The sequence below is a fragment of the Nonomuraea cavernae genome, assembly GCF_014646355.1.
GTDB lineage: Bacteria > Actinomycetota > Actinomycetes > Streptosporangiales > Streptosporangiaceae > Nonomuraea > Nonomuraea cavernae.
In genome coordinates this window covers 1-45,302 of record NZ_BMNH01000045.1, presented here as the reverse complement: position 1 = coordinate 45,302, position 45,302 = coordinate 1, and the positions used below count along the sequence as shown (strand labels likewise).

At 71.9% G+C, this 45,302-nt stretch carries 40 protein-coding genes and 1 CRISPR repeat array; of the genes, 23 read left to right on the top strand and 17 right to left on the bottom strand.

What is annotated here, in order from left to right; translation table 11 throughout:
* The 7 genes from rpoB to IEY82_RS37135 form a co-directional block, all read right to left on the bottom strand.
* The coding region (gene rpoB, locus IEY82_RS37165) for a DNA-directed RNA polymerase subunit beta (protein ID WP_189128986.1) at window positions 1–2,357 on the bottom strand (2,357 nt) is incomplete at its 3' end.
* 245 nt (window positions 2,358–2,602) lie between these two features.
* Window positions 2,603–3,064, bottom strand: a complete 462-nt coding sequence (locus IEY82_RS37160; RefSeq protein ID WP_189128985.1) for a MaoC family dehydratase — start codon at window positions 3,062–3,064, stop codon at window positions 2,603–2,605.
* Window positions 3,061–3,807, bottom strand: coding sequence for a 3-oxoacyl-ACP reductase FabG (gene fabG / locus IEY82_RS37155; protein ID WP_189128984.1), 747 nt, complete (start codon window positions 3,805–3,807; stop codon window positions 3,061–3,063). The genes IEY82_RS37160 and fabG (IEY82_RS37155) overlap by 4 nt, the downstream gene beginning before the upstream one ends.
* Before the next feature lie 22 nt (window positions 3,808–3,829).
* Window positions 3,830–4,624, bottom strand: coding sequence for an enoyl-CoA hydratase/isomerase family protein (locus IEY82_RS37150; RefSeq protein WP_225262913.1), 795 nt, complete (start codon window positions 4,622–4,624; stop codon window positions 3,830–3,832).
* 20 nt (window positions 4,625–4,644) lie between these two features.
* On the bottom strand, window positions 4,645–5,754 hold the full coding sequence (locus IEY82_RS37145; protein WP_189128982.1) for an acyl-CoA dehydrogenase family protein: 1,110 nt from the start codon (window positions 5,752–5,754) through the stop codon (window positions 4,645–4,647).
* A gap of 37 nt (window positions 5,755–5,791) precedes the next feature.
* Window positions 5,792–6,973, bottom strand: a complete 1,182-nt coding sequence (locus IEY82_RS37140; RefSeq protein WP_225262915.1) for a CaiB/BaiF CoA transferase family protein — start codon at window positions 6,971–6,973, stop codon at window positions 5,792–5,794.
* A complete protein-coding gene (locus IEY82_RS37135; protein ID WP_189128981.1) occupies window positions 6,970–8,244 on the bottom strand; it encodes a hotdog family protein in 1,275 nt (424 codons plus the stop codon). Before IEY82_RS37135 ends, IEY82_RS37140 begins: the two co-directional genes overlap by 4 nt.
* Before the next feature lie 79 nt (window positions 8,245–8,323).
* Between IEY82_RS37135 and IEY82_RS37130 the strand changes: the two genes are divergently transcribed.
* On the top strand, window positions 8,324–9,130 hold the full coding sequence (locus tag IEY82_RS37130; protein WP_189128980.1) for an enoyl-CoA hydratase/isomerase family protein: 807 nt from the start codon (window positions 8,324–8,326) through the stop codon (window positions 9,128–9,130).
* Window positions 9,127–10,434 (top strand): acyl-CoA dehydrogenase family protein, encoded by a 1,308-nt coding sequence (locus tag IEY82_RS37125; protein WP_189128979.1) that lies wholly within the window; start codon window positions 9,127–9,129, stop codon window positions 10,432–10,434. The genes IEY82_RS37130 and IEY82_RS37125 overlap by 4 nt, the downstream gene beginning before the upstream one ends.
* Before the next feature lie 76 nt (window positions 10,435–10,510).
* Here IEY82_RS37125 and IEY82_RS37120 read toward each other — a convergent pair whose 3' ends face one another.
* Complete coding sequence (locus IEY82_RS37120) at window positions 10,511–11,641, bottom strand: acyl-CoA dehydrogenase family protein (protein WP_189128978.1); 1,131 nt, start codon at window positions 11,639–11,641, stop codon at window positions 10,511–10,513.
* A 1-nt stretch (window position 11,642) separates the two neighbouring features.
* Window positions 11,643–12,671 carry an acyl-CoA dehydrogenase family protein gene (locus IEY82_RS37115; RefSeq protein ID WP_189128977.1) on the bottom strand — a complete coding sequence of 343 codons (1,029 nt, stop codon included), beginning with the start codon at window positions 12,669–12,671 and terminating at the stop codon, window positions 11,643–11,645.
* A gap of 117 nt (window positions 12,672–12,788) precedes the next feature.
* Between IEY82_RS37115 and IEY82_RS37110 the strand changes: the two genes are divergently transcribed.
* Window positions 12,789–13,550, top strand: a complete 762-nt coding sequence (locus IEY82_RS37110) for an enoyl-CoA hydratase-related protein (RefSeq protein WP_189128976.1) — start codon at window positions 12,789–12,791, stop codon at window positions 13,548–13,550.
* 99 nt (window positions 13,551–13,649) lie between these two features.
* On the opposite strand, the gene IEY82_RS37105 is transcribed toward IEY82_RS37110, so the two are convergent.
* Window positions 13,650–15,203: an AMP-binding protein gene (locus IEY82_RS37105; protein WP_189128975.1), complete on the bottom strand. Its 1,554-nt coding sequence runs from the start codon at window positions 15,201–15,203 to the stop codon at window positions 13,650–13,652.
* A gap of 37 nt (window positions 15,204–15,240) precedes the next feature.
* Window positions 15,241–15,834, bottom strand: coding sequence for a VOC family protein (locus IEY82_RS37100; RefSeq protein WP_189128974.1), 594 nt, complete (start codon window positions 15,832–15,834; stop codon window positions 15,241–15,243).
* A gap of 122 nt (window positions 15,835–15,956) precedes the next feature.
* Between IEY82_RS37100 and IEY82_RS37095 the strand changes: the two genes are divergently transcribed.
* A complete protein-coding gene (locus tag IEY82_RS37095) occupies window positions 15,957–16,721 on the top strand; it encodes a FadR/GntR family transcriptional regulator (RefSeq protein ID WP_189128973.1) in 765 nt (254 codons plus the stop codon).
* A 104-nt stretch (window positions 16,722–16,825) separates the two neighbouring features.
* Here IEY82_RS37095 and IEY82_RS37090 read toward each other — a convergent pair whose 3' ends face one another.
* Complete coding sequence (locus IEY82_RS37090; protein WP_189128972.1) at window positions 16,826–17,233, bottom strand: nuclear transport factor 2 family protein; 408 nt, start codon at window positions 17,231–17,233, stop codon at window positions 16,826–16,828.
* A 173-nt stretch (window positions 17,234–17,406) separates the two neighbouring features.
* Here IEY82_RS37090 and IEY82_RS37085 point away from each other — a divergent pair, with 173 nt between their 5' ends.
* The 6 genes from IEY82_RS37085 to IEY82_RS37060 all read left to right on the top strand — a co-directional run bounded on the left by IEY82_RS37085 (window position 17,407) and on the right by IEY82_RS37060 (window position 23,084).
* Window positions 17,407–17,658 (top strand): hypothetical protein, encoded by a 252-nt coding sequence (locus tag IEY82_RS37085; protein WP_189128971.1) that lies wholly within the window; start codon window positions 17,407–17,409, stop codon window positions 17,656–17,658.
* On the top strand, window positions 17,655–19,367 hold the full coding sequence (locus tag IEY82_RS37080; protein ID WP_189128970.1) for a UGSC family (seleno)protein: 1,713 nt from the start codon (window positions 17,655–17,657) through the stop codon (window positions 19,365–19,367). The genes IEY82_RS37085 and IEY82_RS37080 overlap by 4 nt, the downstream gene beginning before the upstream one ends.
* Complete coding sequence (locus IEY82_RS37075; RefSeq protein WP_189128969.1) at window positions 19,364–20,125, top strand: enoyl-CoA hydratase/isomerase family protein; 762 nt, start codon at window positions 19,364–19,366, stop codon at window positions 20,123–20,125. Before IEY82_RS37080 ends, IEY82_RS37075 begins: the two co-directional genes overlap by 4 nt.
* A 178-nt stretch (window positions 20,126–20,303) precedes the next feature.
* Window positions 20,304–21,104 (top strand): ABC transporter ATP-binding protein, encoded by an 801-nt coding sequence (locus IEY82_RS37070; protein ID WP_189128988.1) that lies wholly within the window; start codon window positions 20,304–20,306, stop codon window positions 21,102–21,104.
* Entirely contained in the window at window positions 21,101–21,967 is an 867-nt protein-coding gene (locus IEY82_RS37065) for an ABC transporter permease (RefSeq protein ID WP_189128968.1), read from the top strand. Before IEY82_RS37070 ends, IEY82_RS37065 begins: the two co-directional genes overlap by 4 nt.
* Before the next feature lie 73 nt (window positions 21,968–22,040).
* Entirely contained in the window at window positions 22,041–23,084 is a 1,044-nt protein-coding gene (locus IEY82_RS37060) for an ABC transporter substrate-binding protein (protein WP_189128967.1), read from the top strand.
* A gap of 145 nt (window positions 23,085–23,229) precedes the next feature.
* Here the strand turns inward: IEY82_RS37060 and IEY82_RS37055 are convergent, their stop codons facing one another.
* Together IEY82_RS37055 and IEY82_RS37050 are read right to left on the bottom strand one after the other, a co-directional pair.
* Window positions 23,230–24,027 carry a FadR/GntR family transcriptional regulator gene (locus IEY82_RS37055; protein WP_225262917.1) on the bottom strand — a complete coding sequence of 266 codons (798 nt, stop codon included), beginning with the start codon at window positions 24,025–24,027 and terminating at the stop codon, window positions 23,230–23,232.
* Window positions 24,028–24,127: 100 nt separating this feature from the next.
* A complete protein-coding gene (locus IEY82_RS37050) occupies window positions 24,128–25,795 on the bottom strand; it encodes a class I adenylate-forming enzyme family protein (RefSeq protein ID WP_189128965.1) in 1,668 nt (555 codons plus the stop codon).
* A 101-nt stretch (window positions 25,796–25,896) separates the two neighbouring features.
* Between IEY82_RS37050 and IEY82_RS37045 the strand changes: the two genes are divergently transcribed.
* The 7 genes from IEY82_RS37045 (at window position 25,897) to IEY82_RS37015 (ending at window position 33,912) form a co-directional block, all read left to right on the top strand.
* Window positions 25,897–26,709: an enoyl-CoA hydratase/isomerase family protein gene (locus tag IEY82_RS37045; RefSeq protein ID WP_189128964.1), complete on the top strand. Its 813-nt coding sequence runs from the start codon at window positions 25,897–25,899 to the stop codon at window positions 26,707–26,709.
* Window positions 26,706–28,421, top strand: a complete 1,716-nt coding sequence (locus IEY82_RS37040) for a FadD3 family acyl-CoA ligase (RefSeq protein WP_189128963.1) — start codon at window positions 26,706–26,708, stop codon at window positions 28,419–28,421. Before IEY82_RS37045 ends, IEY82_RS37040 begins: the two co-directional genes overlap by 4 nt.
* Window positions 28,418–29,176, top strand: a complete 759-nt coding sequence (locus IEY82_RS37035; RefSeq protein ID WP_189128962.1) for an acyl-CoA thioesterase domain-containing protein — start codon at window positions 28,418–28,420, stop codon at window positions 29,174–29,176. The genes IEY82_RS37040 and IEY82_RS37035 overlap by 4 nt, the downstream gene beginning before the upstream one ends.
* A gap of 108 nt (window positions 29,177–29,284) precedes the next feature.
* Entirely contained in the window at window positions 29,285–30,490 is a 1,206-nt protein-coding gene (locus IEY82_RS37030) for an ABC transporter substrate-binding protein (RefSeq protein ID WP_189128961.1), read from the top strand.
* A 4-nt stretch (window positions 30,491–30,494) separates the two neighbouring features.
* Window positions 30,495–31,352: a branched-chain amino acid ABC transporter permease gene (locus IEY82_RS37025; protein ID WP_189128960.1), complete on the top strand. Its 858-nt coding sequence runs from the start codon at window positions 30,495–30,497 to the stop codon at window positions 31,350–31,352.
* Window positions 31,353–31,357: 5 nt separating this feature from the next.
* Window positions 31,358–33,196, top strand: a complete 1,839-nt coding sequence (locus IEY82_RS37020; RefSeq protein ID WP_189128959.1) for a branched-chain amino acid ABC transporter ATP-binding protein/permease — start codon at window positions 31,358–31,360, stop codon at window positions 33,194–33,196.
* On the top strand, window positions 33,193–33,912 hold the full coding sequence (locus IEY82_RS37015; RefSeq protein WP_189128958.1) for an ABC transporter ATP-binding protein: 720 nt from the start codon (window positions 33,193–33,195) through the stop codon (window positions 33,910–33,912). The genes IEY82_RS37020 and IEY82_RS37015 overlap by 4 nt, the downstream gene beginning before the upstream one ends.
* Before the next feature lie 19 nt (window positions 33,913–33,931).
* Here the strand turns inward: IEY82_RS37015 and IEY82_RS37010 are convergent, their stop codons facing one another.
* Both IEY82_RS37010 and IEY82_RS39695 read right to left on the bottom strand, forming a co-directional pair.
* Window positions 33,932–35,188, bottom strand: coding sequence for an acyl-CoA dehydrogenase family protein (locus IEY82_RS37010; RefSeq protein ID WP_189128957.1), 1,257 nt, complete (start codon window positions 35,186–35,188; stop codon window positions 33,932–33,934).
* A 43-nt stretch (window positions 35,189–35,231) separates the two neighbouring features.
* The gene (locus IEY82_RS39695) at window positions 35,232–36,332 is read right to left on the bottom strand and encodes an alpha/beta hydrolase (RefSeq protein WP_225262920.1); all 1,101 of its coding nucleotides are present in this window, start codon (window positions 36,330–36,332) and stop codon (window positions 35,232–35,234) included.
* Between the two features lie 90 nt (window positions 36,333–36,422).
* Here IEY82_RS39695 and IEY82_RS37000 point away from each other — a divergent pair, with 90 nt between their 5' ends.
* The 4 genes from IEY82_RS37000 to IEY82_RS36985 are packed head-to-tail and all read left to right on the top strand — an operon-like array spanning window position 36,423 to window position 40,648.
* On the top strand, window positions 36,423–37,571 hold the full coding sequence (locus IEY82_RS37000) for an acyl-CoA dehydrogenase family protein (RefSeq protein WP_189128956.1): 1,149 nt from the start codon (window positions 36,423–36,425) through the stop codon (window positions 37,569–37,571).
* A complete protein-coding gene (gene fabG / locus IEY82_RS36995) occupies window positions 37,568–38,368 on the top strand; it encodes a 3-oxoacyl-ACP reductase FabG (RefSeq protein WP_189128955.1) in 801 nt (266 codons plus the stop codon). Before IEY82_RS37000 ends, fabG (IEY82_RS36995) begins: the two co-directional genes overlap by 4 nt.
* A 30-nt stretch (window positions 38,369–38,398) precedes the next feature.
* Window positions 38,399–39,610, top strand: a complete 1,212-nt coding sequence (locus IEY82_RS36990) for an acetyl-CoA C-acetyltransferase (protein ID WP_189128954.1) — start codon at window positions 38,399–38,401, stop codon at window positions 39,608–39,610.
* A 9-nt stretch (window positions 39,611–39,619) separates the two neighbouring features.
* On the top strand, window positions 39,620–40,648 hold the full coding sequence (locus IEY82_RS36985; protein WP_189128953.1) for an LLM class F420-dependent oxidoreductase: 1,029 nt from the start codon (window positions 39,620–39,622) through the stop codon (window positions 40,646–40,648).
* Between the two features lie 91 nt (window positions 40,649–40,739).
* Here IEY82_RS36985 and IEY82_RS36980 read toward each other — a convergent pair whose 3' ends face one another.
* The gene (locus IEY82_RS36980) at window positions 40,740–41,984 is read right to left on the bottom strand and encodes a DUF4437 domain-containing protein (protein ID WP_189128952.1); all 1,245 of its coding nucleotides are present in this window, start codon (window positions 41,982–41,984) and stop codon (window positions 40,740–40,742) included.
* A gap of 185 nt (window positions 41,985–42,169) precedes the next feature.
* Window positions 42,170–43,194: direct repeats of the CRISPR family, unit length 30 nt; unit sequence GTTGCGACCCCTCGTAGGGGCGATGAGGAC.
* Window positions 43,195–43,570: 376 nt separating this feature from the next.
* On the opposite strand from IEY82_RS36980, the gene IEY82_RS36975 reads away from it, so the two are divergent.
* On the top strand, window positions 43,571–44,044 hold the full coding sequence (locus IEY82_RS36975; protein ID WP_189128951.1) for a glycine-rich domain-containing protein: 474 nt from the start codon (window positions 43,571–43,573) through the stop codon (window positions 44,042–44,044).
* Window positions 44,041–44,955 (top strand): aminoglycoside phosphotransferase/kinase family protein, encoded by a 915-nt coding sequence (locus IEY82_RS36970; protein ID WP_189128950.1) that lies wholly within the window; start codon window positions 44,041–44,043, stop codon window positions 44,953–44,955. The genes IEY82_RS36975 and IEY82_RS36970 overlap by 4 nt, the downstream gene beginning before the upstream one ends.
* Window positions 44,956–45,302 lie beyond the last annotated feature (347 nt).

Here is a 45,302-nt window from a genome sequence, read left to right as displayed (position 1 = left end):
ACCTTGCCGACCAGGATGTCACCGGGAACGACCTCGGCGCCGATGCGGATGATGCCCCGCTCGTCGAGATCGGCCAGCACCTCCTCGGACACGTTCGGGATGTCCCGGGTGATCTCCTCGGGCCCCAGCTTGGTGTCACGGGCGTCGACCTCGTGCTCCTCGATGTGAATCGAGGACAGGACATCGTCCTGGACCAGCCGCTGCGACAGGATGATCGCGTCTTCGTAGTTGTGACCCTCCCACGGCATGAACGCCACCAGGAGGTTCTTGCCCAGCGCCATCTCACCGTTCTGGGTGCACGGACCGTCGGCGATCACCTGGTTGACCTCGACCCGGTCACCCTCGGCCACGATCGGCTTCTGGTTGAAGCTCGTGCCCTGGTTGGAGCGCTTGAACTTCGCCACCCGGTAGGTGGTGCGGCTGCCGTCGTCGTTCATGACCGTGACGTAGTCGGCGGAGACCTCCTCCACCACGCCCGCCTTCTCGGCGCTGACCAGGTCGCCCGTGTCCGTGGCCGCCCGATACTCCATGCCGGTGCCGACCAGCGGCGCCTCGCTCTTGAGCAGCGGCACCGACTGGCGCATCATGTTCGCGCCCATGAGCGCGCGGTTGGCGTCGTCGTGCTCGAGGAACGGGATCATCGCGGTGGCGACCGACACCATCTGGCGCGGCGACACGTCGATGTAGTCGACCTCCTCGGCCCGGGCCAGCTCGGTCTCACCGCCCTTGGTGCGGACCAGGACGCGCCTTTCGGCGAACGAGCCGTCGGGGTTGAGCGTCGTGTTGGCCTGCGCCTTGACGAAGCGGTCCTCCTCGTCGGCGGTCAGGTAGTCGATCTGGTCGGTGACCTTGCCGTCGACGACCTTGCGGTAGGGCGTCTCGACGAAGCCGAACGCGTTGATGCGTCCGTAGGAGGCCAGCGAGCCGATCAGGCCGATGTTGGGGCCTTCGGGGGTCTCGATCGGGCACATCCGGCCGTAGTGGGACGGGTGCACGTCACGGACCTCGAAGCCGGCCCGCTCACGCGACAGACCACCGGGACCGAGCGCGGACAGACGCCGCTTGTGCGTCAGACCGTCCAGCGGGTTGGTCTGGTTCATGAACTGGGACAGCTGCGAGGTGCCGAAGAACTCCTTCATGGACGCCACGACCGGGCGGATGTTGATCAGGGTCTGCGGCGTGATGGCCTCGACGTCCTGCGTGGTCATGCGCTCGCGGACGACGCGCTCCATGCGGGACAGGCCCAGGCGGACCTGGTTCTGGATGAGCTCGCCGACGCTGCGCAGGCGGCGGTTGCCGAAGTGGTCGATGTCGTCGACCTCGATGACGCGGTCGCCATGGGAGCTGGGCATCGTGGCCTCGCCGGCGTGCAGCCGGACGAGATACTCGATGGTGGCGACGATGTCCTCTTCGGTCAGGGTGCCCTGGGTGATGTCCGCGTCGACCCCGAGCTTCTTGTTGATCTTGTAACGACCCACCTTGGCGAGGTCGTAGCGCTTGGGGTTGAAGTAGAGGTTCTCCAGCAGGGTCTGCGCCGACTCCTTGGTCGGCGGCTCACCCGGCCGCAGCTTGCGGTAGATGTCGAGCAGGGCGTCGTCCTGGCCGGACGTGTGGTCCTTCTCCAGGGTGGCGCGCATCGACTCGTACTGGCCGAAACGCTCGAGGATCTTCTCGTTGGTCCATCCCAGTGCCTTGAGAAGCACGGTGACGGCCTGCTTGCGCTTGCGGTCGATGCGCACACCGACGCTGTCGCGCTTGTCGATCTCGAACTCCAGCCAGGCCCCGCGCGAGGGGATGATGCGGCAGTCGTAGAGGTCCTTGTCGGAGGTCTTGTCGGCGCTGCGGCCGAAGTAGACGCCCGGCGAGCGGACCAGCTGCGAGACGACGACACGCTCGGTGCCGTTGATGATGAAGGTGCCCTTCGGCGTCATGAGCGGGAAATCACCCATGAACACCGTCTGGCTCTTGATCTCACCGGTGGCGTTGTTGACGAACTCCGCCGTCACGAACATCGGGGCGGAGAAGGTCATGTCCTTGTCCTTGCACTCATCTACTGAGTACTTGGGCGGTTCGAACCGGTGGTCGCGGAACGACAAGGACATGGTCCCCGAGAAGTCCTCGATGGGACTGATCTCTTCGAAGATCTCTTCGAGGCCCGACTGAGTCGGGACGTCCTTGCGCCCGGCCTGGCGAGCCGCCGCTACCCGGCCCTTCCACTTCTCGTGGCCGAGCAGCCAGTCGAAGGACTCGGTCTGCAGGGCGAGAAGGTCAGGAACTTCGAGGGGCTCCTGGATGCGTGAGAAAGAGACGCGATGGGGACCGGCGGGTATGGCGGAGGCGTTGCGCGTGGCTGCCAACAGATGTCCTTCCGGAGCACACGGATGGAGTCGAACTGCGCGCACGCCAAACGCCCCGGAAGAGTCCGGGGCGTGCGAAGGCGACGCGAGGGAGGCAGCATAACGCAAATTACAAACGAATGTCCAAACTTACGATGAGCGTCAACCTCGGTGCCGCCTTCAGCATGCCACAGCCGGGTTTGACTCGTCAACTTCCACGATCGCGGGCGCGGCGGCACCCACCGCCCCCGGACCCGCGCCCCCGCTCAGGTGAGCGGGTGGTAACGACTGACGGTCTCGGCGACGCAGGCGGGCTTGGCGCCGCCGTCGATCTCCATCGTCGACAGCAGCACCGCCGTGACGCCGTCGCCGGCGTCCTCGGCCGACTGGAGCCGCGTGGTGACCCGCACCCGCGACCCCACCGGCACCGGGCTGGGAAACCGAACCCGGTTGAGCCCGTAGTTGATCGACATCCTCAGGCGTTCGATCCGGTAGATCTGGCCGACCAGCGCCGGCAGCAGCGACAGCGACAGATAGCCGTGCGCGATGGGGGCCCCGAACGGTCCGTGCGCGGCCCGTTCGGGGTCGACATGGATCCACTGGTGGTCGCCGGTGGCGTCGGCGAACCGGTCGATCCGGTCCTGCTCGATCGCCACCCAGCCGCTCGTGCCCAGCGTCTCGCCGACGCAGGCCCGGAACGCGCCGAGATCGGCGAAGACCCGGGTCACATGTGCCTCCCGCCTGCGACCTCGGTCACGGTGCCGGTGATGAACGCCGCCAGGTCCGAGGCGAGGAACAGGGCGGCCTTGGCGATGTCCTCCGGCTCGCCGATGCGGCCGAGCGGGATGTCGGCGACCATCCGGGCGAGCACCTCGGGCGGCATGGCGGCCGTCATGGCGGTGCGGATCAGGCCCGGCTGGATGGCGTTGACCCGTACCTCGTGCTTGGCCAGCTCGCGGGCGGCGGCCTTGGTGAGGCCGACGATGCCGGCCTTGGCGGCGCTGTAGTTGGTCTGGCCGAAGTTGCCGACCTTGCCGGAGATGGAGGAGATGTTCACGATGGAGCCGCCGCGGCCCTGGGCGCGCATGACGCGACCGGCGGCGCGGGTGCCGAGCCAGGCGCCCGTGAGGTGCACGTCCACGACGGCCTTGAAGTTCTCCAGGGTCATCTTCGCCATGGTGGAGTCGCGGGTGACACCCGCGTTGTTGACCATGACGTCGAGGCTTCCGAAGGTCTCCCGGCAGGTGTCGGCCAGGGAGTCGACGGCGGCCTCGTCGGTCACGTCGCACGGCACGGCGACGGCCCGGCGTCCCTGGGCCACCAGGTCGGCCGCCGCCCGCTCGGCTCCTTCGGCGTTGACGTCGCTGATCACGACCGCCGCGCCGTGCTCGGCCAGGACGGTGGCGATGGCCAGGCCGATCCCCTGGGCCGAGCCGGTGACGACGGCCGCGCGGCCATCGAGCAGGTTCATGAGTTCTCCGTTCTCAAAGGGTCTAGGCGACCCAGCGGGGAGCCCGCTTCTCGACGAAGGCTAGGGGGCCCTCGGTCTGGTCGGGGTGGCCCCAGAGGCCGACCAGGTGCTGCGCGCCCACCCGGCAGGCGTCGGTGAGGCCGAGTTCGAGGGCCGCCCACAGGGCCTTCTTGGTCGCGGCCATCGCGGCGGGGGAGTTGCGGGCGATCTTCTCGGCGAGCTCCTGCGCGGCCTCCCGCAGGGTCTCGGGCGGGTCCACGATCTGGCTGACCATCCCCAGCTCGTACGCTCTGGCGGCCGTCATCCGCTCGTGGGCGCCGACGAGCGCCATCCGCATGACCGCCTCGAACGGGATCTTCTTGGCCAGGGCGATCACCTCGATCGCGGTCACCTGGCCCACGCTGACGTGGGGGTCGAAGAACGTCGCGTCGGAGGCGGCGATGACGACGTCGGCGTCGGCGACGAAGTGCAGCCCGCCGCCCGCGCACACGCCGTTGACGGCGGCGATGACGGGCTTGGTGACGTTCTGGTGCCAGGAGGTGAAGTGGAGGTCGAAGTCGACCAGGCTGTCCTGGTAGCGCTCCATGCCCACGCCGTCGGAGGCCACCTCGGTGAGGTCGGCCCCGGTCTGGAAGGCGCGGCCCTCGCCGGTCTGCACGATGACCCGCACCTCGGGGTCGCGGTCCAGTTCGAGCCAGGCGTCGGCCAGTTCGTCACGCATGGTGTTGTTCATGGCGTTGAGCACGTCGGGCCGGTTGTTGATCAGCCAGCCGACGGGACCGTGGCGCTCGACCTTGATGGTCTTATATGTGGTCATGCCTGGAATGTCCTCTCGTGTCATGCGACTTCGTGTTCGAGCAGCTCGCCCAGCGCGGCGACATGCTCGTCAGCCTGCCCGAGCAGCCGGGCGCTGGTGCGCGCCCGCTTGAAGTAGAGGTGCGCGTCATGCTCCCAGGTGAAGCCGACGCCGCCGTGCAGCTGGATGGTCTGCGCGGTCACCCAGGTCGACGCCCTGCCGGCCATGAGCGCGGCCACCCGGGAGTCGCGGGCCAGCCCGGCGCCGTCCGACCGGGTGGCGGTGTGGACGGCCGAGCGCGCGGACTCGACCTGGATCAGCGCGTCGGCCAAACGCTGCTTGATGACCTGGAACGAGCCGATCGGCCGCGCGAACTGGATGCGGGTCTTGGCGTAGTCGACGACCATGTCGAGACAGCGCTGGGCGACCCCGGTCTGCTCGGCGGCGAGCAGCGCCCGCGAGACGTCCGTGGCGGCGGCCAGGGCGGCCTCGCAGCCCACCGGCCCGACCAGCTCGCCCGCCACGCCGGTCAGCTCCAGCCGCGCCATCTTCCGGGTGAGGTCCAGCGTGACCAGAGACTCCGCCTCCAGGCCGGCGGCGCCGCGTTCGACGGCGAAGACGGCCAGGCCGTCCGGCGTGCGCGCCACCACGAGCAGCAGGTCGGCGCTCGCGCCGTCGACCACGTGGTGCTTGACGCCGTCGAGCCGCCAGCCGTCACCCTCGCGGCGCGCGGTGGCGCGCACCTCGGACACATCCCAGCGGGCGCCGGTCTCGGCGAGGGCCACGGTGGCCGTGAGCTCGCCTCGGGCGATCCGGCGGCCGTGGCGGTCGAGCGCGTCGGCGTCGTCGAGCGCGAGCAGCAGCGGGACGGCCAGCACCGACGTGGCGAACAGCGGCGAGCAGGCGAGCCGGGCCCCGCACTCCTCGGCGGCGACCGCGAACTCGGCAGGCCCGAGCCCGCCGCCGCCCACGCGCTCGGGCAGCATCAGGCCGGGCAGGTCCAGCCGCACCAGCAGCCGCCAGGTGGCCTCGTCCCAGCCGTGTTCGGTCATCATCGCCGCCCGGACCCGGGCGGAGGTGCTGACGTCGGCCAGCGCGCCGCGCACGCTGTCGCGGAACTGTTCGAGGTCCTCTTCGGACGTGGTGGTCATCGCTGCTCCTGGATCTGTTCGGCGCCGGTCGAACGAGTCATACGACGCCGTCGTCATGTAGTCGGTGGATGGACGCGTCGTCGTAGCCGAGCTCGCGCAGGATCGCGTCAGTGTGCTCACCCAGGGCCGGCACGGGACCGGCCGGGGTGCGCCAGGCCGAGCTCACCGGGGGCGACAGCGGCGTGGCGACCGGGCCGGCCGGGGCGGGCACGGTCAGCCAGCGGTCACGCGTCACGAGCTGGGGATGGTCGGCGACCTCCGCCAGGTCGTTGACCAGGGCGCAGCCGATGCCGGCCGCGTGCAGCGCGGCCACGGCCTCCGCGCTGCCGAGGCGGCCGATGACCGCGCCGAGCAGCTCGTCGAGGTCGGCCCGGTGGGCGACGCGCGCCTGGTTGGTGGCGTATCGGGGATCGTCGGCCAGGTCGGGCCGGTCCAGCACCGACCTGGCGAGCTTGACCCACTCGCGGTCGTTCTGCACGCTCACCGTCACGAGCCGGCCGTCGGCCGCCCGGTAGGCGTCGTACGGCGCGATGGCCGGATGGCTCATCCCCGAGGCCAGGTCCGGCGCCGAGCCGTGCCTGCGCACGACGAGCGGGTACCCCATCCAGTCGGCCAGGGCGTCGAGCATCGACACCTCCAGGACGCACCCCTGCCCGGTGCGCTCCCGGTTGAGCAGCGCCGAGAGCACCGAAGAGAAGCCGAACATGCCGGCCGCGATGTCGGCGACGGAGATGCCCGGCTTGATCGGGTGTTCGAGGCTCCCGGTGATCGTGGCCAGCCCGCCCTCGGCCTGGATGAGCAGGTCGTACGCCTTGCGATCGTCGTACGGGCCGCCGGTGCCGTAGCCGGAGATCTCGCAGACGACCAGCCGCGGGCGCGCGGCCCGCAGGGTCGCGCCGTCCAGCCCCAGGCGGGGGGCCGCCCCCGGCGCCAGGTTGTGCACGAACACGTCGGCCCGCGCCAGCAGCTCGCCGAGCACGCGCCGGCCGTCCGGCGCCTTCGCGTCGAGCGTCAGCGACTCCTTGTTGCGGTTGGCCCAGGCGAAGTGCGCCCCGGTGCCGTTGGCGTGGGTGTCGAAGTGCCGGGCGAAGTCGCCGCCGTCGGGCCGCTCCACCTTGATGACGCGGGCCCCGAGGTCGGCGAGCTGCCGGGTGGCGTACGGAGCCGAGACGGCCTGCTCCATCGACACCACGAGCAGGTCGTCGAGTGGTCCGGTCACGTGCGGGAGAAGTGCGCGATGGACGCCTGCAGGGTGCCGTCGAGGGTGGTCGCGCCGCCGATCGGCTCGGGCAGCGTGACGGGACCGTGCTCGCGGCTGGGCAGCAGGATGGTCGCGGTGCCCGGCGCGGTGACCTGGCCGCGCTGGTTGGTCGCGGCCAGTTCGAGGTCGACGGCCGCGTGGACGCCGTTGCCGTCCTCGACGAGGTGCTTGCGCACGACGGTGCCGGTGATCCACTGGGCGTCGCCGATGTAGTTGAACTGGCGGAACTCCACCCGCAGCCGCCACAGCCAGGCGTCGTCGCCCATCCAGTCGGTGCAGGCGTGGATCATCCAGGTCTCGCGCATGCGGCCGTAGTCGAAGGTCGTGGGATTGCCCGAGCGGCGCGCGAACTCCGGGTCCCAGTGCACGCGCTGCATGGCGTCCCAGACTCCCTGCTCGTCGCGGTGGTAGAAGCGCGGGATGCGCCGGCGGTTGTGGTGCCCGAGGCGCAGCGGGGCGACGCCGTAGACGCCCATGCCCATGCCGGTGTGCCAGCAGACGATGTCGGTCACGGTGAGCGGGCCCTTGACGATGGGGGTGATCGCGTCGCCCTCGTCGACGTCCTCGAACCAGCGCGGCTCGGCGCCGCGCGGCCGCTCGGCGGCGTAGGCGGCGTCGATCTCGGCGATGCGCTCCTCGGTCCAGGGCTCGATCGCGACGTCGTCGTACTTCTTGCGCTTGCGGGCCTCGGTGCGCTCGGTGCGGATCATCAGCCGGTACTGCCCGGCCAGCGGGGTGCCGTCGGCGTCGGCGAAGACGTTGGCGTTCCACTCGTGCACGGCGCGGCCGCTGAACTCGCTGGGCTTGTCGAGCACGCCCACCAGGGCGTTGCGCCGCAGCACGGCCCGGTCGGCGTAGAGCGGTGACCACCACTCGCGCTCGCACGCCGAGTAGAAGGCGTGCACGCCGCGCAGCGGGTCGCCCTTGAGCTCGTGCTGGCGGGCCAGGTCGGCCTCGGTCAGCACGTCCTCGCCGACGATGCTGTCGCCGCCGACGATCGGGGGCGGCGCGATCGGCCGGCCCCAGCGCGAGCGCTCGGCGTAGGCGGGGTCGCACCACAGCGGGTTGTCGTCGCCGTAGGAGCGGGCGGCGATGCGGAACGCGTCGGTGCCGGGCCGCAGGTAGTGGGGCGGGACGGGGTTGGGCTGGGCGATGCCGATGCGGGCGCGCAGGGCCGCCACGCCCTCGTCGGTGATGCGGGGCCGGGTCTTCTCATCCGTGGGGGCCATGTCTGTCCGGAAATCCTCTCGCCTTTTCTTTGCTATCTTATAGCTATAAGATTCGGCTTGTCGAGAAAGAGGGGTGCGCGTGGCGTACGAGACGCTGGTCGTCGAACGTCATGGCCCGGTGGGCTGGCTCGAGTTCGACCGGCCGCACGCCGGCAACGCCATGGACGCCGTGATGATGGCCGAGCTGCCGCGCGCCTGGCGCGAGCTCGACGCCGACGACGACGTGCGCTGCGTCGTCGTCACCGGGCGCGGCAAGGCCTTCCAGACCGGCCTGGACATGGCGGCCCTCGCCCGCGATCCGGCGAGCCTGCGCGAGTCCAGCAGGCGCACCCGCGACGCGGCGCTGGAGCTGACCGGCTGGCACCTCGGCGTCCGCACACCCGTCGTCGTGGCCGTCAACGGCGTGTGCGCCGGCGGCGGCCTGCACTTCGTGGTCGACGCCGACGTCGTCCTCGCCGCCCGGCACGCCACCTTCCTCGACCCCCACGTGAGCGTCGGGCAGGTCAGCGCCTGGGAGGCCATCGGCCTGACGCACCGGATGGCGGCCACGGTCGCCGCCCGGCTCGCGCTCATCGGGACGCACGAACGTCTCGACGCCGCCCGGGCGCACCGGCTGGGGCTGGTCGGTGAGGTGGTCGACGGTCCCGGCCTGCGGGCCGCGGCGCAGCGGGTCGCCGAGTCGATCGCCCGGGGCCGTCCCGAGGCGGCCCGCCGGGTCAAGCGGGCGCTGTGGCGGTCGGAGGAGCTCGGCCTGACCGCCGCCCGCACGGCCGCCCGCGAGGACCGGCTCCCGACGTCGCCGGTGACTCCGGAGGCCACCCGCCAGGAGGCCACGCGGGCGGGGCGGCGGCCGGACCAGGAGACCGACAGAGAGGCACAGCCATGACAGAGCAGCAGCGGGCGTCGCTCGCCGGGCCGACCGGTCCCGACGTGAGCCCCGAGGAGGCGGTGGAGGCGGTACGGGCCTGGGTCGAGACCCACGTGCCCGCCCCCTGGCGCGAGGCGGCCGAGCGGGGCGGCCCGCGCGAGGTGCGCGGTGTCCGCACGCCGGAGGAGTACCGCTCCTGGTATCCCGTCTTCGGCGCCTCCGGCCTGATCGCGCCGACCTGGGACGTCGAGCACGGCGGACTGGGCTGGAAGCGCCCCGTCGCCTCCGCCGTCGAGACGCTGCTGCGCCCCTACCATCTGCCCCGGCTCAACCCGCTCGGGCTCAACCTGGTCGCCCCGGCGCTGTACGCGCACGGCCGGCCGGAGCAGCGCGACCGCTTCCTCGGCCCGATCGCGCGGGGAGAGGAGGTCTGGTGCCAGCTGTTCAGCGAACCCGGCTCCGGCAGCGACCTGGCCTCGCTGTCGACCAGGGCCGAGCTCGACGGCGACACCTGGGTGGTGACCGGCCAGAAGGTGTGGACCACCTGGGCCGACCGCGCCGACTTCGGCGTGCTGCTCGCCCGCACCGACCCCGACGTGCCCAAGCACCAGGGCATCAGCTACCTCCTCATCGAGATGCGGCAGCCCGGCGTCGAGGTCAGGCCGCTTCCCCACATGGGCGGGGAGACCGAGTTCTTCGAGGTGTTCTTCGACGGCGCCCGCGTGCCGGACGGCCACCGCGTCGGCGAGGCCGGCAACGGCTGGCGGGTCGCGCAGGCGACGCTCAGCGGCGAACGGCAGATGGTGTCCGGCTCGGGATCGGGCGGCGGCGTCGACCGGATCGGCGGCGTGAGCGCCTCCCACCTCGTCCGCCTGGCCCGCCGGCGGACGGCGGCCGGGCTGCGGGGAGGCTGGGACGACCCGGCGGTCCGCGAGCGCATCGTCTGGCTGTGGTGCGAGGAGCAGACCCGCGTCTGGACCAACCAGCGGGTCCGCGCCCGGCTGGCCGGCAACCTTCCGCTGGGGCCGGAGAGCTCCATCGGCAAGGTGCACGGCACCGAGCTCAACCAGCGGATCCAGGAGATGGCCGCCGACCTGCTGGGGGAGGACGCGGTGGCCTGGCCGGGCTCGGCCTCGACGCCCGGCGAATACTGGGACGGCATGCCGGGCGAGGTCCGGGGGCTGCTGCGCAGCCGGGCCAACACCATCGAGGGCGGCACCACCGAGGTCAACAAGAACGTGATCGCCGAGCGGGTCCTCGGGTTGCCCAAGGACTTCGACCCCTTCCGGGGCAGGCCCTGGCGGGAACTGCCCCGGAGCTGAGCGGGCAGCCCGAGCGCCCTGCCCCCGAAGCTGAGCGGGCGACCTGAGCGCCCGCTCTGCCCCGGAGCTGAGCGGGTCAGGCTCGGGGCAGCCCGAGCACCCGCTGCGCGACGATCTGGCGCTGGATCTGCTGGGTGCCGCCGTAGATCGACTGGGCGCGGGACCACAGGTAGTCCGCGAACGGGCCGGGCGCGCCCAGCACGAACGACGGCCCGGCGAGGTCGCTGACCACGCGGTAGAGGTTCTGCTCCACGCGCGTGGTCAGCAGTTTGTCAACCGAGCCGGCGGCTCCGTCGGAGCCGCCGCCCCGGCCGGCCAGCGACCGCGCCACGTGCCACCGCAGCACCTCCACGTCCACGGCGGCCTCCGCCAGCCGCAGGCGCAGCCCCGCGTCGGCGGCCACGCGGCCGGTCCGGACGTCCTCGCGGGCCTCGGCCAGCACCCGGCCGAGTCGTCCCACCCAGCCCATGTCGGCCGGACCGCGCTCGTACGCCAGCATGTGCATCGCGATCCGCCAGCCCTGTCCGCGCTCGCCGACGAGGTTGGCCGCCGGGACGCTCACGTCGTCGAAGAACACCTCGGCGAACTCCCTGCTGCCGCTGGCCAGCACGATCTCGCGGCAGTCGACCCCGGCGGAGCGCATGTCGACCACCAGCATCGACAGGCCGCGGTGGCGGGCCAGGCCGGGCTCGGTCCGGGCGAGCAGCAGGCACCGGTCGGACCACATCGCGCCGCTGGTCCAGATCTTCTGGCCGTTGACCACGAACCGGTCGCCGTCCGCCGTGGCCGTGGTGGTGAGCCCGGCCAGGTCCGAGCCCGCTCCGGGCTCGCTGAAGCCCTGGCACCACACCTCGGCGCAGCCGAGCAGGCCGGGCAGCACCCGGGCCTTGAGCTCCTCGCTCGCGAAGTCGGCGACGGCGTGGGCGATGTGGCCGATCGGCGGCGAGGCGGGCGCCCCGGCGGTGGCGAGCTCCTCGTTGAGGATGCCCTCGTAGACGTCCGGCAGGCCGTGCCCGCCGTAGGCGGCGGGCAGCGAGAGGCCCACGTAGCCGGCCTCGGCCAGGGCGCGGTGCCAGCGCAGGGTCCGCTCGACCGACTCGGCGGACTCGTATCCGGTGCCCTCGCGGTGCTCGTCGAGATGGTCGCGCAGCCAGGCGCGCAGGCCCGCGCGGAAACCGGCCTCGGCGGGGTCGTCGGCGAAGTTCATGTCAGCTCCTGTGCGGATCGTCGTCGGCGATGACGCCCTGGTGGTGGTGCTCGTCGCCGAACACCGTGCGGCCGGTGTGCGCGCGGCGCAGCCAGATGTGCGCGGGGGCCTCCCACGTCATGCCGATGCCGCCGAACACCTGGACGGCGCTCTCGCACACCTCGACCGCGGAGCGCGAGGCGAAGGCCTTGGCGACGCGCGCGGCGCGCAGCGCCTCGGCTCCGGGCAGCGCGTCGACCGCCCAGGCCGCGTGGTAGGAGGCGCTCCGGGTGGCCTCGACCAGCACGTGGCCGTCGGCGAGGAGCTGCTGGACCGCCTGGAAGGAGCCGATCGGGGCGCCGAACTGCTCGCGCGTGCGGGCGTGGTCGATCGCGGCGTCGAGCGCCGCCTGCATCGTGCCCAGCAGGTCGGCGGTCAGCAGGCTGAGGGTGAACGCGCCGAGCCGGGCGAGCGCCTGCTCGCCGGGAGGGGTGAGTGTGATCGCCGGGAGGCCGGACGGGGCGCCCAGGGGCCGGACCGCGCGGGTCGGATCGGCGAAGGGCAGGGCGTCGCCGAGGGCGTGCGCGACGCCGGTCGCCGGGATCACGGCCGCCTCCGCTCCGGCGGCGTCCCAGGCCAGGGAGTTCTCGGCGGCGCCGGCCAGGGTGCGCAGGCCGGCGTCGAGCGCCGGTGCCAGCCGTAGCCCGCCCTCCGCGAGGTCCTGGAGCAGGCCCGGGGGAGCGTTCCAGGTCTGGAGCTGCTCGGCCGCGATGACGGCCCCGAGGACCGGCGCCGGCACCGCGTGGTAGCCGAGCCGCTCGGCGAGCACGGTCAGGTCGACGACGCTCGCGCCCGCGCCGCCGTTCTCCTCGCGCAGGCCGATCGCGAGCCAGCCGCTGTCGACGACGCGCGACCACGAGTCGTCGCCCGGGGTGGGCGGGTCGATGTCGTGGGGGCCGCGGCCGCGGTGCCATCGGGCCGCGAGGTTGGCGGCCAGCTTGCCGCATGACTCGCGGAACGCGCGCTGCTCCGCGGTGAGCTCGATCTCCATGCCACTCCGAGAGGCTATCTTGTCTATTATTAAAATAATGGAGCCATTCTAGAGGCTTGCTCGCGACGTCGGCAACGGACCTGCCGTCCGTACGGCGTCCCACGTCAGGAGAGTGCGATGACCGAACGCCGGGCCGTCACCGTGACCATGGAGGACCACGTCGCGTGGATCACCCTGGATGACGTCGAGCGGCGCAACAGCCTGAACCCCGTGCTGGTCGGGCAGCTCGCCGCCGCCTGCGCCGAGGTGCGCGACGACCGCGACGTCCGGGCGGTGGTGCTCCGTGCCCGGGGCCCCGTCTTCTCGGCCGGTGGCGACATCGACGCGCTCGGCGTGCCGGCCGAGGACCCGACCGCCGTCTACGCGGGCTTCCGGGCGCTGGCCGGCCTCCCCGTGCCGGTCCTGGCCGCGGTGCACGCGCCCGTGATCGGGGCCGGCGTCAACTTCGTGCTGGCCTGTGACGTGGTGGTGGCCGCGCGGAGCGCCACCTTCGACCCGCGCTTCCTGGACGTCGCGATCCATCCCGGGGGCGGTCACCTGTGGCGGATGGAGCAGCGGGCCGGCCGTCAGGGCACCGCCGCGATGGTGCTGTTCGGCGACACCGTGACAGCCGAGGAGGCGGAGCGGTGCGGCCTCGTCTGGCGCTGCGTCGAGGACGACGACCTGCTCGACGTGTCCCGCCGACTCACCGCGCGCGTCGCGGGGCGCTCCCCCGAGCTGGTACGCCGGACCAAGGCCACGATGCGCCTCAGCCGTTCGCTCACCGACCCCCGGATGGCCGCCGAGCTCGAACAGGCCGCCCAGGACTGGTCGATGCGGCAGCCGAGCTTCACCGAAGCGGTCCGCCGCCTCCGCGACCTGGTCCGCACCCGCGCCTGACCGCTGGTTCCAGCGCCGCGGTGCGCGTGCCCGTGGCGCAGTCGCGCGTTTCCGCGCCGCGGTGCGCGTCCCCGCGTCGTGGTCGCGGGTCTCCGGTCGTCAGCGGGCCGGGCGGAGCAGGGTTTCGGCCAGTTCGTGGAGGGCCGGCTTGGCGACCTTGCCGACCGCGCCGCGCGGCAGCTCCTCGACGAGCCAGACGCGGCGCGGCACCTTGAAGTTGGCCAGCCGCTCCCGGCACCAGGCGAGCAGCTCCTCCTCGGTGACGCCCCGGCCTTCGGGCACCGCGAAGGCGACCGTCACCTCGCCGAGGCGCTCGTCGGGCACCCCGATGACGGCGACCTCCGACACCTGCGGGTGCTCGTCGAGGGCGTGCTCGACCTCGGCCGGGTAGACGTTGAACCCGCCGACGATGACGAGGTCACGGGCCCGCCCGGCGATGCGCACGTAGCCGTCGTCGCCGATCCAGCCCAGGTCGCCGGTGCGCAGCCAGCCGTCGTGGATCACCTCGGCCGTGGCGGCGGGGTCGTCGAGGTAGCCCGCCATCACGTTGCCGCCGCTGACCTCGATCTCGCCGACGACCGGATCGCCGGTCGCGTCGGGGGCCCAGACCCGGGCCCGCACCCCGTCGATCGGCCGTCCGATGGACGCGCACACCAGGTCGAACGGGTCGCCGGGCCGCGTCATGGTGCAGACGCCGGTGGCCTCGGTGAGCCCGTAACCGATGATCACGTCCTCGATGCCGAGGTCGTCGATGAGGCCCCGGACGAGCGCGGGCGGCACGATCGCCGAGCCGATGACCGCCTTGCGGATGCCGAGCTCGCCCGGCAGGTCACCGGAGCGGCGGGCCGCGAGGACGTACTGCTGCAGCGCGGGCGGGGCGTTGAGCACCGCGACCGGGTGGGCGCGGATCACGTCGGCGATCGACGCCGCCGACACGACGGGCACCAGCACGAGCGTGGCGCGCGCGTGGAACGGCGAGATCAGGCCCGTCTTGAACCCGCCGATGTGGGCCAGCGGGTAGGTCACCGGGTAGACGTCGCCGCGCCCGAGGCCGACCACCTCCGACCAGGTGCGGGCCGTCGACACCATCGGCTCCTGCCGGAGCAGCGCGCCCTTGGGCCGGCCCGTGGTGCCGGAGGTGAACTGGATCGTGACGATGTCGCCCGCCGGGACCGGGACCGCCCGCTCGCCGCCGAACCGGCCGACGAGATCGTTCCAGCCGGCGCTGCCCGCCGGCACGTCCTCGCCGAGGGTCACCACTCCGGCGTCGCCGGCGATCGGCAGCGCCTCCTCCGCCAGCCGGCGGGAGAGCAGCCGGTCGGGCGCGACCACGAAACGGCAGGCGGCCCGGGGCAGGATCTCGCTCACCTCGGCGGAGGTGTAGCGAGGGTTGAGCGGCACGAGGACGCCGCCCGCGACGATGGCCGCGAGCATGGCGACCGTGCAGTCGATCGTGTTGACGGCCCAGACCGCGACCCGGTCGCCGGGGCGCAGGCCGTGCCCCTGCCAGGCGGCCACCCCGGCCCGGACGCGCGCGTCGAGCTCGGCGTACGAGAGGGTGTGCCCCTCGCAGATCACGGCGGTGACCTCGGCGGCGTCCTTGGCCGCCGCGGCGAGGAGCGCGTCGATCGAGTGGGGTGAGGTGCTGCTCATCGAAACTCCTGGAGCGTGGTTCAGCCGTGGGGGGAGGTCAAGCCCGATCCTCGCGGCGCGGTGGGGGATAGACGAGGTGGTCGCCGAAGGCGGCGCGTACGACGTCCGCGCGGCGCGCGTCGAGCAGCTCCAGGCACCAGGGGACCCGCGCGGCGCGGGCCTCGGTGTAGGCCCAGAAGCCAGGGGCGGGCTCGGGAGCGTGCGGCGGAGTCCCGTGCCCGCGCAGCACGGCGGAGACCCGCGGCGCGGTGCCCGGCCGTCGCCCGGCGGGGGAGTAGGTCACCTCGGCGCTGTCGCCGAGCGCGGCGACGGCCAGGTCGAGGTCGTCGACCCAGAAGGCCAGGTGGTGGATGCCGGGGCCGTGCTCGTCCAGCCACGCCGAGGTGCGGGTGCGGCCGTCGTGCGGCTCCACCAGCTCGATCGCGGTGTCGGCCAGCCGGGCGAAGGCCACCCGGGACGAGGCCGGCCCGAGGATCTCGCCGTGCAGCTGGAGCAGCCCGTCGGGCTGGTTCACCTCGCGGACGAGCCAGTCGTCGATGCCCAGCACGGCGCCCCAGGAGCGCTGGAACTCCTCGATGTCGCGGACGGCGAAGCCGATGTGGCAGAGCCCGCTGATCCCCGGCACGCTCATCGCGGCCGCCGTCCGCCCGAGCGTCCGGGCCGTCCGGGCCGTCCGAGCCGTCCGGTGGGTGCGGGCCGTCCGAGGTGTTCACGCTGTCCGGGGCGTCGCCGCGCACTGCGTAGAATCGCGGGGTGCACGCCGAATCCGGCGCCGAGCCCACCCGTCGTCCCAAGCTCTCGCTCGAGGTGGCCCGGCAGATCGTCCAGACGATGAGCGACACCGGCATGGGCCCGGGTGACCGCTACTTCCCCGAGGCCGAGGCCATGCGCCGCCACGGCGTGGGCCGCGGCACCTACCGGGAGGCGCTGCGCTTCCTGGAGCATCAGGGCCTGATCGTCATGCGCCCCGGCCCGCACGGCGGGCCGGAGATCGTCCAGCCGGGCTGGCCCAACCTCGCCTCGACCATCGCGCTGCTGCTGCAGTTCGCGGGGGCGCCGCTCAGCTCGGTGCTGGACGCGAGGACCGTGATCGAGCCCGGCATGGCCGAGCTGGCCGCGCGCAACGCGACGGAGGAGGAGGTGGCCCGGATGGCGGGCGACCTCGCCGCGATCGAGCGCGGGCTGGGCTCCATCCGGGCCTTCGCGACGGCGTACGAGGCCTACTGGCAGCACCTCGCCGAAAGTAGCCATAACGAGCTGTTCGCCTTTCTCAGTCCGGCGCTGCGGGCCATCGTCAACAGTGCCGGGTTCGTGCCAGACGAACCGTACCGCGTCGAGATTTTGGCCCGGCTGCGGGCCGTGCACGAGGCCGTGGCCGCGCGCGACGCCGTACGCGCCCGCGAGGTCATGTGCGAGCTGGAGGGCGAGTTCGGGCGGCGGCTCAGGCGTGGTTATCCCCGGCAGATCGCCCAGGTGCTGGCCTGGTCGGACGTCCACTCCTTCCACGACCCCGCCTGACCGCCCGCCTGACCGCCCGCCCTGTCCGGCCGCGCCCCGCCCGGCCGGGCGGGTACGTCGGGCTCGTCCTCGCCTGGCCGGGCGAGGACGTCGGGCTCGGGCGGTCATCCGGCGCGGCTCACGCGCCGGTGGATGCGCCAGCCCTCGGCGGTGCGGGCCAGCTCGTCGGTGTAGACGCCGAAGACGCGGACCACGGGCGTCGAGGCGGTGTCGGCGAAGAAGAGGAAGTAGGACACCGCGGTGGCCGTGTCGCCGTCGACGGTGACGTGCAGGGGGACGACCAGGTGGCGGGTCGCCGTGCCCGGCCCGCTGACCCCCTCGGCGCGTCGCCGGCGGGTCGCCTCGACGATCTCGTCGACGCCCTCCTGCGTGCTCGTGCCGAAGGTCCAGGTGGCGTCGGGGGTGTAGAGGGTGCGGTAGTCGTCGGGCGTGCCCTCGTCGGCGAGGTGCGCGGCGCGCCCGATGAGATCCCGGATGAGCACGTGGTCGTGCGTGGGGCTGGCGTCGGACATTGCGCGACCCTAACATAGTAATGATGTAAATCATAGCTGCGAGCGCCGTCGAGTAAGGCCGCTCCGACCAGGTGCCTTGATTGTCGATCCGGTTCGTCCATTGACCATCGTCTGTGTAAAGACTAGGTTCCTGGATTATTCGCACATCACGCACACGAACGGAGGATTCGATCATGGCGGTGACGTCGATCGGCGCGCAGCTCGTCGCCGAGTTCGAGCGGATGGTCCGCCGCGACGGCGGCGAGGTCGTCCTGCTGGCCGAGGAAGGTGACCTGATCCGCGTCGGCTACCGGCCCGGCAGCGCCGGCCCCGACTGCAAGGACGATGTCTGCGTCCTGCCGCAGCACGAGCTGCGGCAGCTCATGGCCGAGACGCTGCGCCGGCGCGCCCCGGGGCGCGAACTCGTGATGGAGGTACTCCCGTGAACGCCCGACTGACCATCGTCAACCCGGTCGCGACGCCCAGGTCGCACGCCGACGGCGACCGCTTCCCGCCCGCCGCGCGCCCCTCGACGCTCGACGGCGCGACCGTGGCGCTCTACTGGAACGGCAAGCAGAACGGCCTCGACGCGCTGGACCGTGCCCGGGAGCTCATCGCCGCGAAGTTCCGCGACGTCACCTTCGTGGAGCTGACGGGCGCGCTCGGCGGCACCACCCGCTACCTGTCCGAGGAGCAGCTCGCGCTGATCGAGGACCAGGTCGACGTGATGGTCGCCACCACGGCCGACTGCGGCAGCTGCTGCTCCTGGCTGATGCGCGACCTCTGCGAGGTCGAGCGCCGCGGCGTGCCCGCCGTGGGCTACACCGCGGCGATCTTCGACGAGGACGCCCGCTTCAGCGCCAAGACCTTCGGCGTGCCCGAGGCCTGCCCGGTGATCGTGCCCGACTGCTTCTCCAACAAGAGCACGCAGGAGATCCACCAGATGGTGGACGAGTCCTTCGAGGAGGTCGTCCACCTCCTGACCACCGAGCGGGCCGTCTACGACGTGCTGCCCGAGTTCGACTCGATGGTGCTGGAGAGCGCGCCCGAGCTGCACTTCGGCGGCGACGACCTGCTCGACGCCTTCGACGAGATGCAGCGCCGGTTCGTGGCCAACGGCTGGAGTGACGGAATGCCGCTGGTGCCGCCGACCCGGCGCAAGGTCGCCGCGATGGTGGAGGCGTCCGGGCTGGACGGCGACCACGTGGTGGGCGACTTCGCGCCGGGCTTCGGCATCGGCACGGTGGAGAAGATCGCGGCGAACGCGGTGATGGCGGGCTGCCGGCCCGAGACCATGCCGGTGATCCTCGCCGTCATGGACTGCGTCCTCGACCCGTCCATCGGGCTGCGCACCTGGGCGATGTCGACCGGCCCGCAGGCGCCGCTGGTGCTCGTCTCCGGACCGATGGCCGACCAGATCGGGATGAACCGCGGCATCTGCGCGCTCGGCCCCGGCTCGATCTCGGAGGTCAACGTCGCCATCGGCAGGGCGCTGCGGCTCATCATGATGAACGTGGGCCTGTCCTACCCCGGCATCACGGACATGGACACCATCGGCACCCCGATGAAGTTCTCGGCCTGCGTCGCCGAGAACGAGGAGCGCACCCCCTGGGACTCCTGGCGGGTCCAGCAGGGCTTCTCCCCGGAGCAGTCGACCGTCACGGTGAACGTCCCCTACGGCATGACGGAGTTCTTCGACTTCCAGAACTCCGATCCCGAGCTGCTCATCGAGAGCTGGTCGACGCTGACCTCCCACGCGGTCGGCACGCCGGCGGCCGGCGCCTGGCTGATCAAGCAGAACGCGCCGCTGTCCGCCGGCTACCCGTTCCACGGGACGTTCTCCAACATGCTGCTGATGGCGCCCGACCACGCCGCCGTCTTCGCCGCCGCCGGCTGGACCCCGGCCGACATCCGCGAGGCCATCCACCGGCGGACGAAGATCTCGTTCCGCCAGCTGATGCTGAACCAGTCGATGCCCGCCTTCGAGACCTCCCATCCGGAGCTGCGCTGGCTGCTGGACGCCCCCGACACGATGGTCACCGTCAACCCGTCCGCCGACTGCTTCGAGTTCTTCGTCGTGGGGGCCAAGGCCGGCCGCAGCCAGTTCTGCTTCGGCGGCACGAACTCCGTGACCAAGCCCATCGTCGTCCCATGACCCCCGCCGCGGCACCGATGATCGAGCTGACCGGACCTCGCCCGTACGTCGCCCAGATCACGCTGAACCGGCCCGCCCGCCGCAACGCGCTCGACCTGGCCGGTTTCCGCGAGCTCGCCGCCGCCTGGCGCGAGGTCGCGGCGGGCGGGGCGCGGGTCGCCGTGGTCACCGGAGGGGCCGACTTCTCCTCCGGCGCGGACCTGGCGACGTTCTCCGACGACGTCGCGGCGGCGCTCGGGCGCGGCGAGCCCGCGGCCGCCGTGTGGGACGACGTGCATCACGCGCTGCTGCGCGACGTCGTGCTGCCCATCCCGGTGGTGGCCGCGATCGAGGGCATCTGCTTCGGCGCCGGCATGGAGCTCGCCGGCGCGACGGACCTCCGGGTCGCCGCCGAGTCGGCGCGCTTCTCCCTGCCGGAGGTGCGGCACGGGTTCATCGCGAGCGGCGGGTCGGTCGCGCGGCTGCCGCGTCAGATCGGCTACCCGGCGGCGATGCAGGTGCTGCTCACCGGCGAGCGCTTCGGCGCGGCCCGGATGCGCGAGTGGGGCTTCGTCGGCGAGGTCGTGCCGGACGGCTCGGCGCTCGGCCGCGCCCTGGAGCTCGCCGAGCGGGTGGCCGCGAACTCCCCCGACGCGGTGCGGGGCGTCAAACGGGCCGTCGGCGAGGGTCTGCGCGGCACCCTGGCGGGGGCGTACGAGATCGAGTCGCGGGTGTCGGAGGAGGTGCTGGCGATCTCGCGCCGTTCCGCGCGAGACTGAGTGACCTCGCCCGACGCGGTACGACGCGGTCCGTCGAGGCGGGTCTCCGGGCGGCGCGCGGCCGGCGCCGCCCGCGCTCACAAACCCTTGTCTGTCTCACGTTAGGTATGTATCTTATACATCATTGATGCATTAGGACTCCGTCGTTCGGACGGTGGTCGCAGAGAGGCCCTTCGTGATGTCACCACTCCCCGCAGACGGCGCCGCCGAAGCCGGTGTGAAGATCGCGGTCCGGAAGGTGGGCAAGGTGTTCCCCGCCGGCACCGGCTCGGTACAGGCCCTCGCGGACATCTCGCTGGAGGTGCGCGACGGCGAGTTCCTGTGCCTGCTGGGCCCCTCCGGATGCGGCAAGACCACGTTGCTGAGGGTCATGGCCCAGCTGGAGCGGCCCTCCAGCGGGGTCATCGAGATGCGTCACGACGATCCGTCGCGGCCGCTCTCGGCCGTCGTGTTCCAGGACTACTCCGTGTTCCCGTGGAAGACCATCCGCGACAACGTGATCTTTCCGCTGCTCCAGACCGGCATGCGCAAGGCGGAGGCGCGGCGGGTCGCCGACCACTGGCTCGCCCAGCTCGACCTCGGCGGCTTCGAACGCGCCTATCCCGACACCGTCTCCGGCGGGATGAAACAGCGCGTCGCCATCGCCCGGGCGCTCGCCGTCCAGCCCGAGCTGCTCCTCATGGACGAGCCGCTCGCCGCGCTCGACGCCCAGCTCCGCCTGCTCCTGCAGGAGAAACTGCTGGAGCTCTGGCAGGCGCACCAGAACACCGTCGTCTTCGTCACCCACTCCATCGACGAGGCCCTGCTACTCGGTGACCGCATCGCGGTGATGAGTGCCCGGCCGGGCCGCATCGCCACGGTGATCGACGTGCCCTTCGCCCGGCCCCGTCACCCCGACGAGATCCGGGCCTCGCCCGACTTCGCCGCCCTGCGTGACGAGATCTGGCACCGACTGCGAAGGGAACTTCAGCCCGCATGACCCCCGTGACCCGCGACCCCGGCACCGCGACCACGCCGCGCGCCGACGGCGCCACCTGGCGGTCGATCACCCCCGGACCGGCCGAGCTCGACCCGCGTGGGTACGCGAGGCGCCGCGGCCTCGTCGAACGGGGCCTCGCCATCCTGGCGCCCGTCGTCCTCATCGGCCTCTGGCAGCTCCTGGCGAGCGGCGGAACGCTGGAGAGCAACTACTTCCCGGCTCCGACGACCATCGCCGCGAGCTGGGGCGAGCTCATCGAGAGCGGCGTCTACCAGGAGTCGGTCGTCGCCAGCGTGCAGCGCATCGTGATCGGCTACCTGGCCGGCAGCCTCAGCGCGGTCGTGCTCGGGCTCCTCATCGGCTCGGTGCGGCTGCTGCGCGTGGCGCTGGAGCCGACGATCGCCGCCCTCTACACGGTCCCGAAGCTGGCGATCCTCCCGCTGCTCCTGCTGATCTTCGGCCTGGGCGAGACGAGCAAGATCCTGCTCGTCGCCCTCACCTGCTTCTTCGTGGTGCTCATCAACACGATCGACGCGGTCAGCGGGGTGTCCCCCCGCTACGGCGACGTCGGCCGGTCGTCCGGGGCCTCGCGCTGGGCGACCCTGCGGCACATCACCCTTCCGGCCGCTCTGCCCCAGACCATCACCGGAATGCGGATCGCCTCCGGTCTCGCCGTCATCGTCATCGTCGGCGCCGAGTTCGTGGCGGCCGACGCGGGCCTCGGGTTCCTGGTGTGGAACTCGTGGAACCTCGGAGTCCCGGAGCACATGTACGTGGGCATCGTCTCGATCTCGGTGATCGGCGTCATCGCCAGCATGCTCCTCCGGGGCCTCGAATGGCTGCTCACCCCCTGGAACCGTTGACCAACCGTACGAACGCACCGGATCCGGCGGACGTCGTCCGCCGGTCGGTGCGCCCCATCGAAAGGAACCCCCCGTGACCGCTCGGCTCTCGATGCGGAGTCGCGCCGTGGCCGCGTTCGCCCTCTCGGCCCTTGCCCTCGGCGTGCTCGCCGGCTGTGGCAGCGACGACGAGAAGGACGCGCCCGCCGCCGGATCCAGCACCCTCAAGGTCGGCTACATCTCTGGAGCCTCCCTCGCGCCGGCCTTCGTCGCCGACGCCCTCGGCTGCTTCCAGAAGGAGGGCCTGACGGTCGAGTACACACCGATCAAGAACCCGGCGGACGCCATCGCCTTCCTGTCCACCGACAAGCTCGATGCCTACGTCGGGTCGCCGTCGGCCGGCATGTTCAACCAGGTGGCCAAGGGCGCCGAGCTCAAGATGGTCGCCTCGCTGGGCTCGGTCAACACGCCCGAGGGCGAGGCCGCGCCGAGCGGCCTGTTCGGCGGCAAGAGCGTGGCGAAGGTCGAGGACCTCAAGGGCAAGCGCGTGGGCGTCCTCGGCACGGTCGGCACCGCCACGTCCTACCTGCTCGGCAAGTCCCTCGAAGCCGGCGGCCTCACCTTCGACGACGTCGAACTGGTCTCGCTCGCGCTGCCCGACATGGTCCCGGCGCTCAAGAACGGCGGCATCGAGGGAGCCCTCCTCATCGCCCCCGAGACCCAGAAGGCGCTCGAACAGGACGTCGCCCACGCGCTCGTCGACTCCAAGAAGGCCTACGGCACGAGCACGACCTCCGGCATCATGTACGGCCCGCGCCTGCTCAAGGAGGACCGGGCGTCCGGCGTGAAGTTCATCAGGGCGACCGCCTGCGCCACGAACCAGATGCTGGGCGACTGGCGCAAGGACGCCAAGGTCGTCTCGGCGCTGGCGACCTTCATGAAGGTGCCGGACGAGACGATCAGCAAGGGCGGCCTGTACGTCTTCGACCCCACGCTCACGGTGAACACCGGCACCCTGACGGAGATGCAGGAGATGTTCATGAAGGTGAAGGGCACGCTCACCTACGACGAGATCATCCCGGCCGACAAGCTGGTCGACGACGCCATCCGCGCCGAGGCCGTCGGCAAGGCGGGCTGACCTCGGCAAGCGGGCCGACGTCGGCAAGCGGGCCGACGGGGAGTCTCGCCGAGACGACACGAGACGAAGGGCCCTCCCGGACGGAACATGTCCGGGAGGGCCCTTCGTTCGCTCGTGGAGCCGTCGGTCTTCGGAGCCGTCCGCCTCAGCGAGAGGCGGAGTAGTCGAGGTTGTCGAGCAGGTCGGTGTTGACGATGTCGCCGTCGGCCGAGCCGAGACTCGACCGCCGCGTCGCCGCCAGGTGGGCGCTGGCCAGCTTGACCGCCCGAGCCCCGTCGCCGGCCTCGATCGCGTCGACGAGCTTCTCGTGGTCGCGAAGCGCCGCCCGGCGGGACTTGCGGGCCATCGGCGAGTCGGGGTCGGTCTCCTCGTTGAGCGAGGCCTCCGACCACACGGTGGACTCGTGCGCGGTCCAGATGATCTCCAGGGAGCCGATGATGACGATCATCGTCTCGTTGCCGCAGGTCTCGACGAGCTTCTCGTGGAAGCGCCGGGCCCGGATGGGGAACTGCTCGGGGTCGTCGAAGGCCTCGTGCTGCTCCTCGATGACCTGGCGCAGCGCGGGCACGGTCGTCTCGGCGCGGTCGGGCCGCTCGGCGCAGAGCGCGACGCACGTGGGCTCGAGGTGGAGCAGGGCGCCGCTCACATCGGCCATGTCCGTGCGCCGCGTCTGCAGCACCATGCTGATCGTGCGGGCGATGCGCTGCGGAGTGGGGAGGTGGACGACGGCGCCGCCGACGTTGCCGCGCCTGACCGAGACGAGGCCCTCGGTCTCGAGGATCCGCATGGCCTCGCGCACGGCGGGCAGACTGACCCGGAACTCGGTGAACAGGTGCTCCTGACGGGGCAGGCTGTCGCCCTCCGTCAACCGGCCCGCAAGGATGTCGTCGCGCAACTTGGCGGCGACGATCTCTGCCAGACGCGGCTGTCGTAGCTGTCGCACAGAACCCCTCCCGTACTCGTAGACGGCGACATGGGCCCGCGTCGGACTGGCGCTGTCAATGTCGCGTATAACCCCGGCGTCAATCATACAATCATTAGGACTACAGCGTAACTTCCGGTGGAGCAACGGTGGCCCGCAACTGCCGGCGCAGCAGCTTGCCCACGTCGGAGCGCGGCATCGTCTCGACCACGGCGAAGGCCACCGGCACCTTGTAGGCGACCAGCCGCTCGCGGCACCAGGCTTCGAGTGCCGCGGCGTCGATCTCTCCTGACTGCGGCACGATCCAGGCGTGGGGCACTTCGCCGAGGCGGCCGTCGGGCACCCCCGCGACCGCGGCGTCGCGCACGGAGGGGTGGCGCCGCAGCACCTCCTCGACCTCGTCGGGGAAGATCTTGAGACCGCCGCGGTTGATCATATCGCTGACCCTTCCCTCGATCCACAGGAAGCCGTCGGCGTCCATCCGGCCGATGTCGCCGGTGCGCAGGAAGCCGTCCACGATCCGATCGTCGTCCGGCGGCTCGGGCGAGCCGTCGGCGGCGGCGTAGCCGCGCATCCGGAACGGCGAGCGGATGTGGATGTGGCCGAGTTCGCCCAAGGCGACGTCCTCGTCGTTCTCGTCCAGGACGCGCAGGTCGACGTCGTCGTAGGGGCGGCCCGCGGCGCCGAGCTTCTCCGTGCCGAAGCTCCGGATGTCCTCGATCGTCCACCCGACCACCTCCCCGCCGAGCTCGGTCTGCCCGTAGGAGTTGAGGACGAGGACGCCGAACCGCTCGTGGAAGCGCCGGGCGGTGGCCGGTGAGAGCGGCGCCGTGATGGACCGGACGATCTCCAGCGGCTCCAGCGTGTCGATCTCGTCACTGTCGCAGAGCATCGTGATCATCGCGGGCGCGAGCACCGTGGACTTGAGCCGGTGCGTGTGGACGGCGGCGGCGAAGACCGGCGGAGTGAACCGGTCGAGCAGCACGACGCCGAACCCCGCGCGGAGCGAGAACAGCGTGTTGAAGATGCCGGACCAGAGCGCGAGCGACAGCGGGATGAGGTTGACCCGGATCGTCGGCCGCTTCTCGCGCGGGGCGGGACCGCGCCGGCGCAGCTTGCGCAGGCTCGAATCCAGGGCGTCGATCGTGCTGCGATGGCGCAGCAGCACGGCCTTGGGCTTGCCGGTGGTGCCCGAGGTGCGCAGGACCAGCGCGATGTCGCCGTCGTAGGCCGCGGCCGGGGCGCTCGCCGGCCGCCGGACCGTCGCGCTCCACTCCGTCTCGTCGAGCTCGACCAGTCCGAGTTCGCCGAGTTCGCGGGGTTCGCGGGGTTCGCCGAGCAAGCCGGTCTGGCGGTCGAGCTCCGCGAGCTCCGCAGGCTCCGCGAACCCAGCGAGCTCCGCGAGGTCGGGGGCGGTGCCGAGGAGCAGGCTGACGGGAGTGTCGGCGAGGAGGTCGGCCACCTCGCGGCCGGTGCTGCGGCGGTTGATCGGCATGTAGACCGCGCCCACCGTCCAGACCGCGAACATCGCGACCACCCCGGTCATGCCCGATCCGACCAGCGCGCCCACGGGATGGCCCGGCCCCACCCCGGCCCTGGTCAGCGCGTCCGCCACCGCGGACACGGCGGCGCGCAGCCCGGCGTGGCTCAGGGTGCCGGCCGTCGAGTGCACCACGATGGTGTCGTCGAGCGCGGGGAGATCGTCCAGCAGCTCGACCAGCGACCGGTCGTGCCGCTCGGCCGGAGGCGGAACGGGTGGCCCGCCCTCGGTGGGAACGCTCGTGCTCATCGCCATCCTCTCATCAGCCTCTTGCAACTCAATCATTGTAAAGATAGCAATAAGCGTATGGGTAGGCTGGCGCGGCAAGAGTCCATCTTTATAATGCTTGCATGCTGAGTGAGTACCCGGCCGTCGGCGGAGTCGACATCGACCTGACCGGCGGCGTCCTGACGCTGCGCCTGAACGATCCGCGCCGGCGCAACGCCCTGGACGACCGATCGTTGCGCGCGCTCGTCGACGCTTTCGAGCTCGCCCAGAACGACGAGCGGGTGCGCGCCGTGCTCCTGTCCGGAGCGGGCGGCGACTTCTGCAGCGGCTTCGACATCGTCGGGCGCAACGCCGGCCAGGGCACGCGCCCCCGGCCGGGAGCGATCCAACGCCGGCTGCCCTCCCAGGCCCACCGGCTGATCCCGCAGCTCTGTGAGCTGCAGATCCCGGTCGTGTGCGCGGTGACGGGCTACGCGGTCGGCATCGGGTTCCAGCTCGCGCTCGCCGCGGACTTCGTGGTCGCCGACTCCACGGCCACCTTCTGGCAGCCGTTCGTCACCCGGGGGATGACGCCGGACAGCGGCGCGACCTGGCTGACCACCCGGGCGGTCGGGCCGCTGCGGGCCCGCCGGCTGCTCATGCTCGGCGAGCGCCTCGACGCCTCCACCGCGCACGAGTGGGGCGTCGTCCACGAGGTCACCGGACCGGGCGAGGCGGGTGAGGCGGCCGGCGCGCTCGCCGCCCGGCTGGCCGCCGGGCCGACGGTCGCGCTCGGCCTCACCAAGGCCCTCATCAACCAGGCCGCCGACGCCGCCCTGCGCGAGCAGTTGCCCGCCGAGGCGTACTCGCTGGAGATCTCCTCACGCAGCCAGGACTTCCGCGAGGGGCTCAGCGCCTTCGTCGAGAAGCGCGAGCCGAAGTTCGCCGGCCGATGAGCGCGGAGCGGACCATCCCCCGGGTGCTGATGGGCAGCGCCGAACGCTTCGGTGACCGGCTCGCCGTCGTCGACGGCGAGACCGAGCTGACCTTCCGCGAGCTGCTGGACGCGGCGCTGAAGGTCGCCCGCGCCGCCATCGCGCTCGGCATCGGACGCGGCGACCGGGTGAGCCTGTGGGCGCCCAACTCCCACCGCTGGATCGTCGCGTCGCTCGGCCTGCACTGCGCCGGCGCGACCGTCGTCCCCGTCAACACCCGCTACCGCGGCCCCGAGGCCCGCGAGATCCTGGCCCGGGTACGCGCGAGGGCGGTTCTCGTCGACGGCGGCTTCCTCGGCTACGACTACGCCGGAGTCGTCCGCGAGCCGGGAGAGGAGAACGGCGCCTGCCTGGACGATCTCCTCGTGGTGGACATGCTGGGCGCGGACGCGCCGGGCGACCCGGGCCTGCTCGGCTGGGACGCCTTCCTCGCGCGCGGTGAGCGGGTGCCTGCCGACGCGGCCCGGGAGGCGGCGCTGGCGGTGCAGCCGGACGACCTGGCGGAGATCATCTTCACCTCGGGCACCACCGGGCGGGCCAAGGGGGTGACGATCCCGCACGGCCCCTCGCTGGACCTCTACCGGACGTACGGCCAGATCTGGGGGTTGCGGCCCGGCGACCGCTACCTGGTCACGCTGCCGTTCTTCCACACGGGCGGCAACAAGGCCGGGATGATCACCAGCCTCCTGCACGGCCTGACCGTCGTGCCGATGGCGGTCTTCGACCCGGTCGAGGCGATGCGGCTCATCGAGGCGCACGGCGTCTCGGTCATGAACGGCTCGCCCACGATCTACTACTCGCTGCTGGAGAGCTCCGAGCGGGAGGCCTACGATCTCGGCTCGCTGCGGGTGGCCGCCACCGGGGCGGCGGTCGTGCCGGTGGCGCTGGTCGAGCGCGCGCGCTCGGAGCTGCCGTTCGAGCACTTCATCACCGCGTACGGGATGACGGAGTGCTTCGGCACGGCCACCATGTGCCGCGCGGGCGACTCGGCGGACGTGATCGCCCGCAGCAACGGCCGGGCCCTGCCGGGCGTCGAGCTCCGGATCGTCGACCCTCGCGGCCGGGACCTTCCTCCCGGCCAGCCGGGGGAGGTGCTGATCCGCGGCGCCAACGTCACGCCCGGCTACTGGGAGGACCCGGCGGCCACCGAGGAGGCGATCGACGCCGACGGCTGGCTGCGCTCCGGCGACATCGGGACGCTCGACGCGGACGGCAACCTCAAGATCACCGACCGGCTCAAGGACCTGTTCTTCGTGGGCGGGTTCAACGTGTCGCCGGCCGAGGTGGAGCAGGTCCTCGCCCGCCATCCGGCGATCGTCGAGGTCGCCGTCGTCGGCGTGCCGGACGAACGGCTGGGGGAGGTGCCCAAGGCCTACGTCGTGCCGCGCAGGGACGCCGAGGCCGACGCCGGAGAGATCATCGCCTGGGCGCGCGAACGGATGGCGAACTTCAAGGTGCCGCGGATCGTCGAGTTCGTCGCCTCGCTGCCGCGCAACGCCAGCGGCAAGGTGCTGAAGGGCGAGCTGCGCGCGCCCGTCGCGGCTGGAGACGCGGCTGGAGACGCGACCGGAGACGCGACCGGAAACGCGGCCGGAGACGCGACCGGAAACGCGGCTGGAGACGCGGCCGGAGACGCCGGCGGGGTTCGCGGTGGCGGCCGGGCGACGCCGTGAGCAGCCCCGGCTGGCCTCTTGGCGGCCTCGATCCCGGCGCCGCCGTGATGGTGGGCGCCGAGATCTGCGCCCACGGCGTACTCTTCGGCGGCTGGGGACTCGGCCTGCTCACCGACGTCGCCCAGCGGTCGGCGGGCGGCCGGCTGAGCGACCTGTCCGTGAGCTTTCTGCGTCCGGTCGCCGAGGGCAGCCGGCTGGAGGTGTCCTGCGAGCTGCTCGCGGCGGGCCGTTCGCTGGGGCACCACCGGCTCGACGCCGTGGAGGGCGGGCGGACGGTCCTCACTGGTACGGCGGTGGCCGGACCGGCGGCGGGGCCCGTGGCGCACGCCGGAGGGCCGCCCCGCGTCCCGCCGCCGGAGGACTGCCCCGAGCGCTCGTACCTGTCGGGGCCCGGCACCTCGACGGCGGGCCTGCTCGACGTGCGCCTCGCCCGCGAGGAGGCCGGAACGGGCGTCGCCGGGACGGCGCTGCTGTGGGCCCGCGTGCGCTGCGACCTGGCCGGCGAGGTGCGGCTGGCGGTGGTCAGCGACCACGTGCCCTACCTGCTGCGCCGGGCCTTTCCCGCACTGACCCGGGTCGCCACGGTCAGCGCCTCGCTGCGGGTGCTGGGCGGGCCGGTGGCGGAGTGGATCCTGCTGGAGGTGAGCCTGGTGGCCTGTGCCGGGCGCACCGCCGTCGGCAGAGTCGTCATGTGGTCGGAAGGGACCTCGCTGGTCGCCGTCGCCGAGCAGACCACGCGCCTGACTCCCGGTTGACCTGGTGATCGACCGCGAAATTATCGGCCGACGCATTGCCACCGGGGCCTCACACATGCCAGCCTATGGTTTATAGGATTCAATCATAGTAAAGATGGGCAGGATCCGATGAAGGCTCGACAGGCTCGGTGGGCGGCGCTGCTCGCCGCCGCGACGCTGGTGCTCTCCGCATGCGGCACGTCGGACGACGGGGGAGCGACGGAGGCGAACGAACCCTTCGTCATCATGATGAGCGCGGGCGCCGACGCCGGGCCGGTCACCGACCAGCTGCTGACCGCCCTGGTCTCGGCGAAGGCGGGAGTCGCGACGGTCAACGCGGCCGGCGGCGTCAACGGACGCCAGGTGCAGCTCCTCGAATCGCCCGACAACGCCAACCCGACGAAGGCGCTGAGCGCGCTGCGGGCGCAGATCGCGAAGAAGAAGCCCGACGCCTACATCGTCGGCGCCGGCTCCAACGTCAGCGCCGCCGTCGCGCCGATCCTCAACCAGAACAAGATCCTCTTCATGAACGCCGCCAACATCCCGGCGACCGCGGACCCCAAGCAGCACCCGCTGGCGTTCAACCTGGCCGCCTCGCCCCAGGTGGTGGTCGACGGCTACCTGCCGGAGTTCGAGGCCAAGGGCTACAAGAAGATCGGCATCCTGCACGGCAACTCCGCCTACGCCAAGACGTTCGGCGAGCTGTCCGAGACCACCTTCAAGAAGGCCGGCTACGACGTCGTCGCCGTCGAGTACGACTCGGCCGCGCTCGACATGACCGCCCAGATCTCCACCCTGCGCGACGCCGCCCCCGACGTGGTCGTCTTCAACGCCTACGGAGCCCCGGCCGGCTACGTCCTCAAGGGCATCACCAAGCTCGGCTGGGACGTCCCGCTGCTGGGCGACACCTCGGTGTCCTCCACGCCGCTGATCACGCAGGAGCCGCCCGTGGGCCTGCTCGGCTCGCCGGACCTGAAGAACCTCACGCTCGAGGTCACCAAGAGCACGGTGTACGACCCGGCGGCTGAGGCCACCAACAAGGCCGTCAAGGCGATGACGTCGATCGGCAAGATCAACGGGTCGATGAACAACTGCCTCAGCTACGACGCGATCCTGCTCATCGCGGCCGCGGCCAAGAGCGCCGGCAGCACCGACCCGGCGGCCATGGCCAAGGCGCTGGAGGACTCGAAGGTCACCGAGGGCGCCGGCACCGCGATCTACGCGACCTACCCGTACTCGGCCGACTCGCACGAGCCGAAGCTCCCGATCGACACGCACTCCTTCGCCGCGCCGGGTCCCATCGTGAACGGCCAGCTGGGCTCGCCGGGAAATTAGCGAAATGACGCTCATCTACGCAGGACTGTCGCTTGGCGCGGTGTACGCGCTGGTGGCGATCGGCTACAACATCGTCTTCGTGGCGTCGCGCTCGTTCAACTTCGCGCAGGCCCAGCTGATGATGATCGGCGCCTTCGTCGCGTACACCGGCCATGTGACCCTCGGACTGCCCGCGATCGTCGTCGTCGCGCTGGCGATGGTCGTGGTCATGCTCGTGGCGGCGATCCTGGAGAGGGTCGCCGTCCGCCCGGTCGCCGACCACCAGACCCAGCTGATCACGACGCTCGGCTTCGGCACCGTGCTCACCGGCCTGGCCCAGCTCATCTGGGGGTCGCAGCCGCTGGACGTCCCGTTCTTCGGCGCCAAGGAGGCGATGACCCTCTTCGGCGGCCGTCTCTACTCCTTCGAGCTCGGCCTGATCGTGCTGTCCGTCGTGCTCGTCGCCGTCATCCACCTGTACAACCGCCGGATGATGAGCGGCCTGGCGATCGTCGCCATGTCACAGGACGACGAGGCGGCGGTGCTGCGCGGGATCAACGTGCGCAAGCTCGCGTTCGCCGCGTTCGCCATCACCGGCCTGCTCGCCGGGCTGATGGGCTTCTTCATCGGGCCCAAGACCTTCGCCGTGGCCACGCTCGGGTCGGCGCTCGCCCTCAAGGGCTTCGTCGCCCTCGCCATCGGCGGGTTCGGCAGCTTCTACGGCGGTCTGGTCGGCGGCTTCGTGGTCGGCCTGGTCGAGGAGCACGCCGCCCGCTATCTCGGCTCGGAGTTCAGCAACCTGAGTGTCTTCCTGATCCTCATCCTCGTGCTGATGCTCCGCCCGACGGGCTTGTTCGGCCAGACACAGGAACGGACGGTTTGACGACGGTGAACTGGTGGAAGACGCTCAGGGCGGTGCCGTCGTGGGTCTATCCCGCGACGCTGGGAGTGTTCCTCCTGGTGCTCCCCGCCCTGCAGCCCGGATATTCGGTGACCAGGCAGGTGGAGCTGACGCTCATCCTCGCGCTCATCGTCAGCGGGCTCAACCTCTCCCTCGGCTACGCCGGCCAGCTCGCGATCGGCCAGGTGGCCATGTACGCGGCCGGCGCCTACACCGCGGGCATCATCGCGGTGGCGGGCGTGACGGACATCCTGGTCCAGCTGCTCGCCGCCGGCCTCGCGGCCCTGGTCGTCGGGATCGTCACCGGCATCCCGGGCCTGCGCCTGGGCTCCTGGTCACTGGCCATGACGTCGTTCTTCCTCGTCCTGCTGGTGCCCGACATCGTGTCGATCTTCGAAGAGCACACCGGCGGTCAGCTGGGCCTGTCGGGGATCCCCGGCGCCACCCTGCTCGGGTTCGAGCTCACGCCGACCCACTTCTACCTCACCGTCGTGACCGTGACGATCCTGTGGTTCGCGGCGTTCCGCAACATCATCGCGTCCCGTCACGGCATCGCGTTCCAGGTGCTCAAGCAGAGCCCGGTGCTGGCCTCCTCGGTGGGCATGTCCGTCTTCCGGGTCAAGCTCAGCGGCTACGCGACCGGCGCCATCCCCGCCGGTCTGGCCGGCGCGCTCTTCGCGAACCTCGACCTGTTCGTGTCCCTGGAGGCGTTCGGCTTCCACGTCGCGACGGGCGCGCTGGCCGCCTCCATCCTGGGCGGATCGGTCAGCGTCTACGGCGCCGTGCTCGGCGCCGCGGTCGTGGAGTACGCCAGCTCCCAGTCCGACAGCTTCCAGGAGTACTCGCTGGTCTTCTTCGGGCTGTTCCTGCTCATCGGTGGCGTCCTGATGAGCGGCGGAGTCGCCGGAGTGGCCCGCACCTTCGTCGCCCGCCTCGACCGGGCCGCCGGCCTCGCCGGTCGCGGGCCGTCGAAGGCGGGCGACGGTGAGGCCATCCACCGCATCGAAGGCGGCCTGCTCGACGCCACCGGCGTGTCCAAGGCCTTCGGCGGCAACCAGGTGCTCACCGACGTGTCGCTGCGCGCCGAACCCGGACGCGTCACGGCGCTGATCGGCCCCAACGGATCCGGCAAGACGACCCTGCTCAACCTCGTCTGCGGCTACTACCGCCGCGACGCGGGCGAGATCACCCTGGACGGCACCCCGATCCGGACGGCGGCGACCCACCGCATCGCCCGGCTGGGCGTGGCCAGGACGTTCCAGACCCCGCTGATCCCGCCGGGCATCACCGTCCGCGACGTCGTGGCCTCCGGCCGCTACACGGTCGAGGGCACGTCGTTCGCGGGCGCGATCCTGCGCACCCCCCGGTTCCGGGCCATCCAGCGGCGCGACCGGCAGCGGGCCGACGAGATGCTCAGGCTGGTCGGCCTGGAGGACGTGGCCGACACCGAGGCGGCCACGCTGCCGCTCGGCATGCGGCGGATGCTGGAGGTCGCCCGCGCGCTGGTGGCCGAGCCCAAGGTGCTGCTCCTCGACGAGGCGGCATCCGGCCTGGACGAGGGCGAGGTCGAGACCCTGGCCGGGGTGATCCGCCGGATCCGCGACGCCGGCTGCACCATCATCCTGGTCGAGCACAACTTCGGCCTGGTGCTGTCACTGGCCGACGAGATCGTGGTCCTGGCACGCGGCTCGGTGCTGGCCTCCGGCACGCCGTCCGACATCGCGAACGATCCCCGCGTCCGCGACGAGTACCTGGGCGCCAGTGACGCCGACGTGCGACCTGACGACTCGGTCACCGAGCCCGCGGCCCGACAGGAGACCCCATGACCGACCCCCTGCTCACGGTCGAGCACCTGGCGACCGGCTACGGAGACCTGCGCGCCGTCTGGGACGTCTCGTTCCAGGTCTGGCCCGGTCGCATCACCGTCCTGCTGGGCCGCAACGGCTCCGGCAAGACCACCTCGCTGCGGGCCGTCGCCGGGCTCAACCCGGTGCACGGCGGCACGATGACCTACGACGGCCGGTCGCTGGAGAGCGTCGCCGCCCACGGCCGGGTCGCCCTCGGCGTGAGCTACGTCCAGGAGGGCAAGCGCGTCTTCCGCACGCAGACCGTCCGCGAGAACCTGCTGCTGGGCGGCTACAGCCTGAAACTCCGCCGCAGGGCGCTGGAGAACGAGCTCGACAGGATCTACGAGCTCTTCCCGATCCTGCACGACAAGCGCGACGACCCGGCCGGATCGCTGTCCGGCGGCCAGCAGCAGATGGTGGCCATCGGCCAGGCCCTGATGGCCAAGCCGCGCCTGCTCATGCTGGACGAGCCGTCGGGCGGCCTCGCGCCGTCGGTCGTGGCCGAGGTCATGGCGCGCGTCTCTGCGCTCAAGGACTCCGGCCTGGCCATCCTGCTCGTCGAGCAGGCCGTCGAGGCGGCCGTGGACGTCGCCGACCACGTGACGGTGATCGACATCGGCAAGGTCGTGGTCAGCTCGCCGGTCGGCGAGATCGACGACCTGGAACGGATCAAGGACGCCTGCATGGGCCGGTGACCCCCGCCGCGGGCCGCGGTCAGGCCGGCAGCGGGGGCGCGAACGTGTAGGTCATGACCTCGGTGTGCCGCGGCGTCAGCCCCGGGGTGCCGAGGTAGATCCGGCCGGCGTCGACGTAGGTGTGCTCGGCGGTGAACAGATGCTGGCTGGCGGCGTGGGCGTCGCGGAAACAGCGCTGGATGGCGTGGCCGTCGCGCAGCCCCTCGCTGCCGGAGGCCAGGTAGACCTCGCGGGTGATCTCGGCGGCCGTGTAGACGGCGTGCGTGGCGGCCACCCGGCAGTCCGCCTGCAGCTCAGGGGTCCGCTCGCCGCCGTCGCGCGCGACCTGGTAGAGCCGGGTGAACGCGTCGTGCGTGAACGCGCGGGCCGCGCGGTGGCGCGCGGTCCACTGCGCGACGTCCCGCTGCACGGCGACGTTCCCGTTCAGCGGGCCCGACGGAGGCCGCTTCTTCACGGCCGCCAGCACGGCGAACTCCTCCAGGGCCCGCTGGGCCACCCCGAGCGCGAAGGCGGCGTGGCCCACTCCCGGCAGCGACTTCAGGCCCATCGTGTAGAGGGGGCCGCCGCGCAGCGCGTCCATGCCGTCGACCCGCAGGAAGTGCTCCTCGACGACCTGCGGCACGACCTCGTAGTCGTAGCTGCCGGTGGCGACCAGCCCCATGACGTCCCAGCCGCCGAGCAGCTCCACCCCGGCGCGCGGGACGACGCCGATCGCGGTCGACGGCCGACCATCGGCGTCCAGCACCGGCTCGCCCGACTCGTCGAGGACGCGGTAGCCGCCGAGGAACCAGCCGGCGTGCGCCGACCCGCTCGCGAACGAGAACCGGCCCCGCACCTCGAACCCGCCCGGCACGCGCCGCGCGGTGCCCGCCGGGGGAGCCTGGCCGGCGCACATCGGGTTCGGGCTCCCGGCGATCGCGCGGGCGCCCTCCTCGGGCAGCAGGGTCAGCATCGTGCCGGTGCCGCTCATGCTCGCCATCACCGCCCAGCCCGTCGAGCCGTCGGCCCGGGACAGCTCCTGGACGACGTCGATGAGGACCGACGGCTCGGCCTCGGCGCCGCCGTAGTCGCGCGGCGCCATCAGCATCATCGTGCCCGCCGCGACGAGCCGCTCCATGACCTCGTCGTCGACGCGGACGTCACGCTCCGCCTGCCCGGCCCGCTCGACCACGAGCGGCACGATCCCCCGCACCGCGTCCAGCGGATCGCCGTACGGCCCGCCAGGTTCGTCCGGTTCGGCGGCGGCGGCGCTGGTGGGCGGCCGGGATGTGGTCATCGTCGCTCCTTCTGTTCGTACGGGCTGGTGGCTGGGCGAGCGGTCACGTCACGGACAGCAGGCGGCGGGCCGCCGCGAGGAGGTCCGCGCGGGCGCGCCGGGTGACGGAGGTGTCCGGGAAGGTGCTGACCGCGCCGTGGAAGGTGCCCGGGTAGAGCCGCAGCTCGGTGGGAACCCCCGCGTCGGTGAGCCGTTGCGCGTAGGCGATGCCCTCGTCGCGCAGCGGATCCAGCGAGCACACCGAGACGTACGCTGGTGGCAGCCCGGACAGATCGGCGGCCCGGGCGGGCGCGGCGTACGGTGAGATCGCCTGGTCCGGTGGGAGGTCGCGAAGGTAGTGACGCCAGCTGTCGAGCAGGTTCGCGCGGTTCCACATCGGGCTGTCCGTCAGCCGCGACGACGGCGTGATCGCCCGGTCGTCCAGCACGGGGATGTCGAGCAGCTGGGCGGCGATCCGCGGGCCACCCTCGTCGCGTGCCCTCAGGGCGAGGGCGGCGGCGAGGCAGGCGCCGGCGCTCGCTCCCGCCACGGCGACCCGCGCCGGGTCGACGCCGAGGCCGGCGGCGTGCTCGGTCACGTGGCACAGCACGGCCCACCCGTCGTCCACGGCCGCCGGGTAGGGGTGTTCGGGGGCGAGCCGGTAGTCGACCGACAGCACGAGAGCGCCGGTGGCCTCGGCCAGCCGCGCCGGCAGCACGGGATCGCCGTCGGCGTCGCCCATGACGAACCCCCCGCCGTGCAGATGGACGATCGCCGCGCGCAGGCCCTCCGGTGCGCGGGCCCGCCCGTCTTCCGGTGTGTCGGCGCGCGCGCCCGACCGTACGTCGGCCCGCGTATCGGCCCGCCCGCCTGGCCGGGCGTCGGCGCGTGCCTCTGGCCGGGCGTCGGCCCGCGCGTCTGGCCGGGCGTCGGGACGCGTATCGGCCCCCGCGTCGGGCCGGAAGGTCAGGCAGCGGACCGCCGGGCGCGCGCCGTCGGCGGGCACGGTCAGGTCGCCCCGGACCAGGCCAGGGGGCGTCACGAACCCGGGGCGGGCGGCGCGGGCCCGAGCCAGCCGCTCGCGCGCCGCCACCGGGTCGCCGATGTCGGTCGGGACCAGCGACCGGGCGAGCTCGGCGAGCTCGGGATCGAGGTAGCCGTTCATGCCCGCCCCACTCCCTGGATTCGAGGCTCAAAACCTCATCTATGCTATGATTACTATTATTAACTAGGTGGCCTCAGGGAAGGGGCGTGGATGGACAGCGGAGAGTTCGCCTCCGTGCTCGACACAGTCCGGAGTTTCGTGCGTGAGGTGGTCGTCCCCGCCGAGGACCTCATCGAGGAGGCCGACGAGATCCCCGAGGCGATCCGCCGCGACGCGGCCGCGATGGGCCTGTTCGGCTACGCGCTGCCGGAGGAGTACGGCGGGCTGGGCTTCACCGCCCTGCAGGACGCCCGGCTGGCGATGGAGCTCGGCTACACGACCCCGGCCTTCCGCTCGATGTTCGGCACCAACAACGGCATCGCCGGGCAGGTGCTGGTCAACTTCGGCACCGAGCGGCAGAAGCGGGAGTTCCTGCCCAGGATGGCCGCCGGCGAGTGCGTGGCGGCCTTCGCGCTGACCGAGGCCGAGGCCGGCTCCGACCCCGGCGGCCTGCGCACGAGCGCCGTCGCCGACGGCGGCGACTACGTCATCAACGGCCAGAAGCGCTTCATCACCAACGCCGGCTGGTCCGACATCCTCATGGTCTTCGCCCGCACCGGCGGCCTCGGCGCCGAGGGCATCTCCGTCTTCGTGGTCGACACCGACGCGCCCGGCGTGACCGTGGGGCCGCGCGACAAGAAGATGGGCCAGCGCGGCTCGACCACCGCCGAGATCTTCTTCGACGACGTCCGGGTGCCCGCCTCCCGCCTCGTCGGCGAGGTCGAGAGCGAGGGCTTCGCCGCCGCGATGCGTTCCCTGGCCAAGGGCCGCCTGCACATCGCGGCCTGCTGCGTCGGCATGGCCGGCCGGCTCGTCGAGGAGAGTGTCTCGTACGCCGCCACCGCGAAACAGGGCGGCACCGTCATCGGCGAGTTCCAGCAGGTCCAGGCCATGCTCGCGGAGTCGCAGACCGACCTGCTGGCCGGCAGGGCCCTGGTCCTGGCCGCCGCCGAGGCCTACGACGACGGCAGCGACCGCCGCATCGCGCCGTCGAGCGCCAAGCTCTTCTGCAGCGAGATGGTCGGCCGCGTCGCCGACCGGGCGGTGCAGATCCACGGCGGCAGCGGCTACATCCACGGGGTGCCGGTCGAGCGCTTCTACCGCGACGCCCGCCTCTACCGCATCTACGAGGGCACCAGCGAGGTCCAGAAGGTCATCATCGCCAGGCAGCTCCTCCGCGCCGCGGCGGCCGGCCGATGACCGGCCCGACACCGGGCAGCCCGACACCGGGCGGCCTGAGCGCGGGCCACGACGTGGGCAGGCTGCTCGACGGCCGCACCGCCGTCGTCACGGGCGGCGCCCAGGGCATCGGCCTGGCCATCGCGCGGACGTTCGTGGCGCAGGGCGCCCGGGTCGTCCTCGGCGACCTCGACCAGGCCCGGCTCGCCGCCGCCGTCGAGGAGCTGGGCGGGGCCGAGGTCGCCGCCGCGTCGGTCTGCGACGTCCGCGACGGCGAGCACGTCGACCGGCTGATGGCGACCGCCGTCGACTCCTTCGGCTCCCTCGACGTGCTGGTCAACAACGCCGGCATCACCCGCGACGCCACCCTGCGGAAGATGACCGAGCAGCAGTTCGACGACGTCGTCGGCGTACACCTCAAAGGCTGCTGGCACGGGCTGCGCGCGGCGGCCCCGATCATGCGCGAGCAGGGGCGCGGGGCGATCGTCAACATGTCGTCCCTGTCGGCCAAGGTCGGCAACATCGGCCAGACCAACTACTCGGCCGCCAAGGCGGGCATCGTCGGCATGACCAAGGCCGCCGCCAAGGAGCTCGCGCCGCGCGGCGTGCGCGTCAACGCGGTCCAGCCGGGACTCATCCGCACCCCGATGACCGAGGCCATGCCACAGCGGATCTGGGACACCAAGATGGCCGAGATCCCGCTCGGCCGCGCCGGCGAGCCCGAGGAGGTCGCGGCGGTCGTGCTCTTCCTCGCCTCCGACCTGGCCAGCTACCTCACCGGCACGGTCATCGAGGTGACCGGCGGGCGATCGATGTGATCGCCGTACACCATCGAGCAGGAGTGCACTGTGCGTGACGCTGTGATCTGTGAGCCCGTGCGTACCCCGATCGGCCGTTACGGCGGATCGCTCAAGGCGGTGCCCGTGGCCGAGCTCGGCGCGCAGGCGCTGCGCGGCCTGCTCGCCCGCACGGGCATCGAGCCGGACGTGATCGACGACGTCGTCCTCGGGCACTGCTACCCGACGAGCGAGGCCCCGGCCCTCGGGCGCGTCGTGGCGCTGGACGCCGGCCTGCCGATCACCGTGCCCGGCCTCACCATCGACCGCCGCTGCGGCTCCGGCCTGCAGTCCATCCTGTACGCCGCCCGGCAGGTCACGTCCGGGGACGCCGAGCTGGTGATCGCCGGCGGCGCCGAGAGCATGAGCAACGCCGCCCACTTCTCCCGCGACGTGCGGTGGGGCGCCGGCCAGGGCGGAGTCGTCTTCCACGACAGCCTCGAACGCGGCCGGGTCACCGCGGGCGGGCGCCGCCACCCCGTCCCCGGCGGCATGCTGGAGACCGCCGAGAACCTCCGCCGCGAGTACGCGATCCCGCGCGCCGAGCAGGACGCCCTCGCGGTGCTGTCCCACGCGCGGGCCGTCGAGGCGCAGCGCGACGGCAGGTCGGCCGAGGAGATCGTCCCGGTGACCGTGCCCGCCAAGGGCGGCGACGTGGTCGTCGACCGCGACGAGCACCCGCGCGCCGACACCACGATCGAGGCGCTGGCCCGCCTGCGCCCCATCCGGGCGGCGGCCGACCCCGAGGCGACGGTGACCGCAGGCAACGCCAGCGGCCAGAACGACGCCGCCGCCCTGTGCGTCGTCACGACGTCCGAGCGGGCCGAGGCCCTGGGGCTGCGTCCGCTGGTGCGGCTGGTGTCCTCGGCGGTCGCGGGCGTCGAGCCGCACCGCATGGGCATCGGCCCGGTCCCGGCCACCGCGAAAGCCCTCGCCCGCGCGGGCGTCGAACTGGCGGACATCGACCTCATCGAGCTGAACGAGGCGTTCGCGGCGCAGGCCCTCGCCGTGACCCGCGAGTGGGGCTTCGGCGAGAAGGACCTCGACCGCGTCAACCCGCGCGGATCCGGCATCTCCCTCGGCCACCCGGTCGGCGCCACCGGCACGCGCATGGTCGGCGCCCTGGCCAGGGAGCTGCACCGCCGCGAGCAGCGCTACGGCCTGGCCACGCTCTGCGTCGGCGGCGGTCAGGGCATCGCGGCCGTCTTCGAGCGGATCGGCTGAGCGCGCGTCATGAGCGATCTCAAGCTGGGTCTCGCGCTGGGCTACTGGGGAGCCGGGCCGCCGCCCGGCCTGGCCCGCCTGGTCACGGCCGCCGAACGGCTCGGCTACGACTCGATGTGGGCCGCCGAGGCGTACGGCTCCGACGCGCTCACCCCGCTCGCCTGGCTGGGCGCCACGACGCGGCGGATGCGGCTCGGCACGTCCATCGTGCAGATGGCGGCCCGCACCCCGGTGGCCACGGCGATGGCCGCGATGACGCTCGACCACCTGTCGGGCGGCAGGTTCGTCCTCGGGCTCGGCGCCTCCGGCCCGCAGGTCGTCGAGGGCTGGTACGGCCAGCCGTACCCGAGGCCGCTCGCCCGCACCCGGGAGTACGTCGCGATCCTGCGCCAGGTGCTCGCCCGCGAGAAGGTGAGCTTCGACGGCGAGCACTACCGGCTGCCACACCCCGGCGGCAGCGGGCTCGGCAAGCCGCTGCGGTCGACGATCCACCCGCTGCGCCCGCACCTGCCGATCCTGCTCGCCGCCGAGGGGCCGAAGAACGTGGCGCTCGCGGCGGAGATCGCCGACGGCTGGCTGGCGATGTTCTACTCCCCGTACGACGACGCCTACCACCGTGACGCGCTCCAGGAGGGGTTCGCCCGGCGCGGGGCCACTCCGGACTCGTTCGAGGTGACCTGCCGGGTGAACGTCGAGCTCGACGACGACGTGGAGGCCGCGGCCGACCGGGTCCGGCCGATGCTCGCGCTCTACGTCGGCGGGATGGGCGCCAAGGGGGCCAACTTCCACTACCAGGCGTTCGCCCGCATGGGCTTCGAGGCCGAGTGCGCCCGCGTCCAGGAGCTCTACCTCGGCGGGCGCAAGGCGGAGGCCGCCGCGGCGATCCCGCTGGCCATGGTGGAGAAGGTCGCGCTGGTGGGCCCCCGCGAGAAGATCGCCGAGGAGCTCGCCGCCTGGCGGTCGTCACTCGTCACCACGATGCTGGTCTCCGGCGACGAGGCCCGCCTGGCCGCGATCGCCGACCTGGTCCACGGCTGACCCTGACCCACGCCGTCCGGGCGCCCGCGATCGGGGCCTTGAGCGGCCTCGTCCAGGTGGGGTGGGCGGTCGAGGCCGCGGGCGGAAGCGGTCACATGCCGTCGGCGTCCCATCGCCCGCGCGAGCGGCTGCGGACGGGGAGGCTCGACAGGATGGGGGCCGGGATGGGATCGCCGCTCTTCCAGACCCGGCCGCGGCCCCAGTTGTGGGCGTGCGCGTCGGTGCGCTCGTCGGCGTGTTCGAGCGCGGCGGGGTCCACCCCCCAGTCGACGGCGGGCACGTCGTGCTCATGGCCGTGGTCGTCGTGCTCGTGCTCGTGGCTGTGGCCAGGGCCGTGACCGCCCTGCAGCCGGGCGGCGTCGACGGCCTTGGCCAGCGCCAGCAGGCTCGGGTCGGTGCCCTGTCCGTGCTGCGTGTAGTCGTCGTCCACCGCGCCCTGCTCGCGCTGGTACTCCAGCGCCGCCACCAGGTCGGCGATGTCCTTCTCGGTGCGCCGCCCGGCGCCGGAGCCGAGATCGTGCGACGACATGGACCAGCGCAGCGGCGCCTCGCCCGGCCCGTAGTTGAGCGCCTCGCCGCCCCAGCGGACCCACTCGTTCTGCGTGTACCAGTTGAACAGCTCGCCGTCGGAGCGCAGCAGCCAGGTGGTGCCGCCCTCCATGGTGGTGAAGTGGCCGTGCTTGATCCGGGCCGGGCGGAAGAAGTAGGTGCCGAGGTCCAGGGTGCCGAAGTTGTACTCCATGTGCCCCTGGGTGGTGTACGCCTCCTCGTAACAGGGGTGGTGGGCCAGGCGGTGGTCGGCCCAGCCCTCCTGGGCGTGCACCAGACGGGTGTAGAAGCCGGTGCCCGGATCGACGTGCAGGTACTTGATGAACAGGCCGGGCATCGGGCCTGGGTTGGGCACCGCGTCCCAGGTCATGGCCTCGCTGTCGATGACGAGCACGTCCTCGCGGGCGTCCGGGCGGCGGGGGTGCGCCAGGGAGTCGACCGGGTCGAACCCGGCGTCGCCGTACTCGCGGTAGTGCAGGATCCTGGTGCCCTCGGCGAAGGTGATCGCGTCAGTGGGCACCCCCTTCGGGGCGTAGACGTAGCCGCCCTTGCCGATCTCGCGCCCGCCGTACGTCATCGACCCGTCGAGCACGTAGTACTCGGTGTTGGCGTGATGGATGCCCGGCCCACGACCCCAGTCGGTGTGGAAGTCGACGCGCAACGACGAGGAGCCGTCCTCCTCGTCGACGGACAGCCGGCGCTCACTCGCCCGCCCCTCACCGGCCACGAGCTCGGCGCCATGCCATACGTAGTCGTCTTCCTGGATCAGCTCGACATGGGGCCGCACCGTGGTTCCTTCCGCCGCCGTCTGGAATGTTCCGGAATGCGAAACACCGTTTCCATCCAGCTTGAGGGTATTTGCCGGAACTCCCAAGGGTCAAGACTGGGTGCTCGGCCACCTGGTACCGGCGTCGCCACAGAGGGGCGGTTGGGACTCCTTTTTGCCGCCATTGAGCAGACCGAGTCCAACGCGTTGTGACCCCTCGTAGGGACGATGAGGACCCGATGGGCTCAAAGATCGAGGGGCGCCGCAAGCTCGACCGGTTGCGACCCCTCGTAGGGGCGATGAGGACTGGACCTCACGCCGTACGGCCGACTGATGTCCTCCGCGTTGCGACCCCTCGTAGGGGCGATGAGGACCATGTGCTCCAGGTGGAGTGGACCTGATGGCGGCGATGTTGCGACCCCTCGTAGGGGCGATGAGGACGCGACCCGGTCGTCACGGCGGGCACCACGTCGATTTTGTTGCGACCCCTCGTAGGGGCGATGAGGACTGGCCGCATGGTGACGCGCCAGCATCGTCGCCCGGGTTGCGACCCCTCGTAGGGGCGATGAGGACGGAGGACTGACCTGTGGCTGACACCCCGAAGCGCGTCGTTGCGACCCCTCGTAGGGGCGATGAGGACCGCCGAGCCCGGCGGAGGTCCGTGGGCGATGTGGCGTTGCGACCCCTCGTAGGGGCGATGAGGACGTCGGCCCGTCACCAGCGCGCGGGAGCCACGCGCGTTGCGACCCCTCGTAGGGGCGATGAGGACCCGCGTACCTCTTGGAGCTGGCAAACGAGGTGAACAGGTTGCGACCCCTCGTAGGGGCGATGAGGACAGGTGCGAGAGGCCGGTCTGGTGCCGGTCACATGTTGCGACCCCTCGTAGGGGCGATGAGGACACCTCAGCCGGGTACGCCGTGGTGGTGGCCGCGCTGATGTTGCGACCCCTCGTAGGGGCGATGAGGACCGGCGTGGTGAGGCGTGCGGTGCCCGCTGGGTGGATCTGTTGCGACCCCTCGTAGGGGCGATGAGGACCCGCCACCACGGAGGCCAAGCGGATGTGGCGGCACCGGTTGCGACCCCTCGTAGGGGCGATGAGGACAACGCGACCGAGCGGGTGTCGGGTGAGCTCGTCGTGTTGCGACCCCTCGTAGGGGCGATGAGGACGCCCCGGCTACAAAGTCCAACTCCCCGACGGCGTGTTGCGACCCCTCGTAGGGGCGATGAGGACCCCATGGTAAAGCCGCAGGTCAATGCGTACGACTGCGGTGGCTGGAGCCTTGATTTTGCAGTGAACCTCCGGTTGTGCAGAATCCCCGGGAGGTTCGCTGCAAAACCATGATCGTAAACTGGTTTCGCGTGACGTCCTGGATGCAGGGTAGCCCTCGAATCGCCTACCCGGCCACCGTGCAGCGGTTTCTCCGCCCCTTTGGCGCTGACCTGTGCGAACGCGCATCTCAACAAGCTGTGCGGGCCGTCGTCCGTGTGGAGCAGTCAGGTGGAGCCGCCCTCCAGTGGTGGTGAGGTGGTCGTGCTTGCTAGGGTCCGGGGCGGAAAAGTCGGTGCTGGAATCCAGGGGCCGAATATGTGGATGGACGGTCAAGTACATGAGCAACATGACGGACGGCCCGCACCCCGGCGGCGTCCTCGCCGCCGACCTGATCGACGATGACCTGTTCGACCAGCTCACGGCCCGCATCGCCCGGCAGCACAACCAGCCGCACGAGTACGCCGGTCGGATCATCGAACAGACGCTCCTGTTCCTGTACGCCTGCGCCCGCAATCCGGGTGCCGGTCTCACCCCATCGTCCCCGGTTGACCTCGGATGGCACACGTTCATCCTCGACACGCACAACTACGCCGAGTGGTGCGAGCGCGTCGCCGGCCGGTTCCTGCACCACAATCCGGAGGAGCCTGGCGATGACAAGGCGGCGTTCGCGGCACGGCTGGGCGACAGTGTCAAGGCCATGCGCAGCCTCGAGCTGACCGTGGACCCAGCGATGTGGCTGAGCAGCGGCGAATGCTCGCAATGCTATGCGGGGTGCGCCGACGACCCGAGCCCGGAAGGAATCACCGCATGAACGCCCGTACACCCCGCCCGGCCTGGGAAGACCTGCCCGACGTCGTGAGGGACGCCGTCGAGACGCGGTTCGGTCTGGTCCTCAAGGCCGAGAGCGCCACCTCGGGCATCATGCCGGGCGTGGTCGCGCGCCTCGACATCGAGGACGGCGACCGCGAGCACGTGTTCCTCAAGGCCATCGACCGGAACCACGAAGCCGCGCACCTGCACCTGCGCGAGCGGTGGGCGGGAGAGAACCTGCCCGGGGATGTGCCCGCCCCGCGCATGCTGTGGGCCACCACGCTTGGTGGGTGGCACGCGGCGGTGTGGGAGTACGTCGACGCCGCCCGCCACGCCGACCTGACGCCCGGCTCGGCGAACCTGGGCCCGGTGCTCGACACGATCGCCCTGCTCGGCACCCGGCTGACGCCGTGCCCGAATGGTGCGACGCCGGTGTCCGCCAACGTCAAGGCGCTGCTCGCCAAAGGCAAGGCCCTGCTCGCCAAGCCCGCCGGCGCGCTGGCCGACCGCGAGCCGTACGAGGCGGCGTTCGAGGGGCTCGACCTCGCGCACCTGCGGGGCGACACACTCCTGCACTACGACCTCAGCGCGAGCAACCTGCTCGTCACCGGTCAAAGGGTGCGCGTAGTGGACTGGTCGTTCGCGGCGCGCGGCGCGGCCTGGCTGGACGCGGCCCTCTTCGCGCCCGGGCTCGTCGAGGCCGGGCACACCCCGGTCAAGGCGGACGAACTGCTGTCCACCCTGCCGCCATGGAAGACCGCACCCCAGGCGGCCGTCGTCGGGATCGCGGCGGCTTGGACTCTGTTCCGCGACTACAAGGCTCGGTACGGCCCGGAAGAGGTACGGGAAGCCCGTGCCCGCGCCGCCGAGGCCGGCCATGCCTGGATGACCTACTTGCGGTCGAAGGGCTGATCAGGCGTCCCGCGACGTACTCACCTGATGCCAGCCGGGCTCGACTCCATCCATTCCGGAGTGGACGGGGTGGTCTGCGCTCAAGCCGACGCGTATCGGAGCGAGTACACGATCTTGATATAGATCGAAGACGTTGAAGAAGCCGCGACTCGGGTCACCCATCCGCCTGACACGACTCACACGGAACCTTCTCGATCTCCAGCAAGCCGTCATGGGGAGCGGAGAGGCAGAGAGCTGGCAGCCACACACGGTGTTGCGATCCCTCGTAGGGGCGATGAGGACACCCGCGCCAAGCTGGCGAAGATCATTGGCGACATGTTGCGACCCCTCGTAGGGGCGATGAGGAC

Coding starts and splice junctions, on each gene's coding strand:
- IEY82_RS37105 (WP_189128975.1), bottom strand. CDS start 15,203: ATGAGCAGCACCTCACCCCACTCGATCGACGCGCTCCTCGCCGCGGCG.
- IEY82_RS37075 (WP_189128969.1), top strand. CDS start 19,364: ATGACCCCCGCCGCGGCACCGATGATCGAGCTGACCGGACCTCGCCCG.
- IEY82_RS37050 (WP_189128965.1), bottom strand. CDS start 25,795: ATGAGCACGAGCGTTCCCACCGAGGGCGGGCCACCCGTTCCGCCTCCG.
- IEY82_RS37145 (WP_189128982.1), bottom strand. CDS start 5,754: ATGACCACCACGTCCGAAGAGGACCTCGAACAGTTCCGCGACAGCGTG.
- IEY82_RS36985 (WP_189128953.1), top strand. CDS start 39,620: ATGAGCGATCTCAAGCTGGGTCTCGCGCTGGGCTACTGGGGAGCCGGG.
- IEY82_RS37010 (WP_189128957.1), bottom strand. CDS start 35,188: ATGACCACATCCCGGCCGCCCACCAGCGCCGCCGCCGCCGAACCGGAC.
- IEY82_RS37150 (WP_225262913.1), bottom strand. CDS start 4,624: ATGACCACATATAAGACCATCAAGGTCGAGCGCCACGGTCCCGTCGGC.
- IEY82_RS37045 (WP_189128964.1), top strand. CDS start 25,897: ATGCTGAGTGAGTACCCGGCCGTCGGCGGAGTCGACATCGACCTGACC.
- IEY82_RS36970 (WP_189128950.1), top strand. CDS start 44,041: ATGAACGCCCGTACACCCCGCCCGGCCTGGGAAGACCTGCCCGACGTC.
- IEY82_RS37115 (WP_189128977.1), bottom strand. CDS start 12,671: ATGGAGATCGAGCTCACCGCGGAGCAGCGCGCGTTCCGCGAGTCATGC.
- fabG (WP_189128984.1), bottom strand. CDS start 3,807: ATGAACCTGCTCGATGGCCGCGCGGCCGTCGTCACCGGCTCGGCCCAG.
- IEY82_RS37000 (WP_189128956.1), top strand. CDS start 36,423: ATGGACAGCGGAGAGTTCGCCTCCGTGCTCGACACAGTCCGGAGTTTC.
- IEY82_RS37090 (WP_189128972.1), bottom strand. CDS start 17,233: ATGTCCGACGCCAGCCCCACGCACGACCACGTGCTCATCCGGGATCTC.
- IEY82_RS37100 (WP_189128974.1), bottom strand. CDS start 15,834: ATGAGCGTGCCGGGGATCAGCGGGCTCTGCCACATCGGCTTCGCCGTC.
- IEY82_RS37125 (WP_189128979.1), top strand. CDS start 9,127: ATGACAGAGCAGCAGCGGGCGTCGCTCGCCGGGCCGACCGGTCCCGAC.
- IEY82_RS37120 (WP_189128978.1), bottom strand. CDS start 11,641: ATGAACTTCGCCGACGACCCCGCCGAGGCCGGTTTCCGCGCGGGCCTG.
- IEY82_RS37135 (WP_189128981.1), bottom strand. CDS start 8,244: ATGGCCCCCACGGATGAGAAGACCCGGCCCCGCATCACCGACGAGGGC.
- IEY82_RS37025 (WP_189128960.1), top strand. CDS start 30,495: ATGACGCTCATCTACGCAGGACTGTCGCTTGGCGCGGTGTACGCGCTG.
- IEY82_RS39695 (WP_225262920.1), bottom strand. CDS start 36,332: ATGAACGGCTACCTCGATCCCGAGCTCGCCGAGCTCGCCCGGTCGCTG.
- fabG (WP_189128955.1), top strand. CDS start 37,568: ATGACCGGCCCGACACCGGGCAGCCCGACACCGGGCGGCCTGAGCGCG.
- IEY82_RS37110 (WP_189128976.1), top strand. CDS start 12,789: ATGACCGAACGCCGGGCCGTCACCGTGACCATGGAGGACCACGTCGCG.
- IEY82_RS37015 (WP_189128958.1), top strand. CDS start 33,193: ATGACCGACCCCCTGCTCACGGTCGAGCACCTGGCGACCGGCTACGGA.
- IEY82_RS36975 (WP_189128951.1), top strand. CDS start 43,571: ATGAGCAACATGACGGACGGCCCGCACCCCGGCGGCGTCCTCGCCGCC.
- IEY82_RS37065 (WP_189128968.1), top strand. CDS start 21,101: ATGACCCCCGTGACCCGCGACCCCGGCACCGCGACCACGCCGCGCGCC.
- IEY82_RS37040 (WP_189128963.1), top strand. CDS start 26,706: ATGAGCGCGGAGCGGACCATCCCCCGGGTGCTGATGGGCAGCGCCGAA.
- IEY82_RS37085 (WP_189128971.1), top strand. CDS start 17,407: ATGGCGGTGACGTCGATCGGCGCGCAGCTCGTCGCCGAGTTCGAGCGG.
- IEY82_RS37070 (WP_189128988.1), top strand. CDS start 20,304: ATGTCACCACTCCCCGCAGACGGCGCCGCCGAAGCCGGTGTGAAGATC.
- IEY82_RS37030 (WP_189128961.1), top strand. CDS start 29,285: ATGAAGGCTCGACAGGCTCGGTGGGCGGCGCTGCTCGCCGCCGCGACG.